46 protein-coding genes (1 of these 46 running past the window's edge) are annotated in these 57,671 nt (G+C 62.4%); 16 read left to right on the forward strand and 30 right to left on the reverse strand.

The genetic code is table 11. The features are described from left to right. From Q5H92_RS24755 to Q5H92_RS24810, 12 genes are all read right to left on the reverse strand, one after another. On the reverse strand, positions 1 to 3,300 hold a 3,300-nt coding region (locus Q5H92_RS24755; RefSeq protein ID WP_305014264.1), incomplete at its 3' end, for a beta strand repeat-containing protein. A gap of 164 nt (positions 3,301 to 3,464) precedes the next feature. After that, positions 3,465 to 4,415 carry a methionyl-tRNA formyltransferase gene (locus Q5H92_RS24760; RefSeq protein ID WP_305014265.1) on the reverse strand — a complete coding sequence of 317 codons (951 nt, stop codon included), beginning with the start codon at positions 4,413 to 4,415 and terminating at the stop codon, positions 3,465 to 3,467. A gap of 83 nt (positions 4,416 to 4,498) precedes the next feature. After that, positions 4,499 to 5,029, reverse strand: a complete 531-nt coding sequence (locus Q5H92_RS24765) for a phage tail protein (RefSeq protein WP_305014266.1) — start codon at positions 5,027 to 5,029, stop codon at positions 4,499 to 4,501. 53 nt (positions 5,030 to 5,082) lie between these two features. Beyond that, positions 5,083 to 5,640 (reverse strand): phage tail protein, encoded by a 558-nt coding sequence (locus tag Q5H92_RS24770; protein WP_305014267.1) that lies wholly within the window; start codon positions 5,638 to 5,640, stop codon positions 5,083 to 5,085. Between the two features lie 39 nt (positions 5,641 to 5,679). Further along, positions 5,680 to 6,237, reverse strand: coding sequence for a phage tail protein (locus Q5H92_RS24775; RefSeq protein WP_305014268.1), 558 nt, complete (start codon positions 6,235 to 6,237; stop codon positions 5,680 to 5,682). Between the two features lie 67 nt (positions 6,238 to 6,304). After that, entirely contained in the window at positions 6,305 to 6,781 is a 477-nt protein-coding gene (locus Q5H92_RS24780; RefSeq protein WP_305014269.1) for a tail fiber protein, read from the reverse strand. A 527-nt stretch (positions 6,782 to 7,308) separates the two neighbouring features. Continuing rightward, entirely contained in the window at positions 7,309 to 8,001 is a 693-nt protein-coding gene (locus Q5H92_RS24785; RefSeq protein ID WP_305014270.1) for a YjjG family noncanonical pyrimidine nucleotidase, read from the reverse strand. A 176-nt stretch (positions 8,002 to 8,177) separates the two neighbouring features. Next, complete coding sequence (locus tag Q5H92_RS24790; RefSeq protein WP_305014271.1) at positions 8,178 to 9,113, reverse strand: geranylgeranylglycerol-phosphate geranylgeranyltransferase; 936 nt, start codon at positions 9,111 to 9,113, stop codon at positions 8,178 to 8,180. Positions 9,114 to 9,255: 142 nt separating this feature from the next. Next, entirely contained in the window at positions 9,256 to 9,450 is a 195-nt protein-coding gene (locus Q5H92_RS24795) for a cold-shock protein (protein WP_196295580.1), read from the reverse strand. Between the two features lie 148 nt (positions 9,451 to 9,598). After that, positions 9,599 to 9,835 (reverse strand): Fe-S cluster assembly protein IscX, encoded by a 237-nt coding sequence (iscX, locus tag Q5H92_RS24800; RefSeq protein WP_305014272.1) that lies wholly within the window; start codon positions 9,833 to 9,835, stop codon positions 9,599 to 9,601. A 119-nt stretch (positions 9,836 to 9,954) separates the two neighbouring features. Then, positions 9,955 to 10,290 carry a 2Fe-2S iron-sulfur cluster-binding protein gene (locus Q5H92_RS24805; RefSeq protein ID WP_305014273.1) on the reverse strand — a complete coding sequence of 112 codons (336 nt, stop codon included), beginning with the start codon at positions 10,288 to 10,290 and terminating at the stop codon, positions 9,955 to 9,957. Positions 10,291 to 10,454: 164 nt separating this feature from the next. Continuing rightward, positions 10,455 to 11,246: a Rossmann-like and DUF2520 domain-containing protein gene (locus Q5H92_RS24810; RefSeq protein WP_305014274.1), complete on the reverse strand. Its 792-nt coding sequence runs from the start codon at positions 11,244 to 11,246 to the stop codon at positions 10,455 to 10,457. Positions 11,247 to 11,477: 231 nt separating this feature from the next. On the opposite strand from Q5H92_RS24810, the gene Q5H92_RS24815 reads away from it, so the two are divergent. Continuing rightward, on the forward strand, positions 11,478 to 15,077 hold the full coding sequence (locus Q5H92_RS24815) for a T9SS type A sorting domain-containing protein (protein ID WP_305014275.1): 3,600 nt from the start codon (positions 11,478 to 11,480) through the stop codon (positions 15,075 to 15,077). A 471-nt stretch (positions 15,078 to 15,548) separates the two neighbouring features. Here the strand turns inward: Q5H92_RS24815 and ccsA (Q5H92_RS24820) are convergent, their stop codons facing one another. The 9 genes from ccsA (Q5H92_RS24820) to Q5H92_RS24860 all read right to left on the reverse strand — a co-directional run bounded on the left by ccsA (Q5H92_RS24820) (position 15,549) and on the right by Q5H92_RS24860 (position 27,903). Then, positions 15,549 to 18,167 carry a cytochrome c biogenesis protein CcsA gene (gene ccsA, locus Q5H92_RS24820; RefSeq protein WP_305014276.1) on the reverse strand — a complete coding sequence of 873 codons (2,619 nt, stop codon included), beginning with the start codon at positions 18,165 to 18,167 and terminating at the stop codon, positions 15,549 to 15,551. 22 nt (positions 18,168 to 18,189) lie between these two features. Next, positions 18,190 to 19,278 (reverse strand): hypothetical protein, encoded by a 1,089-nt coding sequence (locus Q5H92_RS24825; RefSeq protein WP_305014277.1) that lies wholly within the window; start codon positions 19,276 to 19,278, stop codon positions 18,190 to 18,192. A 156-nt stretch (positions 19,279 to 19,434) separates the two neighbouring features. After that, positions 19,435 to 19,866 (reverse strand): cytochrome c maturation protein CcmE domain-containing protein, encoded by a 432-nt coding sequence (locus Q5H92_RS24830; RefSeq protein WP_305014278.1) that lies wholly within the window; start codon positions 19,864 to 19,866, stop codon positions 19,435 to 19,437. A 96-nt stretch (positions 19,867 to 19,962) separates the two neighbouring features. After that, positions 19,963 to 20,208 (reverse strand): CcmD family protein, encoded by a 246-nt coding sequence (locus Q5H92_RS24835; protein WP_305014279.1) that lies wholly within the window; start codon positions 20,206 to 20,208, stop codon positions 19,963 to 19,965. Beyond that, the gene (gene ccsA, locus Q5H92_RS24840; RefSeq protein ID WP_305014280.1) at positions 20,198 to 20,953 is read right to left on the reverse strand and encodes a cytochrome c biogenesis protein CcsA; all 756 of its coding nucleotides are present in this window, start codon (positions 20,951 to 20,953) and stop codon (positions 20,198 to 20,200) included. The genes Q5H92_RS24835 and ccsA (Q5H92_RS24840) overlap by 11 nt, the downstream gene beginning before the upstream one ends. Positions 20,954 to 20,974: 21 nt before the next feature. Continuing rightward, a complete protein-coding gene (locus tag Q5H92_RS24845; protein WP_305014350.1) occupies positions 20,975 to 21,643 on the reverse strand; it encodes a heme exporter protein CcmB in 669 nt (222 codons plus the stop codon). Positions 21,644 to 21,699: 56 nt separating this feature from the next. Beyond that, the gene (locus Q5H92_RS24850) at positions 21,700 to 23,223 is read right to left on the reverse strand and encodes a T9SS type A sorting domain-containing protein (RefSeq protein WP_305014281.1); all 1,524 of its coding nucleotides are present in this window, start codon (positions 23,221 to 23,223) and stop codon (positions 21,700 to 21,702) included. A 146-nt stretch (positions 23,224 to 23,369) separates the two neighbouring features. Beyond that, positions 23,370 to 26,642 carry a hypothetical protein gene (locus tag Q5H92_RS24855; RefSeq protein WP_305014282.1) on the reverse strand — a complete coding sequence of 1,091 codons (3,273 nt, stop codon included), beginning with the start codon at positions 26,640 to 26,642 and terminating at the stop codon, positions 23,370 to 23,372. Between the two features lie 184 nt (positions 26,643 to 26,826). Beyond that, entirely contained in the window at positions 26,827 to 27,903 is a 1,077-nt protein-coding gene (locus Q5H92_RS24860) for an NAD(P)/FAD-dependent oxidoreductase (protein ID WP_305014283.1), read from the reverse strand. 219 nt (positions 27,904 to 28,122) lie between these two features. On the opposite strand from Q5H92_RS24860, the gene Q5H92_RS24865 reads away from it, so the two are divergent. The 5 genes from Q5H92_RS24865 to Q5H92_RS24885 all read left to right on the forward strand — a co-directional run bounded on the left by Q5H92_RS24865 (position 28,123) and on the right by Q5H92_RS24885 (position 36,461). Beyond that, positions 28,123 to 28,764, forward strand: coding sequence for an MBL fold metallo-hydrolase (locus Q5H92_RS24865; protein WP_305014284.1), 642 nt, complete (start codon positions 28,123 to 28,125; stop codon positions 28,762 to 28,764). A 116-nt stretch (positions 28,765 to 28,880) separates the two neighbouring features. After that, entirely contained in the window at positions 28,881 to 29,609 is a 729-nt protein-coding gene (locus Q5H92_RS24870) for a CDP-alcohol phosphatidyltransferase family protein (protein WP_305014285.1), read from the forward strand. A 132-nt stretch (positions 29,610 to 29,741) separates the two neighbouring features. Then, the gene (gene porU, locus Q5H92_RS24875) at positions 29,742 to 33,737 is read left to right on the forward strand and encodes a type IX secretion system sortase PorU (RefSeq protein ID WP_305014286.1); all 3,996 of its coding nucleotides are present in this window, start codon (positions 29,742 to 29,744) and stop codon (positions 33,735 to 33,737) included. A 49-nt stretch (positions 33,738 to 33,786) separates the two neighbouring features. After that, on the forward strand, positions 33,787 to 35,010 hold the full coding sequence (gene porV / locus Q5H92_RS24880; RefSeq protein ID WP_305014287.1) for a type IX secretion system outer membrane channel protein PorV: 1,224 nt from the start codon (positions 33,787 to 33,789) through the stop codon (positions 35,008 to 35,010). Positions 35,011 to 35,180: 170 nt separating this feature from the next. Next, positions 35,181 to 36,461, forward strand: coding sequence for a M16 family metallopeptidase (locus Q5H92_RS24885; RefSeq protein WP_305014288.1), 1,281 nt, complete (start codon positions 35,181 to 35,183; stop codon positions 36,459 to 36,461). Positions 36,462 to 36,620: 159 nt separating this feature from the next. Here the strand turns inward: Q5H92_RS24885 and Q5H92_RS24890 are convergent, their stop codons facing one another. Together Q5H92_RS24890 and Q5H92_RS24895 are read right to left on the reverse strand one after the other, a co-directional pair. Beyond that, a complete protein-coding gene (locus Q5H92_RS24890) occupies positions 36,621 to 37,994 on the reverse strand; it encodes an NAD(P)/FAD-dependent oxidoreductase (RefSeq protein WP_305014289.1) in 1,374 nt (457 codons plus the stop codon). A 96-nt stretch (positions 37,995 to 38,090) separates the two neighbouring features. After that, positions 38,091 to 38,777, reverse strand: a complete 687-nt coding sequence (locus Q5H92_RS24895; protein WP_305014290.1) for a carboxypeptidase-like regulatory domain-containing protein — start codon at positions 38,775 to 38,777, stop codon at positions 38,091 to 38,093. 102 nt (positions 38,778 to 38,879) lie between these two features. Between Q5H92_RS24895 and Q5H92_RS24900 the strand changes: the two genes are divergently transcribed. The 4 genes from Q5H92_RS24900 to Q5H92_RS24915 all read left to right on the forward strand — a co-directional run bounded on the left by Q5H92_RS24900 (position 38,880) and on the right by Q5H92_RS24915 (position 42,603). Then, complete coding sequence (locus tag Q5H92_RS24900) at positions 38,880 to 39,269, forward strand: ArsR/SmtB family transcription factor (protein WP_305014291.1); 390 nt, start codon at positions 38,880 to 38,882, stop codon at positions 39,267 to 39,269. Between the two features lie 162 nt (positions 39,270 to 39,431). After that, positions 39,432 to 39,752 (forward strand): (2Fe-2S) ferredoxin domain-containing protein, encoded by a 321-nt coding sequence (locus tag Q5H92_RS24905; protein WP_305014292.1) that lies wholly within the window; start codon positions 39,432 to 39,434, stop codon positions 39,750 to 39,752. A gap of 82 nt (positions 39,753 to 39,834) precedes the next feature. Continuing rightward, the gene (locus tag Q5H92_RS24910; RefSeq protein WP_305014293.1) at positions 39,835 to 41,100 is read left to right on the forward strand and encodes a BamA/TamA family outer membrane protein; all 1,266 of its coding nucleotides are present in this window, start codon (positions 39,835 to 39,837) and stop codon (positions 41,098 to 41,100) included. Between the two features lie 255 nt (positions 41,101 to 41,355). Beyond that, on the forward strand, positions 41,356 to 42,603 hold the full coding sequence (locus Q5H92_RS24915) for a glycosyltransferase family 2 protein (protein ID WP_305014294.1): 1,248 nt from the start codon (positions 41,356 to 41,358) through the stop codon (positions 42,601 to 42,603). Here the strand turns inward: Q5H92_RS24915 and Q5H92_RS24920 are convergent. From Q5H92_RS24920 to Q5H92_RS24930, 3 genes are read right to left on the reverse strand one after another with little or no spacing between them, the layout of a single operon-like run. Then, positions 42,600 to 43,196, reverse strand: a complete 597-nt coding sequence (locus Q5H92_RS24920) for a class I SAM-dependent DNA methyltransferase (protein WP_305014295.1) — start codon at positions 43,194 to 43,196, stop codon at positions 42,600 to 42,602. The two genes, Q5H92_RS24915 and Q5H92_RS24920, sit on opposite strands and share 4 nt — an antisense overlap. Further along, positions 43,193 to 43,936 (reverse strand): PIG-L deacetylase family protein, encoded by a 744-nt coding sequence (locus tag Q5H92_RS24925; protein WP_305014296.1) that lies wholly within the window; start codon positions 43,934 to 43,936, stop codon positions 43,193 to 43,195. Before Q5H92_RS24925 ends, Q5H92_RS24920 begins: the two co-directional genes overlap by 4 nt. A 45-nt stretch (positions 43,937 to 43,981) precedes the next feature. Next, a complete protein-coding gene (locus tag Q5H92_RS24930; RefSeq protein ID WP_305014297.1) occupies positions 43,982 to 45,175 on the reverse strand; it encodes an acyl-CoA dehydrogenase family protein in 1,194 nt (397 codons plus the stop codon). Between the two features lie 188 nt (positions 45,176 to 45,363). On the opposite strand from Q5H92_RS24930, the gene purH reads away from it, so the two are divergent. From purH to Q5H92_RS24960, 6 genes are all read left to right on the forward strand, one after another. Further along, positions 45,364 to 46,899, forward strand: coding sequence for a bifunctional phosphoribosylaminoimidazolecarboxamide formyltransferase/IMP cyclohydrolase (gene purH / locus Q5H92_RS24935; RefSeq protein WP_305014298.1), 1,536 nt, complete (start codon positions 45,364 to 45,366; stop codon positions 46,897 to 46,899). 346 nt (positions 46,900 to 47,245) lie between these two features. Next, complete coding sequence (locus Q5H92_RS24940) at positions 47,246 to 48,271, forward strand: rod shape-determining protein (RefSeq protein ID WP_046244199.1); 1,026 nt, start codon at positions 47,246 to 47,248, stop codon at positions 48,269 to 48,271. A 134-nt stretch (positions 48,272 to 48,405) separates the two neighbouring features. Beyond that, on the forward strand, positions 48,406 to 49,344 hold the full coding sequence (gene mreC, locus Q5H92_RS24945) for a rod shape-determining protein MreC (RefSeq protein WP_305014299.1): 939 nt from the start codon (positions 48,406 to 48,408) through the stop codon (positions 49,342 to 49,344). A gap of 62 nt (positions 49,345 to 49,406) precedes the next feature. Next, complete coding sequence (locus tag Q5H92_RS24950; RefSeq protein WP_305014351.1) at positions 49,407 to 49,868, forward strand: hypothetical protein; 462 nt, start codon at positions 49,407 to 49,409, stop codon at positions 49,866 to 49,868. 143 nt (positions 49,869 to 50,011) lie between these two features. Continuing rightward, on the forward strand, positions 50,012 to 51,865 hold the full coding sequence (gene mrdA / locus Q5H92_RS24955; protein WP_305014300.1) for a penicillin-binding protein 2: 1,854 nt from the start codon (positions 50,012 to 50,014) through the stop codon (positions 51,863 to 51,865). A 215-nt stretch (positions 51,866 to 52,080) separates the two neighbouring features. Further along, the gene (locus tag Q5H92_RS24960; RefSeq protein ID WP_305014301.1) at positions 52,081 to 52,797 is read left to right on the forward strand and encodes a 3-ketoacyl-ACP reductase; all 717 of its coding nucleotides are present in this window, start codon (positions 52,081 to 52,083) and stop codon (positions 52,795 to 52,797) included. 70 nt (positions 52,798 to 52,867) lie between these two features. Here the strand turns inward: Q5H92_RS24960 and Q5H92_RS24965 are convergent, their stop codons facing one another. From Q5H92_RS24965 to Q5H92_RS24980, 4 genes are all read right to left on the reverse strand, one after another. Next, positions 52,868 to 53,518: a M15 family metallopeptidase gene (locus tag Q5H92_RS24965; RefSeq protein ID WP_305014302.1), complete on the reverse strand. Its 651-nt coding sequence runs from the start codon at positions 53,516 to 53,518 to the stop codon at positions 52,868 to 52,870. Between the two features lie 179 nt (positions 53,519 to 53,697). Beyond that, the gene (locus Q5H92_RS24970) at positions 53,698 to 55,098 is read right to left on the reverse strand and encodes an NADH-quinone oxidoreductase subunit N (protein ID WP_305014303.1); all 1,401 of its coding nucleotides are present in this window, start codon (positions 55,096 to 55,098) and stop codon (positions 53,698 to 53,700) included. Positions 55,099 to 55,262: 164 nt separating this feature from the next. Next, positions 55,263 to 56,729: a complex I subunit 4 family protein gene (locus Q5H92_RS24975; protein WP_305014304.1), complete on the reverse strand. Its 1,467-nt coding sequence runs from the start codon at positions 56,727 to 56,729 to the stop codon at positions 55,263 to 55,265. A 102-nt stretch (positions 56,730 to 56,831) separates the two neighbouring features. After that, positions 56,832 to 57,671, reverse strand: partial view of a serine hydrolase gene (locus Q5H92_RS24980; protein ID WP_305014305.1) — the 3' portion only. 444 nt of this gene lie beyond the right edge of the window; only the last 840 of its 1,284 coding nucleotides appear in the window; its start codon lies beyond the right edge, outside the window — the gene reads right to left on this strand; its stop codon occupies positions 56,832 to 56,834.

Below are 57,671 nucleotides of genomic sequence, written 5' to 3' on the forward strand. Positions count from 1 at the left end.
GCCGTTGCTGGCCAGCGTCAGGCCCGCCGGCAGCGCGCCGGCCGTGATGGCGTAGCTGTAGGGAGCCGTGCCGCCCGCGGCCGTGAGGCTCTGGCTGTAGGCCGTGTTGGTAGCACCGTTAGGCAGCGTAGTCGGAGCCACCGTAATGGTCGGAGCCGCAATGGTGAGCGTGTAGCTGCGCGAGCCGGTGTACGGGCCGCTACCCGTCGAAGCATCCGTCGCCGTGACCGTGAAGGTGAACGAGCCGCCCGCTGTGGGCGTGCCCGAGAGCGTGCCGTTGCTGGCCAGCGTCAGGCCCGCCGGCAGCGCGCCGGCCGTGATGGCGTAGCTGTAGGGAGCCGTGCCGCCCGAAGCCGCGATGGGCTGGCTGTAAGCCGTGCCCACCGTGCCGTCCGGCAGTGCGGCCGGGGCCAGCGTGATGGTGGGCGCTTGCACCGCGAAGGCCCGGGTTACCGTCTGAGCGCAAGGAGCGGTTACTGAAATAGTGCCATTGCCAAGGGTTGCCCCGCTGGGCACCACGAACGTGAAGCCGGTGCTCGTCAGGCCGCTGATGGCTGCCGTCGCCCCGTTCACCGTTAGGCTGGTCAGCCCACTCAGGTTGGTGCCGCCTACCGTGACGGTCGTACCCGGCGTCGCCGGATTGGGGCTTGCACTGGTGAGGGTAGCCGTGGGCGGCGGAGTCACCGTCACCTGGGCTACCGAGGTGCTGCTGGTCGAGCCGTTGCTCACGGTCAGCAGCACGTACTGGGTTTTGCCGGCCTCGGTGCAGTTGTAGGTCAGGCTGGCGGCATCGGGCGAGTAGGCGGCCTGCACGGCCAAGAACTTGGGCGTGCCGCCGCAGGGGTCGCCTAGTACAGGGTTGTTGCGGGTATCCGTGTTACTGGCATACATGCTGCCGCTGCTACGGCCCACGTAGGCGTTTTGCGCGGCCGCCAGGCTGTTGGCCGCGTTACAGGGGCCCAGGCTATAGTTGCCGTTGGTGTTGTTGTTGGGCGTGCCGTAGCTGGCAAAGCGAATTTGGGTGAAATTCGCACCGTTGGGCGTCGTCAGCGTAAGCGGTGTGGTGCTCTCCGGAATATAGCCAAAAGCAATTTTCTGGATGGTGTAGGTGAGCGTGCCCGGGCCGGTGCTGCCGTTATTGACGCCGCTGGCCGCGAGTGTGCCGTTGCCGTTGGCATCGAGTTGCACCGTCACGGGCTGCGAGTTGGCTACCAGCGGCTGCTGATAGGTTAGTGAGTAGGTGCCAGAGGCTGTGTTGCCGTTGCCGACCGCATCCTGAACCACGTTGGCGGCGATGGTCACGTTGGTCACCGTGCCAGACGTGGTGGGTGTCACCGTGAAGGTATAGGGGCCGCTGCTGCTGCCCGTGGGGCCGCTGGTTACGGTGCCGTTGGTTACGGTGATGTCAGCAGCCGAGAAGCCTGTTACGCTTTCCGAAAACGTCACCGAATACGACAAAGGCGTGGTGGCAGTAGTGCTGCCGCTAGTCCCGTTCGAAGAGGTAAAGGCCGTCACTGTCGGAGCAGTCTTGTCGATGGAGTACAGCGGCGTGCCCGTGAAGGGCTCGTTGGAAATGCCGGGCGTCAGGCCCGTATCGTTGGCCAGCGTCAGCCCGAGCGTGCCGCTGCCGCTGCCCGTGTTCACCGTCACGGTGTAGACGGTGCCCGAAACGGCCGTTACACTCGTCACGCCGCTACCCGTCACGCTGCCGCCGTTGGCCGTCGTGAAGTTGCTGGTCGTCAAACCCGACACGCTGGCCGCAAACGTCACCGTAAATGTCACGCTGCTGGCATTGGTGGGGTTGGCCGCCGCCGGCACGATGGACGTGACGGTGGTGTTGGCCGCGCCCACCCGGGCGAAGAAACCCTCCGACCCGGCAGGAATGGTGGTAGCGCCGAACGTGGAAGACGCACTGGGGTCAACGGTGCCGGCTACCACCGCCAGGCTGCCGAGCGGGGCTATCGCCCGGCCTTGGTCAAAGCCCGTGCCGCCGCCGCTGATGGCTCCGTTCGGGGTCAGGCTGCCCGAGTCGGTATATTTAGCCAGGAAACCGTCGGTGCCGCCCTGCCCCGTGAGCGCGGTGCCGCTGATGGTGGCCGACGTGTTATAGTTGCCCGTCACGTAAACGGCGGTGCCGACGACCGCCACGCCATAAGCAGAGTCATCGCCGGTACTGTTGGTGCTGCCAGCGGCGCTGTTGGCCGTCAGCGTACCATTCGTGTCCGTGTACTTCACCACGAGCATGTCGTTGCTTCCGGTGGTGCCCCCCGCGTTGGTGAGCGATACCGAGTTACCGAAGCTCATGGTAGGGCTAGCGTAGTAGCCCGCTACATACACCGTGGTGCCGCTGGTAGTAATGCCAAACCCAAAGTCCGCACCGGTGCCCCCGGCGGCCACCACCGAGCTAAACGCCAGGGCGCTGCCCGAATCTGTGTACCGGGCCAGGAACATATCCCGGCTGCCGCTGCTGCTCAGCGTAGTTCCGCTACTAAAGGTGGCCCCGTTGGCTCCGTAGGTCCCGGTAACGTAGATGGTCCCGCTGCTGTTGACGGCAATGCCATAGCCCTGTTCCCCGGTTGAGGTGCCACCGGCCCGGAGGGCCCCGCCTTCTGCCAGGTTAGAGCTGGCATTCATGGCCGCATCGGTGTAGCGGGCCACGAAGATGTCCTGCGCTCCCGCACTCGACAGCGCGCTGCCGCTGATGGTGGCAGCGCCAGTTCCTAAATACCCCGTTACGTACACCGTGCCGGTGCTGCTGTTGATGGCAATGGCATTGGCCCGGTCGCTGCTCGCGCCGCCGCCGCGCAAAGCGCCCTTGCTGGTTACGCTCGTGCCGTTATCGTAGTACTTGGCCACGTACATGTCCAACGTTCCGTCGGTGTTGTAAGCGGCCAGCGAGCTGCCGCTGATGGTGGCCGTGCTGTTGGAGTAATTCCCGCATACGTACACGTTGTTGCCGTTCACGGCTATCCCGAAGGCTTGGTCAGTGCCGGCGCCACCGCCGCTCACCGCCCACGCCCAGGTGTTGGCCGTGCCGTTCCACTTGGCCACGAACATGTCTTCGGTGCCCGATGTGCTGGTCAGGGCAGTGCTGCCAAACGTTGCGGTGCCCGTAAAGCTGCCCGCTATAAAAATGTCGCCGGCCGCATTGGTAGCCACGCCCTGCACGACACTGTTGCTGCTCGGGCCGGTAACTGGTATGGGGTAGGCATTCTGCCACACAGGGACCTGCGCCCGGGCTCCCCAGGCTGCCAACAGCAACAAGGGCAGCAGTAGAAGTCGGTAAAAATTATTTTTCATGAGAGAAAAAAGAAAATGAAAAAAAGCTAAATATTTGTAAAATTTTAAATTACTGTTGATTACAGTTAGCAATCAGCGCAGTGTAGGCCTGCGTGCACTGCGCTGGCAGGTGCGTGGCTGTGCTGGCCAGGCTGCCCGCCGGGCCCGGCAGCGCACGTATCATTTCAAGCCGGCGCCGCGCGCAACTGGCCCGCCAAGGGCTCCAGTACTTCGCCCACCTGCACGCCCATCCCCGCCAGCTGCCCTCCCGTGAAGTAGCCCTCCTCGAGCACGGCCATATCAAGCTGGGCCACCTGGCCCGCGCCGCAGGCCACCAGTAGCGCTTGGCCGGGGGCTGCCAGTACGATGGTGCCGGGTGCCGCCTCCACGGTTTCGGGCCGGGGACTCAGGCTCAGCACCCGCAGCAGCTGGCCGCGCAGGGTAGTCAGGGCACCCCGGTTCCAGGGGTTGGCGGCCCGCACCAGGCGAGCCAGGGATTCGGCGGGCTCCTGCCAGTCGAGTACCAGGTCGGGCAAGGTTGGGCGGGGCCAGTAGCGGGCCTGGGCCTCGTCCTGGGGCTGCTCGAGCAAGGGCGCTTCGCCCCGCAGGCCCGCCAGCAGCTGCCGTCCCGTGCCCACGGCCGCCAGGGCCAGTTGGGCGCGGTGCAAGCCGTGCGTGTCGTGTGGGCCGATGGGAACGGGCGTGGCCACCAGCACCGGGCCGGTGTCGAAGTCCTCGGCCATGCGATGAGCCGTAACCGCGCCGGCGGGCTCGCCGTGGCGCAGCTGCCAGAAGGTGGGCTCGGGCCCCCGGTAGCCGGGCAGCGCCGCGAAGTGAAAATTGATGAAGCCCTGGGGGGGAAGCCCCAGCACGGCGGCCGGAATGCGCCACGAAAACGTGAGCACCAGCACCGCCGTGGGCTGCGTGGCCGCTATCCAGGCAGCCAGCTCAGCGGCCAGGCCCTTGCGGGTCAGCCGGTGCGGGGTGAGGCCGGCTTGCGCCAGCACCTCGTTTACGCGCCCGTTCTCCTCGCTGCCCGTAACCGGCACGGCCACCCCGGCCACCACGCCCTGGCTGAGCAGGTCGTGCAGCAGGGGCCATCCCAGCAGGCTGCTAATGATAACGGAAACGCGCATGGGGCAAGGGAGTAAGGAGTTCAACAAATAAGCAGATAGCCGCCATGCCGCAGCGGAGCGGAACAACGGCTACCTGCCTGGTTTTAGGCGCGCGACGGATAGATGCCTGTAATCGCAATGACGTAGTTGATGCCGACGTAGGGCTGGCGGTTGTTGTGCGCCTGGCTGAGCCCGGCATTCCCCGCCGTACCCGAGATGGTGCCCATCGGCGCGTTAGCGGCACCGTTGGTAAACTGGGCGCGGCCCTCGAGGGCAGGCAGCTTGTTGGTGGGGTCGTCGCTTTCCGGCGAGTCCGAGGATTGGAGCGTGCCCGTGAGCGTGTGCTGGTGGGCCGGCAGCTGCGTTTGGATAAGCGTGACGTTTTCGCTGCCACTCACCTGGCCCTGCAAGTAGTTGGTGCCGCCCGGGAGCTGGCCGGCGCCCATCGGCACGCGGCTGCGTAGGTCGGGCAGTGCGAAGGTGGTGGTGCCGTTGCCGCCAAACGTGGTTCCCAGCAGCGAAAACAGCGCCTGGTATTGATTGATTGGCAGGAGCTGGCCGTTGCAAAACGCCCAGTTCCTAGGGGCGTAATTGAACGAGATAGGGCGAATCTCGCCGATGAAGGGTTCGTCCATAAAATAACTCAGAGAGTTGAAGGAGTGAGAGAAAAAGCCAAGGGCAGCAGCTGCTACTGGGGCTGTGGCGGGTAGTAGCCGTCCGTGGCGATAATGAAGTTGAGCGCCAGCGACGGTTGCATGTTGGTGTGGGCCTGGCTAGCGCCGGCAGCGGCTAAGCTAGCCGTCAAACCGTTGGATGCCAGGTTTTGGCCGGCCTGCGAGGTGCTCGCATAGGCCGGATTGCCCGCAGGAACGCCCGGGCGGCGGCCGCTTGGGTTGTCGCTCAGGGTGCCAGTGTTACTGGCTCCCAGCGAGCCGGAGTAGGTGTGTCCGTGCGCGGGCATCTGCGCGACGGTCAGTGCCACGTTTTCCTGCCCGCCCAGCGAGCCCAGGGGGTAGCTCGAAAGGCCGGGGCCGGAGTTGCCTCCCTGCGCTCCCACGCCTATCCGGCCGCTCATATTGGGCACGCCGAACGTCGTGACGCCGTCGCCGCCGTAGGTGGTGCCCAGCAAGGTAAACAGGACTTGATACTCACTGATTTGCAGGAGCTGCCCGTTGCAGGTAGCCCAGCCCACGGGGGGGAAATTAAACCCAACGGCGCGAATTTCGCCTATGTAAGCGCTTGACATAGAAGAGGATATTGTAAGGTGGAAAAGGCGAAAAACAAACTACTGCCGCTGCGGAAACTCGCCCTGAGTGGCGATGTAATAGTTGAGGCCCAGGTAGGGCATGCGGTTTTCGTGCGACTGGCTGCCACCGGCCTGGCTCGTCGTGCCGCTCAGCAGGCCGGCAGCCATCGGGCCATTGCCGGTGCCGGTGCCAAAGGCTTCGCTGCCCGGCTCCTTGGCGAAAAACGCGCCGGCCGGTGAATTCACCCCGGCGGCGGCGCTGTTCACGGGTAGCAGCGGGTTGCCGAGGTCGTGCGTGTGCGCCGGCATTTCGGCCAGCTGTAGCGTCACGGTCTCGACCCCGACGGTGGTTCCCTGCGGGTAGGGGCTCAGGCCCGCTCCCTGCCCGGCCCCAAGGATGACCCGGCCATTCAGGTTAGGAACAGCAAAGGTGCTGCGGCCGTCGCCGCCGTATTGTGTCCCGAGCAAGGCGTAAAGCGCCGAATTTTGGGCAATTGGCAGCAGTTGGCCGTTGCACCGCGCCCAGCCCCGCGGCACGTAGTTGGTGTTGCCGCCAAAGGGCATGATGCGAATTTCACCGAGAAATGGTTCGGACATAAGGAGAAAGGAAAAAGGTGAAAAGAAGAAGACGAACGAGTAGCAGCGAAGCGCGTAAGGGTGCCCCTTAAGCCACAGCCGGCCGCGACCGGCGCTGGTGCCGCATCCGCAGCTCGGCCAGCGCCGTGGTGGTAGCCGGCCCGTTGGCGGTTTTGATGGCTAGCTGCGTGGCGGCCGTGCCGCCCGGTGTTGGCTCGCCCAGGTAGGGCAGGGCAAACGTATGGTGGCCGTCGCCGCCGTAGGTTGCGCCCAGCACCGCAAACAGCGCCGGGTGTTCGGCTACCAGCAGCATCCGGCCGTCGCAGAGCGTCCAGCCTATGGGCAGGGTGGTGCCGGCCAGTACCTTCACCACGCCAATGTGTTCGTCGCCCTCAGCCAGGGCAGCGGCATCCGGGGCCGGAGCGGGAGCGGCCAGCACGGTCGCGGGGGCGGCCAGCAGGCCGGTGCCCAGCAGCGCGCCCATGCCTTTTAGCCAGGCGCGGCGTGAAGCCGGGCGGGCGTCTCCCGATGACGGGGAGCTTGAAAGAGTAGGAAGTATTTCCATGCGCAAAAGAGGTTTAGATGATGTTAAAAGAATAATTGCCAATAAAGCAAGAAATTATGTTCCTTGAGCGGGTAAAGGTACCGCTGATTTCTACACGGCGGTATGACATATTCATGTCATTTTTATGACCTTAAGAACCGTAAAGTCATGCCCTAAATATGACGAATTCGCCGGGAGCCTGCAAGCCCGGCTTATCCCCATTTTGAGGTATGCAGCCGCTTGGAAGGTTGGTTTTTGTGCGGTTGCGGCGCTCACTTGCCAGCGCCGCAAGCTCTTCCTTATTGAGACTTCGGAGTGTGCAATCGTTTCCGCCAGTCGAGGGGTGTTGGCGGCCTTCGCAATGAACTGCCAACCCGTGTGGCATACTCGCCAGCCAGCGGTTGTTTTCGCAGTTATCAGATGCAGTGCAGGGGCCGCCGGCTGCAGCGGGGCTGCCGACTGGGCTGCTCGTGCTTTTTGCCGCTTCCCAGCGCGCAGTTTCGCCCCGTGCTGCTGCCCGCAGCAAGCACTGCCTGCCGGTTAACTTGTTAAAGAAACGTCTTCAGCTCGCTCAGGCAGCTGATTTCGTGCGTGGTTTGGGCGAAGTGCCGACGCTTTTCGGGGTTGAAATACACCTGGTCGATGCCGGCGTTGTAGGCGCCCAGCACGTCGCATTCCAGGTTGTCGCCAATCATCAGGCTTTCGGCGGCCGTGGCGCCGGTGTGCGCCAGCGCATGTTGGAACATGCGCGGGTCGGGCTTGAGGTGGCCGCTGTGCTCGGAGGTAATAACGGACTCGAAGTAGTGTGTCAGATTCGACGAGGCCAGTTTGATTTCCTGCACATCGTTGAACCCGTTCGTGATGAGGTGCATCCGATATTTCGGCTTCAGGTAATCAAGCACTTCGTGCGTGTAGGGAAACACCGCCGACTTCAGCGGCAGAATATCCGTGAACTCAGCCGAAATATTGGGGGGAGTTTCGGCCTCCGCCACGCCCAGCTTGGCCAGTGTGCGCGCGAAACGCACGTCGCGCAGCTGCCGCTGCTGGATTTTGCCACTCTGATACATGCGCCACAGCGCGTGGTTGACGTCGCTGTACACCCGGACGAACTGCTCCACCGAAAAAGTGCCGAACCGCGCAAAATCGTGACGCTCGTACAGCGTGTGCAGCGTTTCGTTGGCATTCTTCTCGAAGTCCCACAGCGTGTGGTCGAGGTCGAAAAAAAGGTGACGGTATTTCATTTAACAGGTATCCATTAACATTTAACAGACCGGCTGGCGCAGCACAGTAGAACGTCATGTCGAGCTTGCCGAGACATCTCGCGTACCGAAGTAATCCAGTCGACAGGATTTACTACCCCACGCGAGATGTCTCGGCAAGCTCGACATGACGTTCTTTATCAAACAGCGAGGCAACCTCATACCGAGCCCGCCAGCAGCATGCTCAGAACGCCGGCCAGCATAATACCCTTACACAGCGTACTGAGCTTGTGGAAATGCCGCCGCCGGTCGGCCCGGATGAGCAGGCGCGCCAGCTGGGCCATGGGCAGCAACACCAGCAGCACCAGCCAGGTGCCCAGCGGCCAGTGCCCGCTCACAAACAAGCGCGCCGTGGCGCCCACCGTGAGCAGGGCCAGGCAGGCCAGGAAAAAGCCCGTCACCCACTTGGTGCGGGCCACGCCCCACACCAGCGGCAGCGTGCGGCAGCCGTGCTGGGCGTCGCCGCGCATGTCTTCCACGTCTTTCACAATCTCGCGCACCATCGTGAGCAGGAAGGCGGCCAGCGCGTAGGGCCACACCACGCTGTGGCTGTCGTGGCGGGCCAATTGCCACTGCAGCTCGGGCAGCAGCACCAGCGCCGCCGTGAGCGTGGCAATGCTGGCGTTGCCCACCAGCGCCACCCGCTTGAAGCGCGCCGAATAGCCCCACAGCAGCAGGGCCGTGCCCAGCGTGACGGCCCCCAGCACCGGGTGCAGCCAGCCGGCCAGCAGCACGCCCGCGCCACTCAGCAGCATGTGGGCCAGCATGGCCTTGCGGCGGTTCACCACACGGCCCACCACCAGCCGGTCGGGCCGGTTGATGGCGTCTATTTTTACGTCATAATAGTCGTTGATGATGTAGCCGGCCGCCGCCACCAGCAGCGCCGCCAGCACCAGCGCCCCGAAGCGCCAGTCCAGCAGCGACTCGCGCAGCGGCGCATCAGGTAGCAGCAGCCCCGCCCGCACCAGGGCCATGCACAGCAGCATTATCAGCAGGTTGGGCCATCGCACCAGCGTGGGCAGGGCCGTGCGCAGGCGCTCCGCCGGGGGCGGGGGCAGGGCAGCGGCGGGCAGCTTGGGCGGGGGCGGGTTCATGGGCGGCGGCAGTGGGGGGCAAAGGTCGGTGATACCGGCCGGCCGGCGCCACCTCGCCCGCGCCGGAGGGCAACAAAAAAGCTTCTCCGGGACGGGAGAAGCTTTTCGGGGCGGAATTTCCGCCGGTGTTTGTTAGTCTAGCTCAGATTTTGCGAACGTTCACGGCGTTGATGCCTTTGCGGCCTTCCTGCGTTTCAAACTCTACCCGGTCGTTTTGTTGCACCGTGGCGCCGTTCAGGCCCGTTACGTGGACGAAAAAGTCTTCTTTCGTTTGGTCGTCGGTCACGAAGCCATAGCCCTTGGCTTCGTTGAAAAATTTAATGATGCCGGTTTTCATGCAAAAAACTAAAAAATGGAAGGTGGATAAACTGCCCGGGTAAAGGCTGCGGCAATGCCTGAAATGGCATGTACAACGTCCACTTCAGGGCCGCTTACGCGGGAAAGCGGCGCGGGGTTGGCCCCTGGCGGCATCCACCGTGGTCCATCTATTGGTTATCGCGCCACTCGTACACCCACTTGGCCTGAATCTGCTCCAGGTGGCCTTCGGTAGACTGCTCGCGGGTACCGTCGAAGTTGTCGAGGCTCAGCACCCACTCAATCAGTTCGGTGAAGCGGATGCGGTAGATTTTAGCCTCCGTGAAGTCGTCGCCGAACTTCTCGTAGAGTGCCATGGCAATATCCTCGTGGTCGGCCCAGTGCATGGGCGGCTCGAAATGGTTCACGGGTGAAATGTGAAAATGTGGGTTGATGTGAGAATGTGAAGATGGGTAAGGGAAACAGTGCTTTGCTAAAGCTATTTCCACCTTTCCACATCAATCATATTTCCACATTTAAAAAAAAACTAGTGGCCCAGGAAGTGCTGGGGCGGAATGGTGACGGCGAGCTGCATATCGGCCTCCACCACGCACTGGCAGGCCAGGCGGGAGTTGATGCGCGGGTTTTCGGCGCGGTCGATGAAGTCTTCTTCCTTGTCGGAAATCTCGGGCAGGTCGTCGCCGCCCGAGTTGATGTAGATGTGGCAGGTGCTGCAGCCGCACACGCCGCCGCAGTTGTGCTGGAGCTGGATGCCGTTGTTCAGGGCCACGTCGAGCACCGATTCGCCGGCGGCCGCCACATGGGTTTGGGCCGGCTGGCCGTCGCTGAACTGGAAGGTGATGGTGGTGGCAGGAACAGACAAAACGAGAAACTTATAAGTCGAAAAAACACAGCTTTTGAAGCCGCAAAGGTACTCCCCCCGCGCCCGGCATCAAAGCTGCGGCAGTAGCGCGAACTTTTAGTTCGCGTCCCCGCGCCGTAGGCACCGTTCTGCTACGCGAACTAAAAGTTCGCGCTACAGGTGCGCTACAGCTGGGCCTGAATGCTGGCCGTGAGCTGCACATACAGCGCCTGCCAGGCCGGATGGCCCGCCAGTGCCGCCGTGTGGGCCGCCAGGGTGGGGGCGTCACGCCGTACGGCCGGCCCGGTTTGCACCGCGAAGGGCGGGTTGGCCAGGGCCTTATCCACCGTTTCGCGCACCAGTGGCGCCAGCAATTCCGGCGGTAGGTCAGCCTCGGCCAGTAGGGCGTCGGCAATGCCCAACAGGTGGTTGGTGAAATTGTTGGCAAACACGGCTGCCACGTGGAGCTTCAGCCGCTGGGCCGAATCGAGCCGCAGCACGTGCCGGCTGAGGCTGCCGGCCAGGGCGAGTAAGGTGGTTTCGGCGGCCAGGTCGCTGGCCTCAATGCACAGCGGCACGGTGGGCCAGTCGATGGCCCGGCCCGGGCTGAAGGTTTGCAGCGGATAAAAAACGCCGCCGCGCACGCCGGGCTGCGCGGCGAAAACGGCCAGCGGCAAGGCCCCGGCCAGATGCGCCACCAGGGCCCCTGCGGGCCAGGCGATGGACGCCAGGAGCGGGGCCACGGCGGCATCGGGCACGGCCAGTAGGTATGCATCGGCTGGCGGCAGGGGCGGGGTGAGGGTGGTGAGGACCTGCGCGCCGGGCAGCCGCTTCGCGAGTGTTTCGGCCGCGGCCGGGGTCCGGTTCCACACAAACACTACGTGGTGGCCGGCCGCCGCCAGGGCCGGCCCTAGTTGGCTGGCCACGCGCCCCGCCCCTAGCAGGCCGATGCGTAGCATTGAGTTAATAGGATGCATTTTAGATAAAATATAACATGAGCTGCCTGCCGGTGGCAATAGCTGCTGTGCCTGGTATCAAGTTCGGGCAATTGTGCCGCAAAAGGACCTCTGCTTAGGTTTTTGTGCTAAATAATTAGCAACTTGTACCCTCAAAACTACCATGCAAATGGCGGGTCGGTTTTTCTGCCCGCCGCCAGGCTTTTTGTTTCACCCCCTTCTGTTTTTTATTCACCCACTTTACCCTTTTTTATGAACCACCAATACGACCGCACGGGGCCAACCTCGCGCCTGCGGCACTGGGCCTTGGCCGCGCTGCTCGCGACTGGAGCCGTTGGCTCGGCGCACGCGCAGCTGGGCTACGCCGCTGCCAACGTCACGAACACGGCCGGTACCTACACCGACCTGGGCACCACCGGCACGGCCATCAGCACGGCCAACACCGACGACGCCAACTCGGCGGCCACGCCCATCGGCTTCAACTTCGTGTACAACGGCGCGACGTTCACCAACTTCGTGCTCAATACCAACGGCTTTATTAAGCTGGGGGGCACGGCGCCCACCGGCGCGCAGTACACCGACGGCGGCCAGAGCATCCTCAACGGCCCCATCGACGGCGCCGAAACCAACCTGATTCTGCCCTTCAACCAGGACCTGACCGCCGGCTCGGCCGGGGGCACCGAGTACCGGGTGACCACCACGGGCACCTCGCCCAACCAGGTGTGCACCATTCAGTGGAAAAACGTGAGCGACAAGGCGCGCGGCGCCATTGGTACGCAGTACGCCAACTTCTCTTTCCAGGCCAAGCTCTACGAAAGCACCAACCAGATTGAATTCGTGTACGGCACGGCCACGCCCGGCGCCGCCAGCGCCGACATCGCCAAGTTCTGCGTGGTAGGTATCAAAGGAAATGCCGCTACGAGCTCGATTCTCGGCACGAAGGCTTCTGCTACGCCGTGGTCGGGCACCACGTTCATCACCGGCCCTTACACTGCCAACGGCCATAACGTGCGCGTGACGCAGCTGCCTGACCCGGGCCGCACCTACCGCTTCACCATTCCGGTGGCTAACGACGCGGCTGTAGCCGCCATTCAGGGCTACGCCTCGGTAATTGTGCCGGCCAACAACCCCATCACCCTGCGCGCCGTGGTGCGCAACGCCGGTACCACCGCCCTGACGGGTGCCACCGCCGTAACGCTGACCATCAGCGGTGCCAACACCTACACCGCTACCCAAAACGTGGCGGCGCTGGGCGTGGGCGCTTCGGGCCTGGCCACGTTCTCGGGCATCTCGCTGGCCAATGCCGGCCAGAACACCATAACCGTCACGATACCCAACGACGGTGCCAACAACAACAACTCGCTGGCGCAGGCCATGGAAACCAGCGCCACGACGTTCTCGGCGGCCACACCGGGCGCCACGTCGGGCAACAACATCTTCCAAGCGGGTGAGGACGGCTACTACGCCACCAAGATGACCCTGAACACCGCGCGCAGTATCACGGCCGTAACGGCCCTGCTATCCGATGCGGGCAACCAGGCCACGGCCAAAACTTCCGTGGGCGAGCGGGTGTACGGCGTGGTGATAAACGCCACGACCGGCGCGGTGCTGGCCCGTTCGGCCGATTATACCATCACGGCAGCCGACTTTAACGTCTTCCACACGTTCACCTTCGCCGCGCCGGCTACGGTGCCGGCCGGCGACGTGCTCATCGGCATGGGCCAGGCGGCTTCGAGCGGTACCCTGCCGTTCTTTCCCTTCGGCGTGCAGATTGAAGACCCCAACCGCCTGAATACTTATTACACGGGCGATGTAGTAGCTATTGGGCCTCCAACGGCGGCCCTAACCAGCACGACTCCGACCAACACCACAGTTTACAAGTTTCCTTTCGGCGCCACCACGGCGGCTCCGGCCAACAACGACATCGCCGTGAACGAGATTCAGGGCTACGGTTCCATCGCCGTGCCGGTGGGCAACCCGTTCAGCCTGCGCGCGGTGGTACGCAATGCCGGCATTTCGGCCGCTACGGCACCGGTGACGGTGACGCTGACCATCAGCGGTGCCAACACCTACACCCAGACGCAGACCCTGACGTCGCTGGCTGTGAGTGCTACGGGTGTTGTCACCTTCACCAACATCAGCCTGCCTAACGTGGGGGCCAACACCGTGACCGTGACCTTGCCCAACGACGACGTGGCTGCCAACAACACGCTGAGCCAGACCATGGCCACCAGCGCCACGCGCTTCTCGCACATCGCGGCGGGGGTACCCCCGACCAGCGCTTATGGCATCACGCCTGGTACGGCAGCCACCACCCGCGCTTATTGCGTGAAGTACACGGTGAATACGCCGCGCGACGTGACGGCCGTGCGTGCTTTCATCTACAATGACCCGAACCTGGTAACCCGCAATACCAACGTATTCGGCGTGGTGCTGAATGCCACCACGGGTGCCGTTATCGCGCGCTCGGCCGACTATGCCATTACGACTGCCGACCTGGGCCAATTGCACACTTTTAACCTGTCGGGCAGCGTGCCGACCGGCGATTTCCTCGTTGGGATGGCCATTGTAGTGCCCGCGGGTGCTTCCACGGACATCGTGTACCCGATGGCTTACCAGGCAGAGGTGCCGGCTCGCACGGGTATGTTCTACTCGGCCAACATCACCACGCCGGGTGCTCCCGTCGATGTGGCCGCTAACAATTCCCGCTTCATGCTGGAGGCCGAAACGTCAGCGCCCGCTACCTGCCCCGTGCCCACGGCGCTGATTATCCGCGGCACGACGTCGACCTCGGCTTCGTTCAGCTTCACGGGTGCGGCTGGGGCCACGGGCTACCAGATTGTGTACGGCCCGCAGGGCTTCACGCCCGGCGGCGCCAACAGCACCACCTCGCCCACCTTCACCGGCACCACCTACACGCTGAACGGCCTGACGGGCGGCACGACCTACGACTTCTACATCCGCACCATCTGCAGCGCCACCGACCAGAGCGCCTACGCCGGCCCGGTGCGCGCCACCACGGCCTGCACGCCGCCGGTTATCAGCACCTACCCCTACACGCAGAACTTCGACGTGATTACGGCCGGCCAGCCGCTGCCCTGCGGCATCTCGGTGCTGGATAACAACAACGACAACTACACCTGGCGCGCCACGGGCACTGTGGATGCCAGCCTGGCCACGGGCAACATCGCGCGCTCGGCCCCGAACGCTATGGTGTATTCCTACAACTCGACCGACATCACGGTGGGTGCCGATGACTGGTTCTTCAGCCCGGCCCTGGTTATGACCAACACGCAGCGCTACCGCGTGCAGTTCTACTTCCGCGGTGCCGGTAGCGGCTATACCGAAGGCCTAGAAGTGAAGTATGGCACGGCGGCTACTGTAGCGGCTCAGACCAACACCCTCTACACCAACACGGCCATCACCAGCACCCTGTACCGTCCGGCCAACAATACCACCACGCCGGTGGTGGCCGACATCACGCCCGCCAACGGCACCTACTATGTGGGCTTCCACGCCATCAGCTTGGCCAGCCAGGGCTTCTTGGCGGTGGACGACCTCACGATTACGGCCGGCCCGCTGGCCACGTCGGAGGCCCTGAAGCGCGCCGTGAGCGTGTTCCCGAATCCGTCGAACACGGGCGTGTTCAACCTGGAAATCCACGGTGCCAACGCCAAGCAGGCGCTGGCGGTGGAAGTGACCAACATGCTGGGTCAGCGCGTGTACACGGGCACGGCCAAGGACAACTTCCAGAACAGCGTGAACCTGTCGTCGCTGCAGTCGGGCATCTACTCCATCACCGTGCGCAACGGCCAGGAGTACACCCAGCAGCAGATTGCGATTGTGAAGTAAGCTGCGGCTTTCGGTTCACTTCGGTAAAAAGGGCCGCCCGGTTGGGCGGCCCTTTTTTGTTGACGACTGGGCCCGACGGGGCATATCCGGCCAGGTCGGCTGCCGACTAATAAAGAGGGCATCGGACGTTGGTCCGATGCCCTTCCCCATCTACCGAAACCGCACCGGACGTTGGTCCGATGCACTTACCCATGTACCGAAAGTGTATTGGACCAACGTCCGATGCCCTTCCCCACCTACCAAAACCGCACTGGACCACGGTCCGATGCATTTCCCCACTTACCAAAAGGGTATTGAACCGTGGTCCAGTGCGCTTCCCCACCTACCGGAAGTCCACCGTACCGAGGTGCGATGCACTTTGGGTATTGCTTAAACCATGCCGCGTTGAGGTGAAATGTACTTCTGGTACATGCAAAAGCCCATCCTGCCAAGGCGGGATGGGCTTTTACTGTTTGTGGTGAGGCAAACCGATTAGCTCACCGGCTGGGGCCGCGCGGCCCGGCTGCCGGCCGACGCTTCGGTTTCGGCAGTGGCTTCGGTTTCCGGGGCTACGGCGCCGCGGCCGCCGCGCTGCCGCACGCTCAGGCCGAAACCGAGGGCCATGAGCAGCGTGCCGCTCCAGAGCAGGTTAATAAAGGGCTTTTCCATGGCCTTGAGGATGACATAGTCCTTTTGCGTCGTGCTCACGCCGAAGGTGAACTTGCCGGCCGTAGGGTCGATGGCGTTGAGGGTGAGGCGCACGCCGAGGTCTTCCACCTCGTCGGCCACGCGGCCCACCATGCGGTTGCGCACCACAAACACGGGGTGGGCGTGGTACTGGCGCTTTTCGCCATGCACTATCATGTCGGCCTGCAGGGCGAGGTCGCCTTTTTGCAGGTTGAGGCCGGCGGTTTCGTGGGCCGGCTCAATGGCCCGGAACACAGCGAAGTAGTCGTTGAGGAAAATGGTGTCGCCTACGGCTAGCACGCTTTCCTTGGGCTCGCTCCAGGGCCGCTCCTTGCGCGGGTCGAGCACGGAGCTGACGTGGGTGTAGATGTCGTGGCCCCAGAACTTCTTGATGGCCGGCGAGGCCAGCAGGCCGCCGCCTTCGCCGCCGCCCATCTCGTCGTTTATCTGGGCGCGGGGGTAGAGGGCAAACTGCTCGCCCGACTTCGCATCCTTGTAATTGATGCGGTAGTAGGTGTTTTCGGGCAGAATAGCCACCGTATCACCGGTTTTGTAGTAGGTCTTGCCGCCCACGGCGATGGGGGCGCGGGCCAGGGCCTTGTAGTCGTCGTCGGTGCGGTAGAGGAACTGCTTGTCGACGTAGCCGGGCACGCCGGGCACCTCGTAAAACTGGCCGGTGTAGGTGAGCTGGTAGCCCTGCATGGGCGTGGTCTCGTTGCGGAACAGCAGCACGTTGTCGCGGTTGATGTCCTCGGCAAATTCCCGCGAGTAAACCAGGCCCGACACGTTGCGCGAAATAATATTGGAGTAGCCCGCCGAGGCCAGAATGCCCAGCAGCATAAGCGCAATGCCCAAGTGGGCCACCGCGCCGCCCGAGAGGCGCACCCCGCGGCGTAGCAGGTTGAAGATGGTGCCGAAGTTGGCCAGCACCCCAAACAGGCCCGCAAGCGTGAGCACCACGTAGGCCGGCGAGATGGTCAGGCCATTATAGCGCACCAGCAGCACCGTGAGGGCCGTGCCCAGCAGCGCCAGCAGCGTGGGCGCCGTGAGGGCGTTGACGACGGTTTCCTTGTTGTTGCGCTGCCACCACATAATCTGGGCGATGCCCGAAAGCAGGGCCACCACCACGCCCATCCAGAGCTGGAACTTGGAGTAGTGGGCAATCTGGTCGGCCGGCAGGGCCACGTTGGTTTTGATGCCGATGAAGCCCATAAAGGCGTTATACACCGGAATGCTGGTGGTGTACAGCACCTGGAAAGCGCCGAGGCACAGCACCGTAGCGCCCACAAACACCCACAGTTCGGGGTTGTAGCCGTTCAGCTCTTTCTCGGAAATTGGAATCTCCTTCCAGCGCGAAACCAGCAGCGCCACGGACAGCACCGCAAACACGCCCAGGTAAATCAGCAGCTGCCCGCTCAGGCCCAAATCCGTGAACGAGTGCACCGAGGCATTGCCCAGCACGCCGCTGCGGGTGAGGAAGGTAGCGTAAAGAATGAGTACAAACGTGGCCACCACCAGCGCAAACGAGGTGCGCAGGCCCGTGCGGCGCTTCTGCCACAGCACCAAGCCGTGCAGCGAGGCCACCAGCACCAGCCAGGGAATGTACACGGCGTTTTCGACGGGGTCCCAGTTCCAGTAGCCGCCGAAGTTCAGGGTTTCGTAGGCCCAGTAGGCGCCCATCACCACGCCCACGCCCAGCACGCCGCCGCCGATGAGCGTCCAGGGCAGCGCGGGTTTCACCCAGCTGGTCAGCTCGCGCTTCCAGAGGGCCGCAATGGCGAAGGCGAAGGGCACCAGCGTGAGCGCAAAGCCCAGGAACAGCGTGGGCGGGTGAATCACCATCCAGTAGTTCTGCAGCAGGGCGTTGAGGCCAGTGCCGTCTTTGGGCACGAAGTCGGGGTTCATTTTCCACACCGGCAGGTCGGTGAGGAACTCGCGCAGCAGGATGAAGGGCGAGGAGCCCACCTTCACGCCGCCCAGCACCACTCCCAGAATCATGCTCACCAGAAACAGCTGTACGCCGCTGAACACGGCCATCACCGGGGCTTCCCAGCGGCGGTTAAACTTCATGATGCACAGGCCCAGCACCACCTGCCAGAATATCCAGAGCAGAAACGAGCCCTCCTGACCTTCCCAGAAACAGGAAATCATGTACTGTACCGGCAGGTGATTGGAGCTGTGGCTCCAGGCGTAATAGTACTCATAGCGGTGGGCGTGAATGATGTTGAACAAGCACACAATCACCGAGAGCACCGCCGCGCCGTGCACGAAAAATGCGCCCCGCGCCAGCCGCAGCCAGCTCTGGTCCTCATCGCCCAGCGCCCGGCCCCGCGAAGCTTGGAAATAGCCATACGCCGCCACCAACGCCGCCGCAAAAGCGAGAATCACGCTGAGGTGGCCGATTTGTCCTACTAATAAGTTCATAAGCTAAGAATATCCGGCAAATTTACGGCCGCGCCGCCGGAGCCGGGAGCTTCAATAACAACCGGTCGGTGAAAAAGTCGCCCCGCGGCGGATGAACGGTGATTTCGACGGCAATTTTTTCCAGACCGGCGTCCTGCCACTTGCGCACGGCTACTTCGCTTTGGCGCGGGTTGTCAGGCTGGTTGATGAGCTGCTGGGCCAGCAGCACGCGCCCGGTACCCGGGTCGGTGATGACCACCGACAGGCGGGCCTTGTTGGGGTATTTGCGCAGGGGCAGGGTCACCACGTCGCGGCGGGGTGCGGTGCCGGGCAGGGGCATGGTGGCCGCCGTGCCGAATGCATACCACCACTGGCGCAGGCGGGCGGGTGCGGGGCCAGCGTCGGCGCGGGTGGTCACCACCTGGTAGTCGTAGATGCCGGGGCCGGGTAGCGTGTCGGCCACGGTGTAGGTGGTTTCGGGGCGGCCGTAGGTATCGCGGCGCACGGGCACGTAGTGTACCTCGGTGCTGCGGTACTGGTGAATCTCGCGGCGCATCACCCGGCAGCCGGGCGTGCCGGCCAGCGAGTCGGGCAAGGTCCAGCTCAGCTCCACTATGCGGCTGTCGGTGGGCAGCAGGCGGGTAGGGCTGGGCGGGAAATAGCTCACCGGCATGCCCACAGCCGTCTGGCTCATCTGCAGCCGGAACTGGCAGAAGTCTTTCAAATACCCATCCACATCCAGCAAATAGGGCTGGCCGGCCCGCAGCGAATCCAGCGTTACAAACACGTCATCTTGCGTGCCCAGTGAGGTGCAGCTGAGCACGCGGTAAGTAGCCGGTTGGCACGGCGTGCCCGTGAGCACCACCAACTGCACGCCGCGCACGTCGCGGCATTGCTGCCCGCCGATATTCACAAAGTAGCGCCCCGAGGTTTTGGGCGTGAACTCAAACCACTGGTCGTTGTGGTACTCGATGCACTTGCCGGTCAGACGCTCGTCCACGCAGCTGCGTTGCACGGTGCAGCCCGTAGTGCTGGAGGTGATGGTTTCCTCCAGCCGCAGCACGCGGCGATTTTCGATGTTATCGTTGGGCACCTGGGCTGCTGCCGGAGAAACGGAGGCAGCGAAGAGCAATAGAAGCAGGACTGAAGAAAGGCCGTCATGCAGAGCGCAGCGAAGCATCTCGCGTACCGAAGTAGACCAATCGATTGAATTGCTACTCCAAGCGAGATGCTTCGCTGCGCTCTGCATGACGGCCTTTGCCGTCCCGTTAGTGCTGTGCAACGCCCTTTACTTCACCGAAGCCGTAGCGCCCTCGTTCAAATCCTTCTTCACGTATTTGCTGGGGCACTTCAGCAGAATGTTGTCGGCCATGAATACCTGGCCTTTCATGCAACCGGTGATGACAACCTGCTCGGAAGCGTCGAAATCCTGGGGCTTGGGGTTGTTGTACACCACGCGCTGGGCAATTTGCGTGCTGTCCACCAGCGTGAAGGCGAAGTAGTTGGGGTCCGTCATCGGGTCGTACTCCAAGCCGATGGGCTGCTTCTGGGCATCGCGCGGGAGCTTGCCCACCACGTGCACCTTGGTGGTGTTGCCCTCGGCGGCCCGCTGCCGGGCTTCGCCGAAGCCCACGTACACGCTGGCATCGGCGGTGGTGCTGAGGATGATGGCGGCGGCCACCGCAATGATGGCCATGATGAAAATGTGCGACTTCTTCATAAAACCACGGGTTGTAACGAGTTGCGCGAAGCGGGTTAGCCGAGCCTCGCGGTGCTCGTCGGGGTGTAACAGTGCAAACGGGCAGCGGGTGCCCGGCTACTTCTTTATTTGCTCTTCGAGGCGGCTCACTTTGCGGTCGAGGTTGATGAGGTAGGCCAGCAGGCCCGCCACGATGATGACTACCACGGCCACCACCACGTAGATTTTTCCGTTGGCGCGCAGGCCGTCGGCCATCTCGGGCTCGGTCGTTGCGGCTTGGGCGAAGGCATTGCCGACGTTGAAAAGCAGCGTCAGCAACAGCAGGAACAGGGCCGCCGAGCGCGGTGTGAGCTTAATTTTCATCGTGTTTCAATTTCAGGAAAGCAAAGCGGCTGGTGACCTGGGTGAGCCAGAAGGCAAACAAAATCCAGCCGATAACGGCGGGGTAAAACACCTGCCGCATGGTGTTGTCGAGGTCGTATTGGTTGAAGCCGGGGTTGCCGGTCTGGCCGGGATGCAGCGAGGGGCCGCTCAGGCGCGGCAGCACAAACAGCAGCGGAATGGCCGCCGCAAACGCAAAAATGTTGTAGATGGCCGACACCCGAGCCCGCTGCTGCTCGTCGCGAAACGAGCCACGCAGCACCAGGTAAGCCCCGTAGATGAGCATGGCCACGGCCGCTCCGTTCAGGCGCGGGTCGGGCGTCCACCACGCGCCCCAGGTGAATTTGGCCCACACGCTGCCAGTGGCCAGCCCCAGCAAGCCTAGCACGATGCCCGACTTGGCCGACTCGTGGGCCAGCACGTCCAGCCGCTCCGACGGTTCGCGCAGGTAGCGAATGGAGTACCACACCGACACCAGCAGTACCATAATCATGGAAAACCACATCGGCACGTGGAAAAACAGGTTCCGGATGCTCTCGTTCACGATGGGCAGGCGCGGCACCGTAATCAGGATGCCCACCGCCGAGGCGCCTATCAGCAGCAGCGCCGTAATGGTTTTCCATACCACGCCAGCCGTGCGCTGCTCGATGAGGTATTGCCCACCCCAGACGCCCACCACCGTCATGGCCACGCCTGATACACTTCCGATAATTGCCGCTGTACTCATAATTTATTTATCAATAACGAATTAGCCGCGCCACAAAAAAGGAAACAGCAGGTACGACGTAGCGCCCACTATCATGTTCAGCGCCACCAGCGTGAGCACCGCGCTCTGGCTCACGCTCCAGTCCAGGCCATCCAGCGCATTCTTGCTCACCTTGATGAGCAGCAAAAGCATGGGTACCATAATCGGGAAGCCGAGCACGGCCATAAGCGTGGCGCCATTGCCGCCGGCCTTGGCCGCAATGCCCGATACCAGCGTGAGCGTGGTGGCAAAGCCCACGGCGCCCAGCAGCAGGTTGGCCACAAACAGCCCCGGATTCTGAATAGGATTGCCGAGGAACACCGTGTAGAGAAACAGGCCCAGCAGCGCCACTACCGTCAGCAGCAGGGCGTTGTAGAGCATCTTGGCCAGAATAACGGCCTGGGGCCGCACCAGCGTGTAGTAGTAGAGCCGCTGGCCGGGGCTTTCCTGCATAAAGCCCTTCGCCACCGCGTTGATGGCGGCAAACAGCAGGATGACCCACAGCAGGGCGTTCCAAGCTGGCGGCGGGGGCGTGCCACCCCGCAGACTGAAGCTCAGAAAGCACACAAACACCGTGCTGCCCACGTAGAGCAGCAGCCCGCCCAGCGCCGCGCGCTGCCGCCATTCCAGGCGGAAGTCTTTGGCTAGCAGGGTGGAAATTTCGCGGAGCAAGGGCACGGGCGCAGGTTCGGTTTCGGGCCGCAAAGATACGCCCGCCCCGCCCTGGATTATTCCCCTACCGTCACTTTTGCGCTGGTGCTTCGGCCTTGCTGCGTCACTACCAGCACGTAGAGGCCGGGCGTGAGGCCGGCCAGCGGCACGGTGAGCTGGCCGCTCGCGGGCGTGGCTTCGGCCGCGTACACGGCTTGGCCCAGCAGGTTGCGCAGGCCCAGCCGGGCGGGCGCGCTGGTGGGCAGGCGCAGAGTGAGCGTACCTCTGGCCGGGTTAGGATAAGCGGCCAGTTCCAGGGCCAGGCCAGCCGGGCGGGCGGCCAGCACGGCGCTGGCCCGCATGGGCATGAAATTGAGCAAACCCAGCGCCGGTTGGTCCACCTGATGCACGATGTGGCTTTCGGCCACGGCGGCCGAATTGGTGCCCCAGTCGTTGTTTTGGGCCAGCATGTTGTCGGGCGCGTTCAGGTAAAAGTCGTAAATCTGCCCACCGTTGCCGTTGTTATAGAGCTGGTTGAGGCCCACGTTCAAGCTGTCAGTGCTGCTCACATCTCCAAAGCTCATGGTAGGGCCGGGCGCTGTGGAGGACGAGCGCAGTACCGTCACGCCCCAAAGGTTGCCGCGCAGCACGTTGCGGCTGACCACGCCGGTGAGCGTAGCGCCGCCCTGCAGGTTGATGCCGCTGCCGCCGGTATTGGCGTTGGAATTGATGTTGTTGTTTTCGATAATGTTACGGGTGACGACTGCGCTGATGCCCGAGCCCAGTAGGGCCACGCCGTAGCGGTTGTTGGCAATACGGTTCTGGCGGATGCGTACCGTGGTGGTGCCCGCCGAGCCCAGCAGGTTGGAAACCGACACGCCACCCGCCATATTGTAAAGGCCGCCAATGACCTGGCAACGCTCAACTACGATGGGCGTGGCGCCGCCAATGCCCAGGTTAATTTGCGGGTAGTTGCCGTTTTCGGTGTCGTTGTCGCGGAACACGCAGTTCTGAATCACGGGCGAGGTATTGCGGTTGGCCGGGCTCAGCACGCCGGAGCGGGCATTGCTGTAGATGCGGCAGTTGAGTATGCGCGGCGCCCCGCCCGACGGGCTGATGGCCCCGCTGTTGGTGTTGGTGGTGCCGATGCGCGACACCTGGTAGCGCACCACGCAGCTATCGAGCAGCAGGTCGTTGTCCAGAATCCGAATGCCGCCGCCGTATTCCACAATGGTTTTGCGCAGCCGCGAGCCCTGGCTAGTGGCCGAAAACGTGAGCCCACTAAACGGCGCCGTATTGGCCTGGGCCGTGATTTTGACCGAGTCACGTGGGTTTACCAGCAGCACGCCGTCCACCGTCACCAGTGCCGATGCCGCTAGGCGCAGCGTGGTGTTAGCGCTAATGGTTAGCGTATCGGTGGGGCTGAGGCGCAGGTTGCCGTTCACCGCATAGGTGCCCGGGCTGGTGAGCACCACGTTGGAGCCGGTGGCGGCGGCCAACTGAGCCAGCGTCCAGCGCACGCCGGTGCCGGGCGTTTGGAATTGCGCAAAAGCCCGGGGGGCGGCCAGCGTGAGCAGGGCAAGCAGTAGCAGCTTTTTCATAGCGGAAAGAAATGGGTTGGCGATGCGCAAATAAACGGAAAGTCCAGATTATCGGCCTGATGCACAAAACAAAAACGCTCCTGGCCAGGAAGCCGGGAGCGTTTCAGAAGAGTCGTTAATTAGCTGCTTTAATTACTTATTCACCGCTAGAAATCGTAGCCCAGCGTGAAGTAGAATTTCGGGCCTTTGGTCACGTAGTCTTCCTGGCCCCAGGCCACGTCCATTTTGCCATAGAAGCCGAGCAGCGTGGTGCGGGCGCCCACGCCGTAGCCAATGAGCATGGGGTTGCGGAAGTTGACCACCGTGGCCGAGAAGTAGTTGCCCTGCGGGCTCACGTTCACGGTGTTGGCCGAGTTGTCTACGCCGAACGGGTTAGTGCCGGAGTAGGCCGTGCCCGCATCGGCAAAGCCAGTGAGCTGCAGGTTGCGGAAGAAGCCCGAGTAGATGGGGCGGCGTGCGAAATACTGCACAATGGGGATGCGCAGCTCGCTGTTGAACAGCACGTAGCGCGGGCCGCTGCGGGCGCTGTAGTTGAAGCCGCGCAGGTTGGTCACGAAATCCTGGTTGAGCACCTGGTCGGGGGCCGAGTAGTTGGGCAGGAACCGGGCTTCGGTGTAGTCGGCGTTAATCAGCCAATTGTCCATGCCGCCGATGCGGAATACCTGGTCCCGCGGTCCAAAGAACTGCCCGTAGCTGGCCCGGTTGGCCCAGATGATGGAGCGGCTGATTTTCTGGTAATGCCGCAAATCAATCACAAACTTGCTGAAGCTGAGACTCTTGTCGCCCAAGCTGTTCAGGCTCAGCAGGCTGGCTTTCAGGCGGGTGCCCACCACCATATTCACGCCGGTATTGATGCTGTTGTCGAATACGACTTCGCCGTTGTAGCCGATGTAGTTGGTGGACTGGTCGTTTTCGGTCGATACATCGCCCAACTGCGTGCTCGAGATGTTCACGAAGCGGGGGCCGCCGCGCACGCTCAGGTTGTGCGTGAGCGGGTAGGCGATGGTGGGGGCTACTTCGTGGCGGCCGTAGCGGTAGTTATAGGAGCCAATGCCGAAGAAATAAGCCTGCTTCTGGTAGGCCACGCCCCAGTCGTAGCGCTTGGTCAGGTTGGTGTAGCCCACCCGAATGTTGCTGGTGCGCAGGTCGAACAAACCAAAGATGCTGGCATCGATGCGCTGGTTTTCCAGCACGTCGGTCAGCGATGCCTTGAACTGCAGACCCAGGCCCAGCAGCGGGTCCATATACAGCGCCGTCGATACGTTGTCGGCCATGAAGCGGGTGTCGTACTTAAACGGCCCGCTCAAGGGCGTGTCGAGTTGGGCTTGCGCCACCGCCGCTGCCGCCGTTGAGGCAGCAGTAGGCGTCAGGCGCCGCCGTTTGACGGCTGCGGCCTGGGCCGGCTCGTCTTCTTCAAACTGGTAGTCGCTGGTATTCACCTGGCTGGTCGACTTCGTTTTGGCTGGCGCGTTAGCCGGCGCGGTGGCCGAGTCGGACGCGGTGGCCGCGACAGGAGTAGGCGCCGGCGCCGGGGCGGGCTTGGGCGGGGCCACCGTGCGCGGCGGAGCCGACCGGTCTTCCAGAGTCTGTTGGCGGGCCGTTTTGGTGAGGGCCAGGGCCGTAGCGGGCAGCGGGTATTCGGGGTAGAGATAGAGAATGTCGCGCGACTGCGTAGGCGCTACAAACACCAGCGCTTTTGTGATGGCGCTGTAGTCAAAATCCTGCGTGTTGGGCAGCCAGTTGGTGAGAATGCCGCGCTGCTTGGTGCTGAGCGAGTAGCGGTAGATGGCCCGCACGCCACTTTCCTCGCCCAGATACAGAATCTCGTCGTTTGAAATAGCGCGGGGCCGCGTCTCGTTCGAAATCGTGCTCACCAGCGTTTCCACTGGGATTTCTCGGCCGTCGAGGTGGTATTCAAACAGGTCGTAGTTGTTCACCACGTTCTGGAAGGCGGCCGGCCGGGCCCGCCCGGCCGAGTCCAAATAGCGGTTCGAGCTAAACACGATGCCCTGGCCGTTGGGCAGGAACACCGGCTGCACGTCGTCGAACAAGTCGTTGGTGAGCTGCTCGGCCTGGCGGCTGCCGGCACGTAAGAGGTAGATGTCGTTCTGCCCGTTGCGCACGGCACTAAAGGCCAAGGCCTTGCCATCGGGCGAATAGCTCATGCTCAGAATCTGGTCGTAGGGCTCGAACAGCGACGCGGGCCGCGAGAAGCGAATGGCTTCGGTCACGCGGCGCACCAGGCCGCGGCCATCGGCGTCGCGCAGGCGCAGGGTCATTTTGCCCCGGCTCATTTCGGCCACCGCCACCTGCGAGTTGCCGCGCCAGGCCAGCACCGGCAGACGGGTTTCAATCTGCTGGTCGGGGGTTTTGTAGCCGCCGCGGCTCAGGGTGCGGCGGTGCGAGCCGTCGCGGTTCATCACCATCACGCGGTAGCGGCCCTGCTCGTTCTGGGCATAAGCCACCAGCTGGCCGTTGGGGCTCACGATGGGCTGCGAGAATACATCGGCGTGGCGGTTGCGGCCGCCCAGCCGGAACTTCTTGTCGGGCTCCACCAATGTAGCAACCTGGGCGCCGTTCTGGTCGCGGTAGTACGTCAGCCAGTCCTTCAAAAACACCTTAAACGGCACGTTCAGCGAAGAACTGATGCCCACCTCAATGTCGCGCGTAATGCGCGTGAGGTTCAGAATGTTCTGGATGGTGGTGTAGCCGTAGCGCTCGGCCACATAGTTCCAGATGCTCTGGCCGGCCAGCGTGGAGTTGCGCAGGAAAAACGGCGCCGTGCGGTTGCCGGTGGGGTACTGCTTGGTCATGTCGCGCATGTAGCCGTCCATGTCCACGCTCCAGCCCTCGGCCGCGTAGGCCGACGCGCCCCCGATAAACCAGTCGGGCAGCTGCAGCAGGTAGCTGCTTTGCAGCACCTCCTTGAGGGAGCCGCCGTACATCATATCATTGAGCAGCACCTGGGTTATCTGGGTGCTCAGCTCGCGCTTGAAGTCGGTTTCCTGGCCTTGAAAAGCAATTTGCACCTTGCTCATGCGGGCCAACGGGGTTTCGCCGCCGTTGATTTGCTGCAGGGTAGCGGTGAGGCCAATGTTGCTCTGCCGCAGGTCGCCCACCGAGTTATAGAACAGCAGCGTGGTCTTCGAGTAGGGGTAGTAGCCGATGAGCGCCGTGATGCGCTGCAGCTCCTTTTCGGCGTACTCGGCGGCGCGGCGGGCGCTGGCCTCGCCGCCTTCGTAGTACATCACGTTGAAGTTCTGGGTGCTGAGCTGCTGCCAGTTGAAGGGCTTGTACTGGATGCGCACTCGCCCAAACGGCTCCTGCGCCGTCTGGGCCCGGGCCGCGGGGGAGTAGAGGAGGGGCAGCAGCAGCGCCAGAACGCCCAGCGTGCGCTTGGTGGATAATGGAATGGTCATAGCAAAGGCAACGAGCAAGGGCGGGTTTTAGTCCGCGGTAACGCTTAGAAGTTCGCGGAGCCGGCGAAAGGTTCCGCCCGACGGGCTGGACGGTTGGGTCCGTTGAAGTAAAGGCATTTAGCGCGAAATTGTTCCCATCCGCCGCCCCGAATGTCGGCATCTTTCGCCCGGCCCCCAATACTACTCAAATTACGCCAACCGGCCGCAGGGCGTTGTAGCGCTGCAGGCTGGCATCGGGCCATATTTCGGCTCCGCTTTCCAGCCAATCGGCCAGCAGCGTGGCCAAGCGCGGGGCCAGCATCACGCCCTTCGAGCCGTAGCCGCCGCAGAAGCTTAACGAAGGCACCGTGGGGTGCGGCCCCAGCAGCGGCCGGCGGTCGCGCACGGCGGGCCGCACGCCCGCCCGCTGCCCCGCCACCACAAACGGCAGGTCGGTGACGACGGTGAGGCGGGCCGCTAGCTCCTCGCGGGCCACGGCCGTGATGCCCTCGGCAAACGGCGGCCAGCGGTAGGTGGCCCCCACGCGAAAGCGCCCCGCGCCCATGGGCACCACGTAGGCACCCCGGTTGAGCACCTGCGCCTCGTCCAGCCCGGCGCATTCCACGTCCAGCACCTCGCCCTGGTTGGGCGTAAGGGGCAGCCAGCTGAAATGCGGGTTGCGCACCGCCGCCGCGCCTTCGCAGCAAATGACGTGGCGGGCGCGCACCCGGCCGGCGTAGGTGGCGCCGTCGACGTCGGTTTCTACTTTATTCCAATCGAAGGCTTCGGCCCGCAGCCAGCCGTCGCGGGTGCCTTCGGCGGCAAGGGCAGCCAGCAGCTCGCGCACGGCCACGTGGCCCCCGCCGCGCAGCCAGGCCCCGCCAAAGGGCGCGTGCACGCCGGGCAGGCCAGGGTCGGTGGTAGTGAGTTCGGCCACGAAGCCGTCCCAGGGTTGGTCGGCGCTGCGGGCCAGCACGGCGTTCTGCTCCTCCACGGAGCCGAAGAGCTTGAAAATCGGGGTTGCGTGGAAAAAGCGTTGGTTGTAGCGCTGCTCCAGCTCGCGGTAGAAGGCGCCGGCAAAGGGCAGCAGCTCGGCTGCGCGCCACGTGAGGGCGAAGCGCTTGCCGGCCACCGGGTTCATCAGCCCCGCCGCCACGTTGGAGGCCGAGTTGGCTTGGCCGGGGTCGAATACGAGCACGCGGTGGCCCCGCTCGCGCAGCACATACGCCAGCGTAGCGCCCGCAATGCCGTGGCCCACTACCAGAAAATCATAGTCCGTCATGGCCGGCAAGGTAAGGATGCGGGGCCTAATGCAAAATTGAGCGAATCGTCTTCTGTCATCCTGAGCGCACCGAAGGACCTTATTACAGTTGCTCTATGCAAGTCGTTCTGACGTAATAAGCTCCTTCGGTGCGCTCAGGATGACAGAAGACGTTCCTTCCAATTTCTCATTCCGCGCAGCGCCGTACCTTTCCGCACTGCTTATAATCTCCTCCTTTATATGACCGTTGCCGGCTTTGCCTTCAATCCATTCTCCGAAAACACCTACCTGCTGATTGACGACGCCACCCGGCAGTGCGCCATCGTGGATGCCGGCTGCTACACCGCTGCCGAGCAGCAGGCGCTACGCAGCTACATCGAAACCAACCAGTTGCAGGTAGTGCTGTTGCTCAACACCCACTCCCACATCGACCACGTCCTCGGCGCCCAGTTCGTGCTCGATACCTGGCCCGGCACGCCGTTTCTGGTGCACCGCCTCGATGTGCCCACCCTGCGCGCCGTGTCGACTTACGCCGCCAACTACGGCTTCCCGCAGTACCGGCCGGCCGAACCCACCGGCGAGCTGGTAGCTGGCCAGCCCGTGCGCTTCGGCGAAACCGAGCTGGAAGTGCGTTTCGCGCCGGGCCACGCGCCGGGCCATGTGGTGTTCTACCACGCGCCCACGGCCACCCTCATGGCCGGCGATGTGCTGTTTCAGCACAGCATCGGGCGCACCGACCTGCCGGGCGGCAACCACGCCGAGCTGCTCCACAGCATCGAAACCGAGCTCCTGACCCTGCCCGACGACACGGTGGTGTACCCCGGCCACGGCCCCGCCACCACCATCGGCGAGGAGCGCCGCCACAACCCGTTTCTCATTTAACAATTAACATTTATCATTTAACAGACCATCGGCCCCGAACCTGCGTTGGCTGATTGCTGCTAAATGAGCTTGTTGGAAAGTCGAGAATTGTTAAATGTTAATTGAATAACTGTTAAATGAAAAGACACCTGCCCAACGCCATTACCTGCCTCAACCTGCTGTGCGGCTGTCTGGCGCTTACCTATATTTTCGCCGGTCAGCTGGAAACGGGGGCTTGGTTTGTAGCCGCCGCCGCCGCCGCCGACTTTGCCGACGGGCTGGTGGCCCGGGCCCTGCGTGTGTCGTCGGCTATTGGCAAAGACCTAGACTCATTGGCTGACATGGTGTCGTTTGGCGTGGTGCCGGGCGCTATTCTTTTCCATCTGCTCTACAAATCCATGATTTCGCCCGAGCCAGGCCTCCACAACCTGGTAGGTTGGGCCGGATATGTGCCTTACGTGGGCTTTCTGGTCACCATCTTCTCGGCCTTGCGGCTGGCCAAGTTTAACAACGACACCCGCCAGACCAATTCCTTCATTGGCCTGCCCACCCCGGCGTGCACGCTGGTGGTGGCCTCGCTGCCGCTCATCCTGGCCCACGACCAATTCGGGCTGCGCAGCGTGGTGCTGAATCCGTTGGTGCTTGTGGGCATGGCCGTGCTGCTTTCGGGCCTGCTGGTGGCCGAGCTGCCGTTGTTTGCCCTCAAGTTCAAGACCCTGCGCTGGGGCGATAACCGGCGCCGGTTCATCTTTTTATTGCTGACGGCAGGATTATTGCTGATGCTGGGCGCGGCAGCCGTGCCGCTGGTGGTGCTGCTCTATGTGCTATTGTCGGTGCCGAAGTCGGCGGCCCGTAGCGGGGCGTAGCGCCAAGGGCAATAAATAGACTATTTGATTGTTATGATAGCACTGGCGGGTGAACCGGAAGCCCGGCCGTGCTGTTGCCGGGCGAGGGTTCGGTCGGCCATCAAAAGGTACTAGTGTTTTAACAGAGCGTATATGCGTCTTTTTCTTCTCTTTGTTGCAGTTGCGGGGTTGATGACAGGAGCGGCGGCCCCGGCGCGCGCCCAGTCAGGCGCACTCACCACCACCCACGGCACCATTAGCTGGAGCGGCTATGCCGAAGTGCCAAGCCGCAGCGTGCGCAAGCAGAAGGTGCCCACCTTCAGCGAAGCCAATATGGGCCTGGACGAGCAGGTGGGCTGGTACACGCTGCGCCTGACGGGCGGGGCCGTGAGCCAGGGCGAGCTGCTGAACCTGGTGTACGAGCCCTTTTCGGCCGCCGACGCCAAGCTGTTCGACGTGAGCAAGCTGCCCGCTGGCCCCGACCCGCGCCTGTCTTCCGGCACCGAAATGAAGCTCGTGGTGACGCGCTTGAGCTTGCGCCCCGCCCGCCGCAACCCCCAAACCGGCCAGCCCGAGCGCCTGGTGTCGTTCGACTACCAGTATGCGGTGGATAGCAAAAGCAGCGCGGCCAACCGCAGCACCGGTTTTCATACCTATGCCAGCCATTCGGTGCTGCAAACCGGCGATTGGTACAAAATAGGCGTGCCCGAAAGCGGCATCTACAAGCTCGACAAAGCCATGCTGGCCGACATGGGCCTGGACACGCAGACGCTCAACACCAACAACCTGCACCTCTACGGCAACTCGATGGGGATTTTGCCCCAAGCCAGCGCCGTGCGGCGCCCCGACGACCTGGCAGAAAATAGAATCATGCTCGTCAACGACAACGGAAACGGCAGGCTCGACGATGGGGAGTTTTTTCTATTTTACTCGCCGGGTCCGCACACCTGGCAGGCGCAGGACGGTGTGTTTCGGCACCGCAACAACATCTATACCGACACCACCTACTACTTCGTGAAGGTGGACAATACACCCGGCCAGCGCGTGGCCCCGGCCACTCCGCCGGCGGCCGGCGCTACGCCCGCCAGCATCACCACGTTCATGCACCGCGACTTTCACGAGCGCGACATGGCCAACCTGCTGCGTTCGGGGCGCACCTGGGTAGGCGAGGGCTTCCGGCCCGGCGGCCTGACCCAAACATTTGCCTTCAACGCGCCGGATTTGGTGGCCAATGTGCCTGTGAAAGTCGTCAGCTCGCTGGTGGCCAGCAGCAACGTGGTACCCAGCTCTTTCCAGCTGACGCTGAACAACGCAGCCCTGGGCACACAGCCGATTCGGGAATTGGAGACGCAGGCGTTCACGCCCATTGCCAACAAGGCCACCACCACCTGGTCGCTGGCCCTGCCAAGCCCCGGCAACGAGCTGCGGGTAGGCCTCACATTCAGCAGCGGCGACGGCGGCGCCAGCGGCTACCTCGACTACTTCGAAATCAATGCCCTGCGCCAGCTGCGCCTCGTGACCAGCGACGCGCAGCTGGAATTCCGCTCATTGAGCAACCTCGGGCTTGGCAACCTCAACCAGTACACGCTGGCCAACAGCACCGGGGCGGTGGTGTGGGACGTGACCAACCCGCGCCGGCCGGCTTCTTACGCCCTGAGTAATGGCAGCTTTGTGGCGCCGGCCGATACGCTGCGCGAGTACGTGGCCTTCCTGCCCAACGGCAACCTGACCAAGAAGCCCCGCAACTTCCGCCGCGTGCCCAACCAGGACCTGCACGCCATCGCGTCGGCCGATTTGATTATCGTGACCTACCCGATATTTCTGAACGAGGCCCAGCGCCTGGCCAACCACCGCCGCACCCACGACGGCCTGCAGGCGGTGGTGGTGACCACGCCCCAGATTTACAACGAGTACGGCTCGGGCGGGCAGGACGTGACGGCCATCCGCGATTTTGTGAAGCAGCTCTACGACCGGTCGCCGGCCGGCAAGCAGATGGAGTTGCTGCTGTTCGGCGATGCGTCGTACGACTACAAGTCGGACCCCAGCAACGACAAAGCGTTTGAGCCCGATTGGTGGAAAAACGGGGCTCGCGTACCGTTCCGTAGCAGCGCCGATTACGATAACTTCAACCAGAATTACGTCCCTACCTACGAGTCGCGGGAGTCGTTTGCGCCCTTCTACGGCGGGGTGAGCTACGCTTCGGACGACTACTACGCCCTGCTCGACGATGACGAGGGCGAATGGTTTGAAGGCAATAGCAGCGAGCTGCTGGACCTGGGTGTGGGCCGCCTGCCGGTGCGCCTTCCCCAGGGCACATCAGCCGATGTGACCCTGCAGGCCCGGCAAGTAGTCGACAAGATTATTTCCTACGACTCGCCGCAGTCGTACGGCAAGTGGCGCAACCGCATCACGCTGGTGTCGGACGATGGCGAAGGCGACCTGTTTGTGGGGGGCGGCTCAGAAATCGTGGCCAACAGCCTGAAGGCGGACTACCCGGTCTACAACGTGCACAAGGTCTACCTCGACCTCTACCCGCAGGTGGCCCTCTCGGCCGGCCAACGCTCGCCCGATGCCGAGCGGGCCATCGACCAGTCGGTTGAGCAGGGCTCGCTGATTGTGAACTACCTGGGCCACGGCGGCCCCAAGGGCTGGGCCGACGAGCAGATTCTGACTAACGCCTCGGTGCTAGCCCTGCGCAACCCCAACAACTTCACGTTCTTCACCACGGGCACCTGCGATTTCAGCTATTTCGACAACCCCGACTTCACCTCGGCCGGCGAGCAGGCCCTGACCGATAACGTCACGGGCGGCGCCATTGGCCTGTTCACCACCACCCGCGTGGTCGACGCCGGCCAGAACGCCGGCCTGAACCAGGCCTACTTCAACCGCGTGCTGCAGCCCGTCAACGGCAAGGTGCCCAGCATTGGCACCATCGTGATGAGGAGCAAGAACGACTACCACGGCGCGGGCCCGGCCTACGACCTCAACAGCCGCAACTACACCCTGCTAGCCGACCCCAGCATGACGCTGGCCTATCCCCAGCAAACGGTGGTGATAGATAATATCGAGCGGAACGTTAGAGGCCAGTGGCAGCCGGCCGATACTATGCAGGCGCTGGCCCGTGTGCGGTTGCACGGCAAAGTGCTGAACAACAACGCGCTGAATACGGCATTCACGGGCCGGGCGCAAGTGACGATTTACGACAAACCCACCACGGTGATGACCCTCGGCGACGAGCAGGGCACGTATGCGGCCGATGCACCGCGGCCGGTGGTGATTCAGGAAAGCGTGATTTACAGCGGCCAGGCCAACGTGACGAACGGCGAGTTCAACCTCTCGTTTGTGGTGCCCAAAGACATCAACTACAACGTGGGCCTGGGCAAAGTGAGTCTCTATGCTTCCGACGCCACCCGCCGCATAGATGCCCACGGCTACCAGCTGAAGCGTGTGGGTGGTGCCGATAGCACCGCGGTGCTCGATACCACCCCGCCCGAAATCAAGCTGTATATGGACAGCGAGTCGTTTGCCTTCGGCGGCCTCACGGGCCCCAACACCACGCTGCTGGCTTTTTTGAGCGACTCAAGTGGCATTAACACCACCGGTTCCGGCATTGGCCACGACATCACGGCCACCGTCGACAACGATGTGAGCCGGCAGTTGGTGCTAAACGACAGCTACGTGTCCAACGTGGGCGATTTCCGCTCGGGCAAGGTCAATAACCTGTTCAAAGGGCTGGCCACCGGTCCGCACTCGTTGCGCCTCAAGGCCTGGGATACCTACAACAACTCGGCCGAGAAGGAAATTGAGTTTGTGGTAGCCACCAACGAGAAGTTGGCCCTCGACCACGTGCTGAACTACCCCAATCCGTTTGCCAACGCTACTACGTTCTTATTCGACCACAACCAAGCTGGGGGCGAGTCGGGCATGCTGGACGTGCAGGTGCAGATTTTCACGGTGGCGGGCCGGTTGGTGCGCACGCTCACGGCCTCGGTGCCGAGCACGGAATCGCACCAGAGCAGCATTACCTGGAACGGCCGCGACGAGTTCAATGACCAACTGGCCCGCGGCGTATACGTTTACCGCCTCAGCGTGCGTTCGGCCACCAACGGCACGGCTTCGAAGTACGAAAAACTCGTCATCCTCAATTAATCCGCTTTTATTTGCGCCCGGGCCGCCAATGGCCTTTTCTCCCACCAGTATGCAGTCACTCGTTTCCCGTTCGCGCTTGGCGCTGGTTGCCAGCTTGCTGGCTTCGGCCAGCACGGCCCACGCCCAGCTCGACCCCCACGCCATCACCACGGCCGTGCCCATTCTTACGCTCAGCCCCGATGCCCGCGCCTCGGGCATGGGCGAGGCCGGAGTGGCCACGTCGCCCGATGCCAACTCGGCTTATTTCAATCCGGGCAAGCTGGGCTTTCAGCAGTATAAATACGGCGTGTCGATGTCGTACTCGCCCTGGCTGCGTAACATCACCGACGACATGAGTTTGTCGTACCTCTCGGGCTACGCCAAGGTGGGCCAGCGCTCGGCCTTCGGCGCCTCGCTGATGTACTTCGACCTGGGCAACATCGACTACCGGGACGGCCAGAACCTGCCCAACGGCTCCTTCAACCCCAAGGAATACGCCTTCACGGTATCATACGGCTTGCAACTGACCGATAACTTCGGCGTGGGCGCCTCGGCGCGCTACATCCGCTCCAACCTTATCGGGGCCATTGGCAGCAGTGATGCCAAGCCCGGCCAGTCGGTGGCCGTCGACCTGGGCGCCTATTATTCGAAGGACGTGACCATTGGCACGGGCCTGTATAACCTGGCCTTCGGGGGCACGATTTCGAACATCGGTAACAAGATGACCTACTCGGACCCCACCAACCCGAGCTTCCTGCCCACGCAGTTGAAGCTGGGCACGGCCCTGACGCGCGAAATCGACCAGTACAACAAAATCACGCTGGTATTCGATGCCACGAAGCTGCTGGTGCCCTCGCCGTACTACGAAGACGGCGTGAGCCAAAACGACCCGCGCATCAAAGCCATTAACGTGGAGCGCAATAACCAGCCCATTGTGGGTGCCATTTTCTCGTCGTTTCACGATGCGCCGGGCGGATTCAAGGAAGAGTTGCGCGAAATCAACCTCTCGACGGGTCTGGAATACAACTACAACGACCTGCTGTATGCGCGCGGCGGCTATTTCTACGAGGCCCCCGACAAAGGCGACCGCCAATACGTGAGCCTGGGCCTGGGCGTGCGCTACCAGGTATTCGGCATCGACGGCACCTACCTGGTGCCCACCGGCAACAACTCGCAAAACAACCCGCTGGCCCAAACCATTCGGGTGTCGCTGCACTTCAACCTGAACAAGCTGGCCGATGCCTTCGACGAAAACGGTGCCGGTGGCACCAGCGGCGAAGTTCCCTCGAACTAAGCCACTAGGTTGGTTGTAATAAACCGAACGTCATGCTGAGCGAAGTCGAAGCATCTCGCGCGTAGTAGTAATCCAATCGCATGGATTTACTCTCGCGGTAGAGATGCTTCGACTTTGCTCAGCATGACGTTCTTTTTCTATTCATTCTCATCGATTTCCGATTCCTGCAAATGCTTGACCGCACCCTAGCCCCTCCCGTTCAACCCCTGGCCCGCGTGGCGCTGCCCGCCGCCGAGGTGCTGGCCCTGCCCAGCGGCGCCCGTCTGCACGTGCTGGCCAACGACGCCCAGCCGGTGGTGCGCCTGCAGGCCGTGTTCCGGGCCGGCAAGCTGGCCGAGCCCCGGCCCGGCTTGGCCTCCCTCACGGCCCGCATGCTGCTGGAGGGCACCACCACCCGCACCGCCCGCCAGATTGCCGACGAAGTGGCCTTCTACGGCGCCTCGTTGGAGTGCGACGCCGGTTTCGACCGCTCCACGCTCACGCTGTACTGCCTCACGCGCCACCTGCCGACGTTGCTGCCGCTGGTGCTGGACGTGCTCCAAAACCCCGCCTTCCCGGCCGACGAGCTGCAACAGCTCAAAACCCGCACCATTCAGAACGTGCGCGTCGAGCGTCAGAAAACCAGCTTCCTGGCTTCGGAGCGTTTTAACGAGCTGCTGTTTGGGGCCGAAACGCCCTACGGCCGGCCCTTCGACGCCAACGCCTACCAGGCCCTTACCGCCGAGGAGGCGCGGGCATTCCACCAGACGGCCTACGGGCTGGCCAACGCTGAAATCTTTCTGTGCGGCGATGTGGCTACCGACCAGGCCCTGGTAGCCGATGCCTTCAGCACGGGGCCAGCAGGGGAGGCCCGGCCGGCGCCGGGTGCGGCCGGGCAATCAGGTTTTGCGCCGGGTACGCCATCTCAGGTGCCGGTAGCAGGCAGCCTGCAGGCGTCCATCCGCATGGGCCGCCTGTGGCCCAGCCCCACGCACCCCGACACACACCGCCTCAAGCTGCTGGTGAACGTGCTGGGTGGCTACTTCGGCTCGCGCCTGATGCGCAACATCCGCGAGGACAAGGGCCTGACTTACGGCATTTACGCCAGCGTGGCCCCGCGCGAGGAAGGCGCGTCGCTCGTCATCGGCACCGATGTGAAAGGCGAAAGTGCTGGCTTCGCCGTGAGCGAGATTGAAATGGAGTTGCGCCGCCTGCAGGACGAACTGATTCCGGCTGATGAGTTGGAGACGGTGAAAAACTACATTCTCGGCAAGTTTGCCAATGAGCTGTCCACGGTGTTTGAACAGTGCGACAAGTATAAAAACCTGGTTTTTATGGGCCTGCCGGCCGACTACTACACCGAATTCGTGCAGCAAACTGAAGCCACCGACGCCGAAACGCTACGAGCGCTGGCGCAGCAATACTTGGCACCAGAGGCTATGCAGACGGTGGTAGCGGGGCCGGCGGCGTAGGGAATATCAAAGCAGCTAAAAGAACGGTCATGCTGAGCGCAGTTGAAGCATCTCTACTGCGGAAGTAAATCCTGTCGATTGGATTACTTCTGCGGTAGAGATGCTTCAACTGCGCTCAGCATGACCGTTCTTTTTTGGATAAGCGGACGAATTACTCGCCTACGCCGGCTCCTGAATGGCGGGCGGCGTAGGATTATACTCGGCCGTAGCAGTGCGGTGCTCGGCGCTTTTCTTGCCCTTGTCGTCCTTCACATCGCGCCGGCTGAAGGGGCGGATGATGAGGCGCAGGGCCTGGTCGGTGCTGAAATAGCTAAAGGCCCAGTCGATGAAAGCTACCACCTTGTTGCGGAAGCCTACCAGCGTCATCAGATGCACAAAAAGCCAGGTGGCCCAGCCAAAGAAGCCGTTGAAATGGATGTTCTTGGGCAGGTCCACCACGGCCTTGTTGCGGCTCACAATGGCCATCGAGCCCTTGTTGTTGTACACGAAATCCTTGGGCGTTTCGCCGCGCAACAGGCGTTGCAGGTTGGCGGCGAGGTGGTCGGCGTGCTGTTGGGCCACGGGCGCCAGCATGGGCAGGCCGCGGGGCATGTCGTCGGTCACCATGTTGGCCACATCGCCGATGGCGAAGACGTTATTCAGGCCCTCTACCTGGTTCCACAGGTTCACGTTGATGCGCTTGTTGCGGGTCACTACGTCGGCGGGCAGACCGGGCACTTCGGCACCGTTCACACCAGCGGCCCACACCAGGTTTTCGGTAGCAATAAATTCGTTGTCAGTATAATAAGCCCGGTTATCCTCAAAGTTTTTGATGGACGTGTTCAGCATCACCTTCACGCCCAGCTCGTCGAGGTAGCGCTTGGCATCGGCCTGGGAGGCTGGCGACATAGGCCCAAGCAGCGCCGGCCCGGCTTCGACCAGAAAAATCTGCATGTGCTGCAGGTCCAGCTCTGGGTAGTCTTTGGGCAGCACGTGCTTGCGCATCTCGGCCAGCGAGCCGCTGATTTCCACGCCCGTGGGCCCGCCGCCCACTACCACGATGTTGAGCAGCGCCTGCCGCTCTTCGGGGTTTTCTGTGAGCAGGGCTTTCTCAAAATTCTGGAAAATGAAGCTGCGCAGGTTAAGAGCATTTGGGATGCTCTTGATTTGCATGGCGTTGCGCTCAATGCTTTCCAGCCCGAAGAAGTTGGTGAGCGAGCCGGTAGCCAGCACCAGGTAGTCGTAGCGAATATTGCCCACGCTGGTAATCACCGTATTGGCGGCCGGGTCCACGCTGTGCACGTCGGCCATGCGGTAGAAGAAGTTTTTCTGGCCCGCAAAAATTTTCCGAATCGGATACGCAATGCTGTCGGCCTCCAGGGCGCCGGTGGCTACCTGGTAGAGCAACGGCTGAAAGTTGTGGTAGTTGTTGCGGTCGATGACCACCACTTGCACCGGCGCCTTGCGCAGGGCCTTGGCCAGGCGCAAGCCCCCAAAACCGCAGCCAATAATGACCACGCGCGGGTGCGCCGAAACGGGAAGATTCGTGTCCATGTAATTGAAGTAAAGCCGGGTAATAACCTGTGCTTTACCCCAAATGTTGGGCAGAAGTTGTTTTTTCGTGCCCGCAGGCCCGCTGCCTACGAGGCGTTAGTCGTCGTTATACTTCTTCTTGAACTCGCCGTTTTTCACCTGCTGCACCAGCTTCAGCCAGCTGAAGGGGTTGAGCAGCGGGTTGTTGGCGTAAGTGCTGGGCCCGAAGCCGGCGCGCACGTCCTGGTTGTACTGCTGGTTTTGCATGGTCTGGCGGAAGTTGGCCACCGCCCCCATGGGCTGGGTCCGGAAAATGCGCGCCATCAGCTCTTGGTTTAGGTTGTCGGCGGCGGCGCTGCCCTTCTCGGTGGGCAGGCGCAAGGCCAGAAAAGCCTTTTTGAAGTCGCGCTCGGTGGTGTAGGGAAACACGCGCACTTCGCCCAGCATAGTAGCGTCTTCCACCAGCGAAATCACCACGGAGTAGCTCTGGCGCTGGTAGTCAGGCGGAATAACCACGGTGTAGTTGGCGTAGCCCAGCGAGCGGATGACGATGCTGTCGCCGGCCAGCACGGCCATCGAGAAATAGCCGTAGACGTTGGACGAGGTGCCGCGCCCGGCCCGGGGCACGTAGATGCTGGCGCCGGGCACGCCCAGCAGGCTGTCGCCGGTGGCCACAATGCCGGTAAACTGAATGATTTTGCGCTTGCCCTGCGCGTACGCCGACGGGGCCGCCAGCAGCAGCGTGCCCAGCAGGGCCACGGCAAAAAAGAGGGAAAAGCGACGAAAGCGCAAGAAATCAGGCATGTTCAGGAGTCGAGTAGGCAAATATACGGCGCCCGGGGCGGGGCCGATGGTAACTTTGGGCGGAAGAACACGGGGCATCCGTCCATTCATCCTAGACAGCAGATGCGCTTGAAACATTTCACGGTTGCTTTTGGGCAGCAACTTTTTAAATCGTTGGGCGACGAAAGCCGTGTCCGCATCCTGCATTTGCTGTGGCGCAACCAGGAAATGGTGGTGGCCGATTTGGAGCAGGTGCTCGATTTCACCCAGACCAAAACCAGCCGGCAATTATCGTACTTGAAGAATGCAGGTTTGGTGAACGTGCGCCGGCTCGATAACTGGATGTACTACTTCCTGAAAGAAGAGGCGGCCGAATTGCTGCAGGAGTTGCTCGGCTTCATGGAAAAAGACCCGCAGCTGCTGCGCGACCAGCAGATATACCAAATCCTGTGGTCGAACCGCGAACTGGCCGCGTATAAGCTCCAGAACCGGCACTGGCACGGGCCGCTGTAGGAAGCTTAGCCGAAAAAAGAATGTCATGCCGAGCGCAGCCGAGACATCTCGCGTGCTGAAGTAATCCTTTCAAAGAGTTAGTGGCGGCACGCGAGATGTCTCGGCTGCGCTCGACATGACGGCCATTTGATTCAATCGGTCCATTTTCAAATCCCTCTTATCATGAGCACCTCCCGCCGCCTCTTCGTGTGCACCAACCAAAAATCAGGGATAGGGGAGGACGTGGCCAAAGCCCTGAAAAAAGAGCTCAAGCACCAAGGCTTGAAAAAACAGGTAATCGACGGCCACAAGCTGCGCACCCAGGTGCAAACCTGCGACTGCCTAGACCTGTGCCGTGACTGCAAAAAGGGCCCTGGCGCCGCCCTCATCGTATATCCCGAAGGCACCGTGTATGGCAACGTGCGCCCCGCTGATGCCGCCGAGCTGGTGGCCGAGCACGTGGGCCGGGGCAAGGTGCTAAAGCGGTTGCGGATAGAAGAATAAGCCTGCCAATGGGCCGGGTTCCAACCGAAGCGGGCTGGAATCCGTTGATAGGGCAATTCATCTGTTATTCATCCGCCGCTCTATGCGCTTTTCTCTCGCAGCCCTGCTTCTGACCGGGCTGGCTTTCAGTGCCGCCGCCCAGCCGGCCGCTCCCCCCGATTCCGTTTACACCGACACTGCTCCCCGCTCCGGCTTGGCGCCGCTGGCTACCCGGGCGCAGGCCCAGGCCATGGGCACCAAGTCCTTCGGGCAATTGGGCAAAGACGGCAATTTGAGTTTGCTGCCCATTCCGGTGTTGTTTTACCAGGCCGAAACCGGCCTCGGCTACGGCCTCGGTGCCCTGCTGAGCGGCCGGTTCTCCAAGGATACCCTCACGCGCCCTTCCAATGCCCGGGTGCAGTACTGGACCACCCAGAAGGGACAGTCACTGCTGCAACTAGTACACACCGTGTACACGCCCGGCGAGAAATTATATCTCAATGGTGAAATCAGCGCCTACGACATTCTGCTTTACTACTACGGCAAGGGCCCCGGCACTAGCAGCGCCGCTGAGTCGGAAACTGACTACAAGCTCTTCATCATCAACCAGCGTTTGCAGAAACAGATTGCTCCTAAGCTGTTTTTCGGCGCGCAATACCGTTTCACCTCTATCACGCAAGTCACCGCGCCGGGCAGCAGCGTGGACGGCGCCCGGACCAATGTCTTCTATACCGACCCGCGCATGACCGAGCGCGAACGGCAGAACACCCGCGTATCAGGCCTCGGCCCCGTCATTTCCTACGACACGCGCGACGTGCCCCTGGCCGCCTTCAAGGGCAACTTGCTGGATGTCGGCGCCACCTTCAACGGCACGGGCCTGGGTTCGGACTATCGTTTTGTGCGCTACCAGCTCGATGCCCGCCACTTCCAGCCCCTGGGCTCCAACCGCACCATTCTGGCGGCGCAGTTCCTCGGGCAGTTCCACACCGGCGATGTGCCGTTTCGCGAGCTGGCCGGCATTGGGGCCAACCTGGGCGGCACGCTCTACAACAACGCCAACTTGCTGCGGGGCATCTACGAGCAACGCTTCCGCGACCGCCAGATGATTATGTTCCAGGCCGAAATCCGGCACAAGCTGTTCCCCAATGGCGGCAGCGTATTGAGCCGGTTTGACGGGGCCGTTTTCGGCGGCGTTGGCAACGTAAACAACTACATCGACAAATTTGCCCTCAGCGACACCAAGTACGCTGGCGGCGCCGGTATCCGCTTCAATTTCATCCGCCGCGACCGGGTGAACCTGCGCCTCGACTATGCCGGCGGCACCGGCAGCTCGCCCGGTATCCTGTTCGCCATCGGCGAAGCCTTCTAAGGTTACCAAAAACAATGATTAAAAGCCCTGCCCGTTAATTCGGGTGGGGCTTTTGTGTGTTACAGAGCTGTAGAATGGCTGCTCTAGGCATGAGCTATTTGAATTATTCTGGAAAAATCAGTCTGGCTAAGCGCTGCATTCAAGGCCGGTGAATGATTTATACTGAGCGAGTAGAATTGATGAGAAGCTTCCTCGCTGCATCCGCCCGGCAAGCTGGGCCTTATCCTTTCGCATGGCGCGGCGTACACCGATTTGATGGACCACGCTACGCCCGCCCGCTTCCTCGCCGCCGGCGAGCCTACCGCAACCGACCCCACCCAATCGGCCGACTGGCTGTTTCCGTTGCCACTCCAGGGCCGTAGCGCCCGCCTGCTGCAACAGCAGCTTGCCCTGCCCCATCCCGCATTGCGCATCAGCGTCATCATCCCGGCCAAAGATGAAGTAGCCAACCTGCCCACCACGCTGGCCGCCCTGGCCGCGCAGGTCGATTTGCAGGGCCGCCCCTGGCCGGCGGGCAGCTTCGAGGTCATTGTACTGGCCAATAACTGCACCGACCACACGGCCGCGGTGGTGCGCCAGCAGGCCCGCCGCTTTCCGCACCTGATGGTGCACGTGGCCGAGCTGTGCCTGCCCGCCCCCAAGGCCCACGTGGGCCGGGCCCGCCGCCTGCTCATGGACGAGGCCTGCGCTCGGCTGGAGCAAGTAGGCCGCCGCCATGGCATTATCGCCAGCACCGATGCCGACACCCGTGTGGCCCCCACTTGGCTGGCCGCCATCCAGGCCGAAATAGACGCTGGCGCCGATGCCGTGGGCGGCCGCATCCTCACCGAAATGAGCAGCCCAGCGCTGCAGCCCCTGCGCCGTATTCAGACAGCTGACGCAGCCTACCATCTGCTCTGCGCCCGCCTGGAAAGCCTCCTCGACCCTGCGCCGGTTGACCCGTGGCCACGCCATCACCAGCATTTTGGGGCCAGTCTGGCCCTCACCGCCCGCGCCTACCGCCAGGTAGGCGGCCTGCCCGAAGTCCGTTTTCTGGAAGACGAAGCCCTGTGTCAGGCCCTGCGGCGGCACGACTTGAAGCTGCGCCATAGCCCTACGGTGCAGGTGCTCACTTCCGCCCGTCGCGAGGGCCGCGTCGAGGTCGGCCTTTCGTGGCAGCTAAGTGAGTGGTTGAAAATGAGCCAGCAGCAGCGTGAGCCTTACGTTGACAACCCCGTGCAACTGGCGCGGCGCTGGCAGCTACGTCGCCAGCTGCGCGCCTGCTGGAGCGGCTGCCCGGGCGCCGAAATCGCTGCGCTGGTCACCCGCCTCGGCCTGCCCGAATCGGTCGTATTGAGCCAGCTGGGGCAGGCGCCCACTTTTGGGGTGCTTTGGGAATGGACCTTGGCGCACAGCCCGGCGCTGGCTGTGGCTCCGGTGCCACTGTCGCGGGCGCTGCTGCTGTTGCCGCGGCTCATCCAGAGCCATCTGGTAGCGGGGGGGCGGGCCGTGGTGGCCGTTTAGCGTTTCTCCAGCAGGTCGAGCCGGTACTTTTCGTGGCGCTGACCGGTGAGGTGCCGCAAGGGACCAGTTTCCGTGGCCTTGGCCAGAAAAAACTCGTGCACGTCGTCGCCTGTGAGTGGGTAGTCGTGAACCGGCGGCGTCCAATGCACCAGTAAGAGTTGGCCGCCAGGCTGTAGGCCAGCAATGAGTTGGTCGGCTGCGCGGGCCAAGTCGTTCGGCGACCAGTAATAACCGACTTCCGACAATAAAATCAGGTCAAATTTCTGGGTGGGAAATTCGTTAGGCACCTGCATCAGACGAATTTCTACCTGCGGCAGCTCGGCGCAGCGGGCTCGGGCCTGGGTCAGCGCGGCTTCGCTTACGTCCACGGCCAACAGGTGAGCGCAGCGCGGCGCCAGCTGGGCCGTGAGCACGCCCAGCGAACAACCTATTTCAAACGCTTCGGCGTAATGCGGGCGCGGCAGGGCGGCCAGTGTGGCAGCGTATTTCTCGCGCTCATAAGGACTGGTTTCAAAATTCCACGGGTCGCGGTTGGCCTGGTACACGTGGTCGAAATATTCCGGCGGTAGGGTGTTGGGCTGGTTTTCGTTCATGGCGCTACGGCTTCAAAAAAAACTTCATACGGTGTGGCGAAGTGCGCCAGCATTTCTTCGGATAATAAAAAACCGTCAGCATCGTCGGTGAACACGCCCGGTGCCACCTGCGAGCGGTGCGCCGCAATGGCCCGCTGCTTCTGCCGCAGCCCAGCCTCAATATTTAGGCGAAACCCCTGTACGCCATCGGCTGCCGTGGGCAGGTCGTCGGGCGCGGCGCGTTCCCAGGCCCACACCACGTATTCAAGCCGGCGCGGTGGCTTATCCATCGCGGCCAGAGCCACCGCCACCAGTTGGCTGGTAGCGCGGTGGTCGGGGTGGGGGTCGCGCCGCCAGGGCACCAGCACGGTAGCTGCCGCATGTTGCTCCAGAAACTCCTGCAGCTGAGTGGCGGCAGCGGCAAAGCCGGGTTCGGTGGTTGAGCTGGGTACGCGACCATCGGGCAGGCCCAGCAGCAGCGGCTCCGTGGCATCGAGCCCGAGCAAAGTGAGGGCGTGGCAGAACTCCGTCTCCCGAACTGCCCGGCGTGCTTGGGCTGAAAACAACAGCGAGTTTGAGTGCGACATCGAGCCGTCGCTCACCAGCACGGCCGCTACCGGCACGCCTTGTTGCCGCAACAGGGCCAGCAGCCCGCCGCAGCCCAGGGCCTCGTCGTCGGGGTGGGGAGCTATTACCACTGTGGGGCCCAGCGTGGCGGCAAAGCTGCCCGGCCGCATCGGGTAAGAATTAAAAGGAAGCAAAGCTGGAAAGGAAAACGCTAACAACTGACAACAAAAAACCAACAACTAAAACGTCTTGCCTTCGAGCACGAAGCGGCCCACGTCGGCCAGCGCGCCGTCGGGCGCGGGCTGGCGCAGGTAGTGGGTGAGGTCGCGGTGCAGGCGCTCGAAGGGAAGGGGCTGGAGCAGGCCGCGGGCGCCCACGCAGCGCTCGGCCAACTGCAGCATGTCGAGGCAGATGGTCTCGATGGCCGTGCGCATCATGTTGGCATAGGCCACGGTGGCTTCGGCCTCGGCCGTGGCGTTGGGGCGGGCGGCGTGTTCGGCGGCCCCGCGTACCCACTGGTGGCCGCTTTCGAGGGCAAGGGCCATTTGGCCGAGGCGCTGGCGTTGGTAAGGGTCGTCGATGCGCCCCAGGCTTTGCAGAAAGCGGCGGGTTTCTTCGAAAATCGCCTCGGCCCCACCCAGCTGCACCGCCGCAAACCGGATGGCGCCGCCACTGAATGCCGGCTGCCGGTAATACGCATCGGGCGGACCGATGAAGTCCTCGGGACCTATTTCCAGCCCGGTCAAGTCGGCCCGAAAGCTGGCCGTGGCCCGCATGCCCAACGGCCGCCAGAAGGAGCGGTCCAACTCGGGAGGCTGGCTGTCGGCGGGCAGCACGAACAACTGCCAGCCCTGCCCATCGGGCAAGGCGCCGGTGATAAGCGGCCGCGCCAGATGGCCCGCGCCCGATGCAAACGTTTTGGCCCCGCGCAGGCGGTAGCGCCCGTTAGGCAGGGCTTCGAGGTGCACACCATCAGCCGGAATCTCGGTATTCCAGACACCAAACAGCCGGCCGGCGCGGGCATCGGCGGCGTAGCGCGCCACTTGCTCGGCCGTGCCCATTTGCTGAATAAGCTGCAGCGCATTCGTGTGCCCTTCAAACACGCGCCCCACCGCCAGGTTTCCCCGCCCAATGTGCTGCAGCACCCGCAGCAGCGGCAACGTAGCCGCCGGGGTATCGAGCCCGGCGCCGCCCAATGTAGCGGGCAAGGCCGCCGTGAGCAGGCCCACCGCTCGCAGCCAATCAAATTCCTGCGTGGGAAAACCGCCTTCTACATCGGTTTCGGCGGCCTGGGCAAATAAGCGCGGCGCCAGCTGGGCGGCGGCGGCTTCCGCTGCGGCGGGGTTGGTTAAGGCCGCTGGGGCCAGTGTATCAGTTGTAATCAAAGCGGGTGGTGTGGAGAGCAGCGCGAAATCGGAGTCAGCGGCCGGCATAGGCTGAAGGAGAGAGTTTCTATACTTCATAAGCGGCTGCAGTGTTCGGCCCATTCAGCCTTATCGGTCAAGCTCTCGAAGGCGCGGCTAACAATTCGGTAATAAAGCTTTTGGAATGCCGCGGGGGTAGGGGCGTACCTTTGCGGCGGCAATAGTGCTGTGCTTTTTCCTGCAAAAACAACCTTATTATGTCGTCTCGCCCCATTCGCGCCGCCCTCCTTTCCGTGTACCACAAAGACCGGCTGGCGCCCCTGGTGCAGCTGCTGCGGCAGCACGGCGTGACGCTTTATTCCACGGGCGGCACCCAGAAATTTCTGGAAGACGAAGGCGCCGAAGTAACCGCCGTAGAAGACCTTACCGGCTTCCCCGAAGTATTCGGCGGCCGCGTGAAGACGCTGCATCCCAAGGTGTTCGGCGGCATCCTGCACCGCCGCCACGAAGACGGCGACCTGGCCCAGGCCGAGCAGCACGGCATCCCACCCATCGATTTGGTGGTGGTCGACCTTTATCCGTTTGAAGAAACTGTGGCCAGCGGTGCCGAAGAACAGGACGTCATCGAAAAAATCGACATTGGCGGCATTTCGCTGTTGCGCGCCGCCGCCAAAAACTTCCGCGACGTGCTGGTCGTCAGCAGCCGCGACCAGTACGCGGCCGTGACTGAATTGCTGACCACCAAGAATGGCGCCACCGACCTCGAAGACCGTCGCCACTACGCCGCCGCCGCTTTCGCCACAACCTCGCACTACGACTCCGAGATTTTCAAATACGTGAGCCAAGACACCGCCGTGGCCGGCGCGGCCCTGCGCCTCAGCGCCCAGCCCGCCACGCCCCTGCGCTATGGCGAAAACCCCCACCAGGCCGGTACTTTCTACGGCGACCTGTCGGCCCTATTCGACCAGCTGCACGGCAAGCAGCTCAGCTACAACAACCTGGTGGACGTAGACGCCGCCGTGGCCCTCATGGCCGAATTCAGCGACGGCGAGCCCGCCTGCGCCATCCTCAAGCATACCAACGCCTGCGGCGTGGCCCAGGCCGCCACGCTCCGCGACTCCTACGTGAACGCCCTAAGCTGCGACCCGACGTCGGCGTTCGGCGGCGTTATCATCGTGAACAAGGAAGTGGACGCGGCCACCGCAGCCGAGCTGAACCAGCTGTTTTTCGAAGTCCTGATTGCGCCTGGCTTTGCAGCCGACGCGCTTCCCGTGCTCCAGAGCAAGAAAAACCGGATTCTGCTGCTGCAAAAGCCGGTCGAGTTTCCGAAGAAGCAGGTGAAAACCCTACTCAACGGCATCATCGAGCAGGATGCTGACCGCCAGACCGAAGCGGCTGCCGACTTCCGCACCGTCACCCAATCGGCCCCCACAGCTGAAGAAACGGAGGCCCTTGTTTTCGCCGCCAAAATCTGCAAGCACACCAAGAGCAACACCATCGTGCTGGCCCGCGCCGGCCAGCTGCTGGCTTCCGGCGTGGGCCAGACCTCGCGCGTCGATGCCCTGCGCCAGGCCATTGAGAAAGCCCGCGCCTTCGGTTTCGACCTGCACGGCTGCGTGATGGCCTCCGACGCCTTCTTCCCCTTCCCCGACTGCGTGGAAATTGCCGGCGCGGCCGGCATCCGCGCCGTGGTGCAGCCCGGCGGCTCTATCAAGGATGCCGATAGCGTGAAAGCCTGCGACGAGTTGGGCATGGCTATGGTGCTGACGGGCGTACGGCACTTCAAGCACTAGGGGCAGGCCAGTCGCCTGTCATTGCGAGGCCGCAGGCCGTAGCAATCCGTCCTGTTCTCAGCGACTAGCCTAATAATGTGACAACCGAACGTCAACGCGGCTAAAGCTCTAAAACCTGAAAAGCCCCGGTACTGCGCAGTGCCGGGGCTTTGTGGCGAAAGGGCGTGTCTGATTTTGACAGGACGGATTGCTTCGTCGTGCCTCCTCGCAATGACAGGCGGGACTGGCCGGCATCCTTGGCAGAATCCCATAATCCCGTTCACCAACCCCGCCCAAACCTTCCGTACCTTTGCCCATTATTTTGCTTGAGCACCGGCCCGAGCTCCGCCTTATTGCATATATCTCAATGGGTTTCTTTAATTTCCTGACCAGCGACATCGCCATCGACCTGGGCACGGCCAATACGCTCATCATTCACAACGACAAAATCGTGGTGGACGAGCCGAGCATCATCGCCAAAGACCGAACCACGAACAAAGTCATCGCCGTGGGCCGCCAGGCCCAGCAGATGCACGAGAAAACGCACGACAACATCCGCACCATCCGCCCGCTCAAGGATGGGGTAATTGCCGATTTCCACGCCGCCGAGGAAATGATTAAGGGCATGATTAAGATGATTGACACGCGCACGCGGCTGTTTCAGCCCTCGCACCGCATGGTCATCTGCATCCCCTCGGGCATCACCGAAGTAGAGAAACGCGCCGTGCGTGACTCCGCCGAGCACGCTGGCGCCAAGGAAGTCTGGATGATTCAGGAACCCATGGCCGCCGCCATCGGCATCGGCATCGACGTGGAACAGCCCGTGGGCTCGATGATTATCGACATCGGCGGCGGCACCACCGAAATCGCCGTTATCGCCCTCTCGGGCATCGTGTGCGACCAGTCCATTAAAACGGCTGGCGACGTTTTCAACCAGGACATCCTCGACTACATGCGTCGGCAGCACAACCTGCTCATCGGCGAACGGTCGGCCGAGCGCATCAAAATCGAAGTTGGCGCCGCTCTCACCGAACTCGACGTGCCGCCGCCCGACCATGAAGTGCGCGGCCGCGATTTGATGACGGGCATTCCGAAGGTTATTAAAGTAACGTTCTCGGAAATTGCCATTGCCCTCGATAAATCGGTGGCCAAAATCGAAGAGGCCGTATTGAAAGCCCTCGAAATTTCGCCGCCTGAACTCTCGGCCGATATTTACGAAAACGGCATTCACCTCACCGGCGGCGGCGCCCTGCTGCGCGGGCTCGACAAGCGTCTCGCGGCCAAAACCAAGCTGCCCATTCACATTGCCGAAGACCCGCTGCGCGCCGTAGTGCGCGGCACCGGCAAGGCCATTAAGGACATTCAGGCCTTTAAAGGCGTGCTGCTGACGTAATTCGAAATTAGTGTAAAAACGGTCATGCAGAGCGTAGCGAAGCATCTTTACCTCAATAGTAAATAATTACTGCTGCGGTAAAGATGCTTCGCTACGCTCTGCATGACGTTCTTATTCAATCCAATTAATCCCCCGTGCGGAATTTATTTCTTTTCCTATTTCGCTTTCGCGGGGCGCTGGTATTTGGCTTATTGGAAATAATAAGCCTCTATTTATTTGTAACCAATAATTCGTACCAGCGGGCGGCGTTTTTTAATTCGGCCAATTCCTACGCGGGCGTGGTGCTGGAGCGCCGCACCCATATAACGGACTATTTCCATCTGGCCGATTTAAATAAACAATTAGCGGCCGAAAATGCGGCGCTGCGCCAGCAACTCTACCCGCCCGACACGGCCCGGCGCGAGGCCGACTCGGTGGCCATTCCGCCAGCCCGCACCGACACGCTCCGGCTGGTGCGCTACCAGCGCCCCGCCAGCCGCCCCGATACGCTGCTGCTGGGCCAGCAGCGCCTGCCGGCCCGCGACCCGAGTTACCCCCTGATTCCGGCCCGGGTTATCAACAACCGCCTCAGTAATGTGGATAACTTCTTCACCCTGAACGTGGGCACGGCCAACGGCGTGCAGCGCGGCCTGGGCGTGGTGGCGGCGGGCGGCGTGGCCGGCCGCGTGCAGGCCGTGACCGAGCACTACGCCACCGTGGCCAGCCTGCTGCACTCCAAAACCACCATTGCCTCCAAAATCAAGCGCGACGGCACCTTCGGCACCATCAAGTGGCAGGGCGACGACCCCACCCACGCCCTGCTCGACAACGTGCTGCGCGAAACCAAACTGGTGAAAGGGGACACAGTGGTGACGTCGGGCTACAATGCCATTTTCCCGGAAGGTATTTTCATCGGTACCATTGATTCCTTCGTGAAAGAACCGGACAAGAACTTCTGGACCATTCGGGTGCGCCTAGGCGTCAATTTTTCCAATTTACAATACGTGTACGTGGTGACGAGCCGGCCTAAAGCCGAGCGCGACACCGTGGAGGCGCGCGCGGGCATGCTGCCGGAAGGAGGGAAGCGCAAATGAGTGGCCTACGGTTTCTATTCGTTCAAATCCTGCGCTTCGCGCTTTACGCGGGCCTGCACGTGATGCTCATTAGCCGGCTGGTGTTGTTCGATTTGGGCTGGTGCTTTTTCTACTTGGGCTTCCTGTTGTTTTTGCCCTTGCGCACGCCTATTGTGGTGCAGTTGCTGCTGAGTTTCGCCATGGGCGTCACGATGGATATTTTCTACGACACGGGCGGGCTGCACGCGGCGGCGGCGGTGCTGCTGGGCTTTCTGCGGCCGTGGGTGCTGCGCCTGCTCACCCCGCGTGACGGTTACGACTCGGCCGACGCCGTGAACGTGCACCAGATGGGCTGGCATTGGTTCGGCGTGTATCTCACGCTGTTGGTGCTGCTGCACCACGCCACGTTTTTCATCCTGGAGTTGGGCAGCTTCCGCCACATCGGCCTCACGCTGGGAAAAATACTGGTGAGCGCACTCTTTACCGGGCTGGCGTTGTTAATCGTGCAGCTGCTGTTTTTCCCGGTGCGAAGGGGGAGGAGTTAGGAGTAAATTATTTAGTAGAACGTCATGTCGAGCTTGCCGAGACATCTCGTGTGCTACCACTAATCCTTTTTACCCATTGGATTAGTGGTAGCACACGAGATGTCTCGGCAAGCTCGACATGACGGGCAACGATATAAAGTGAAATGCAATATTTAGAAGGCCGTAAATACGTCGTCCAGGGCATCTTCTTAATTGTGGTGCTCATCTTCCTCACCCGCTTGTTTTTCATGCAGGTGATGGACGGTACGTACAAGCTGGCCGCCGACAAAAACACCCTGCAGCGCCTGGTGCAGATACCCTACCGCGGCCTGATTTACGACCGCAAAGACCAGTTGCTGGTGCAGAATGAGCCCGTGTATGACCTCATGGTGGTGCCCCGGGAGGTGAAGCAACTCGACTCGGCCCGCTTCTGCGAGCTGCTGCAAATTCCACAGGAAGAGTTGCGCAACAGCCTGCGCGTGGCCAAAAAATATTCGCGCAACAAGCCCTCGCCCATTGTCCAGAACCTGACTACGCGCGACCTAGCCATCATTCAGGACAACCTGATGGACTTTCCCGGCTTCCGCATTCAGGCGCGCATGGCCCGGGCCTACCGCACGGCCAACCTGGCCCACGCCCTGGGCTACGTGGGTTCCATCACGCCAGCGCTGCTCGAAAAGCCGAAATACGCCAAGTACCAGCCCGGCGAAAATATCGGTATTTCGGGCCTGGAGTCGTATTACGAGCCTATTCTGATGGGCCGCCGCGGTGTGCAGTACAAGATGGTGAACGTGCGCGGCATCGAGAAAGGCAAGTTCCGAGGCGGCGAGTTCGACACCCTTTCGGTGGCCGGGCAGGACTTGCACCTGAGCATCGACGCCGAGTTGCAGGCCTACGGCGAGAAGCTGCTAGCCAACCGCCGCGGTTCCATCGTGGCCATCGACCCCAAGACGGGCGAAATTCTGGCCTTCGTTTCGGTGCCGCGCTACGACCCCAACCTGCTGACCGGCAAGGGCGCGGGCAACCGCTACATGGCCCTGCTCAACAACCCCGACCGCCCGCTCTTCGACCGCCCGCTGATGGCCACCTACCCGCCCGGCTCGGTGTTTAAGCTGGTGAACGAGTTGGTGGCCCTGCAGTTGGGCGTGGTGCAGCCCGGTACTGGCTTCGAGTGCAACCAGAAGCTGGTGCGCTGCACCCACCGCCACGAGCGGCCGTCCAACGTGAGCATTGCCATCAAAAACAGCTGCAACCCCTATTTCTATCAGGTGATGCAGGCGGCCGTGCTGCGCGGCCAGGGCAAGAATAAGTACGAGGATACCCACATCGGCCTGGGCCAGTGGCAGAAAATGGTGAAAACCTTCGGACTGGGTGAGAAGCTGGGCGTGGACATGCTTCAGGAAAAGCGCGGCCTGATTCCCTCGCCGGAGTTTTACGATAAGAAGTTCTTCAACAAGAAGGAAAACCGCCAACACCGCTGGAGCTACCGCAACGTGTACTCGCTCAGCATCGGGCAAGGCGAAATCGGCATCACGGGCGTGCAAATGGCCAACGTGCTGGCCACCATCGCCAACCGCGGCTGGTACTACACGCCGCATTTCGTGCGCAGCATCGGCAACGGCGGCCCGCTGCCCCAGTTCCGCCAGAAGCACTACACGGCCGTCGATACGACGCTGTTCAAATACATCATCCCCGGCATGCAGATGGTGGTGGACGGCAACGGCGGCACCGGCAACCTAGCCTCGCTGGCCGAGCTGGGTATTTCGGTGGCCGGCAAAACCGGCACTGTGCAGAACCCCCACGGCTTCGACCACGCCACCTTCGCCGCCTTCGCCCCGGTGAACGACCCGAAAATTGCCATCGCCGTGTTCATCGAAAACTCCGGTTTTGGGGGTACCAGCGCCGCTCCCGCTGCGGGGTTAATGATTGAAAAATACCTGCGTGGCAAAGTGGCTGGCTACCGCCACCGCTGGGAAGACTGGGTGATGTACGGCGACTTCACGAAGAAGCTGCACTAACGGCAGGGGGAGAAGTTGAACGAGGTAGAGACGCAATATTTTGCGTCTCGTCGTTGCTGATGTTGTTATGACTGCGCAGTCATGCGGTGTCAAATGGTGTGGACCCGGTCGTTCAACGACGAGACGCAAAATATTGCGTCTCTACCTCGTTCGATAGCCAACCTTCCGCCCGTTTCCCCGGTTGTAGCACCTCCTCAATCACCACTACAATTACTATGGAATCCCTGCAAGGAAAAGTTGCCCTCGTCACGGGCGCCGGCAAAGGCATTGGCCGCGCCGTGGCCCTCGCCCTGGCCGCCGAAGGCGTGCAAGTGGGCCTGCTGGCCCGCACCGATAGCGACCTGCAAGAAGTAGCTGCCGAAATCATTGCCGCCGGTGGCACCGTAGCCACTGCCGTGGCCGACGTGGCCGACCGCCCCGCCGTGAACCTGGCCGTGGCCAAAATCCACCAAGAACTTGGCCCCATCGACATCCTCATCAACAACGCCGGCATCGGCAGCTTCGCTAAGTTTCTGGAGATGGAGCCTGAGAAGTGGGAGCAAATCGTACAGGTCAATCTATTCGGTACCTACTACGTGACGCGCGCCGTGTTGCCCGACATGATAGAGCGCCAGGCCGGCGACATCATCAACATTTCCTCCACCTCCGGGCAGCGGGCCGCCGCCGGCAGCAGCGCCTACAGCGCCTCCAAATTCGCCGTGATGGGCCTCACCGAAGCGCTGATGCAGGAAGTGCGCAAGCACAATATCCGCGTGTCGGCCCTCACGCCCAGCACCGTGGCCACGCCCCTGGCCATCGGCAACAACCTCACCGACGGCAACCCCGACAAGGTGATGCAGCCCGAAGACCTGGCCGAATTCATCGTGTCGCAGTTGAAGCTGAACCGCCGCATCTTCATCAAGGAAGCGGGCATGTGGTCGACGAATCCGTAGCCTCGACGAAGTTTCTTAGTAGCCAAAGCGCCCCCGTAGCCTAAGTTGCGGGGGCACTTTATTTTCAAAACTACAGCTTCTCAAACGGCACATCCTGAATAGGATACACCTTCCAGTCTTTGTAATCATAATGCCACCACTCGGCCGGCAGCACGGTGAAGCCGTGGGCTTCCATGCGGGCGCGCAGTAGGTCGCGGGCGGCGCGCTGGGCGGGGGTGCCGCCCGCGTAGGCTGCGTAGGAGCGGGGGCTCATCTCGTCATAGGCGCCCGGCATTTCCACCTCGCGGCCGGTGGCCAAGTCGAATAAGCTCAGGTCCACGGCACAGCCGCGGTTGTGGCGCGAGCCCTTGCGTGGGTCGGCTACGAACTCCTTTTTGTCGGCTGGCGTGTGGTCCCACATCTGCTTGGTGATGCGCCAAGGCCGGTAGCCGTCGAACACCAACAGACCGTAGCCCAGCGGTTTCAGCTCCGCATTTACTTGCACCAACGCCTCGGCTGCCGGCCGCTGCAGAAATGCTCTCGCCTGCGGGTAGAGCACCCGACCCATGAAGTTCTGGCTCGTGGCGTAACGGATATCCAGCCGGATGGTCGGGTCGAGCCGGGTCAGCTCCACTAAATCGGAAGATTGGAAGGGGCCGGTTTCGCGCGGTGGCCGGGCCGCGCAGCTGCTGACGATACTCAGGTAGCAGGCCAAGAGCAGGATTTGGAAGGCTTGACGCATAATATGTCGAAGTAGGGGCGGGGCCTGCAACCGCCCGCCGGTAAACGAAATTGTTGAGGTAATGTGAACGACGTGCGGGGGCAGGCGCCGCCCCTACACCGGCCGTGCAAAAACCCAAATAAACAGAAAAAGCAGCCCAATGGACTGCTTTTTCTGTTTTCAATAAAGCGCGGAAGCAATTACAGCAGCCCGCTCAGGAAACCCGGTGCAACACCCAGCAAAATGGTGAGCAGCGCCAGCACCACCAGCGTGGCGGACTGAATACCATCGACCGGCACCGGCGTGGCGTCAGCTTCGGCCGGGCGCAGGTACATGGCGATGAGCGGGCGCAGGTAGTAGTACAGGCCCACCATGCTCATGATAACGGCAAATACCACCAGCCCGATGTAGCCCTGGCCCACGGCTGCCGCTAGCAGGAAAAACTTGCCGAAGAAGCCGCCCGTGAGCGGAATGCCGGCCAGCGAGAGCATGGCCACCGTCATCACGAAGGCCAGCAGCGGGTTGGTGCGGCCCAGGCCGTTGAGGCCGTTGTAGGAGTCGTTCTGGCGGTGGTCGCTCACCAGTTTCAGCACGCCGAAAGCGGCCACGGTGGCAATGGAGTAAGCCAGTGAGTAGAAGAAGATGGCGCTGGCAGCCTCGCCTCTTAGGATGCCTTTGCTGGCCACGAGGCCGATGAGCAGGTAGCCAGCGTGGCTCACGCTGGAGTAGGACAGCATGCGTTTGGTACTGGTTTGGGCCGCCGCGCCTACGTTGCCGAGTAGCAGCGTGAGGGCGCACATGGCCTGAATGGTGGGCATCCAGAAGCCCTGGGCGGCAGGCAGGGCCACCGCCAGCAGCTTGAGGAAGGCAGCGAAACCAGCCGTTTTCACCACCGTGCTCATGAAGGCGGTAAAGAAGGTGGGCGTGCCCTCGTACACGTCGGGCGTCCAGAAGTGGAACGGCGCGGCCGAAACCTTGAAGCCAATGCCGATAATCATCATCAAAATGCCGATGTAGAGCATGGGCTGCAGGCTGGCATTGGCCGGCGCGGCCACGGCGGCGCCGAGTTGCGAGAGGGCAAATGTGCCAGTGGCACCGTAGAGCAACGCGATGCCGAAGAGCAGGATGCCGGTGGCAAAGGCGCCCATTAGGAAGTATTTCAGGGCGGCCTCGTTGCTGCGCGAGTCGCGCTTGCTGCTGCCGGCCAACACGTACATGCTGATACTCAAGATTTCAATGCCCACGAAGAGCATAAGTAGGTGGTCGTAGCCAATCATCATGATGGCACCCACCAATGCGAAAAGCAGCAGGGCGTAGTATTCAGCAAGGTTGGGCTCGCCGGCGGTCACGTAACTGCGCGAGAAGGGCAGCAGCACAATGGTGGTGAGCAGCACGATGCCGGTGAAGGCTACCGTGTAGTTGTCCACCACCAGCATGTGGTTGAAGTAGGGCTCGTGCGCCACGTTCCAGTCGGCGTAGTTGGCCCCGAACACGGCCAGCAGCAGCAGCATGGCGCCGGGCAGCAGCACCTTGTTCGAGCGCAGGAAGCCCAGGAACAGGTTGAGGATGCCGAAGACGGAGAGGAGAATGATGGAGGTCATGGGCTTGCTTGGAGTCGGAACAACAGCGAAAAACTGTCATCCTGAGCTTGCGAAGGACCTTATCAAGGCCGCTTCGTTGAATTACAACTTCAAATCTGCGCTGGCGTGAGAAGGTCCTTCGCTGCGCTCAGGATGACAGGTGTTGGCCTATTATCCTGTAAGAATTACCGGCCGACGAGCGCCAGAATATTCGTTACGGCCGGCTCCGAGAGGTGCAGGAACGAGTTCGGGAACAAGCCAATCCAGAACACCAGCGCGATGAGGGGCACCAGAATCAGCAGCTCGCCGCCGATGAGGTCGGTGATGGTTTCGGAGAACGAGGAGTCCGGGCCGAGCATTACGCGCTGGAACATGCGCAGCAGGTACACGGCCGAGAAAATGATGGTGAGGCCGGCCACGGCACCTACCCAGGCGTTGTACTGGTACACGCCCGCTAGCAGCAGTAATTCACCCACGAAGCCGCCGGTGAGCGGCAGGGCCACCGTGCTCAGCAGCATCACTAGGAAGCAGACCGTGAGAACGGGCGTGCGGCGGGTGAGGCCGCCCAGGTCCGGGATGTAGCGGGTGCCGGTGCGGCGCTCGATGGCGTCGGCGATGAAGAACATGCCGACCACGTTTACGCCGTGGGCCAGCATCTGGACCACCGCGCCCTGCAGGCCGATTTGGGTGAGGGAGAACACGCCGGCCGCCATCAGCCCCACGTGCGAGAGCGAGGAGTAGGCAATGAGGCGCTTCACGTCACGCTGCCGAATGGCGATGATGGCGCCGTAGATGATACCGATGACCGAGAGGATGATAACCGGTTTCTGCCACTGGCTCACGCCGAGCGGCACGACCGGCAGCAGCCAGCGCATGGTGCCGTAGATGCCCATTTTCAGCATGATGCCCGAAAGCAGCATGGTGGCGGGAGCGGGCGCCTCGGTGTAAGTATCGGGCTGCCAGGTGTGGAAAGGGAAGATGGGCATCTTCACGGCGAAGGCCGCAAAAATCAGCCAGAACAGCCACGACTGCTCGGCCGCGCTCAATTTCAGGCTGTAGAAGGCCGAGAGCTCCGACGAGTGCGCGGCCAGCGAGCCGGCGGCGGGACCGGTTTGTAGGTACAGGTACACGAAGCCGGCCAGCATCAGCAGCGAGCCGACGACGGTGTAGAGGAAAAACTTGAGGGTGATGGCCACGCGGCGCTCGCCGCCCCAGGCGCCGGCCAGGAAATAAATCGGAATGAGGGCCACTTCCCAGAAGAAGTAGAACAAGAAGGCATCGAGCGAGGTGAACACGCCCAGCAGGCCGGTTTGCATGAACAGCACGAGGGCGTAGAAGGCCGACGGGTTGTCGAAGTCGCGCTTGAAGGCGCTGAGCAGGATGAGCGGCACCAAGAAGGTGGTCAGCAGCACCAGCAGCAAGCTCAGGCCATCGAGCCCGAGGTGGAAGTTGATGCCGGCCGAGGGAATCCAGCTGTAATTGAGGTTGAAGCTGGCCGAGCCGCTGCTTTTGAAGGCGAAGGCGGTGTACACCGCGAGGCCAAATTCGATGATGGAGGCGCCCAGAGCCAGGGCCCGGGCGGTGGCTCCCTTGGTGAGCAGCAGCAGCAAGGCGGCGGCCAGCGGGAGGAAAAGCAGAACAGCAGTCAGCATCGGCAATAGCAGGAGGGCAGCAGCGGCACCGGGAAACCGGCCCGCAAATTGACCGCAAACTTACGCATTGACTAGTAAGGCTGCACTGTTTTTGTGCAAGTTCTACTGGCGGGCTACTTTACGGCTCATCAACACGCGCCCGGCCGTGTCCATCCATTGCGCGGTGTAAAGCCCCGGCGCCAAGGCCGCTACCGAAACAGAAGCCTCCATTCCAGCTACCGGCTGGCGCCGTACCTCACGGCCCAGCGCATCTAGCAAACGCACGGCGGCGGCGGTTTGGGTGGGCTGGCGCAGGCTGAGGGTTTCGGTGGCGGGGTTAGGGAAGGCGCTGTAGCCGGCCGCTTCGGCAGCCGCTGCCGTGGCGGTGGGGCGGCAGAACACGGCCATGATTTTCGTCCACAGCTCGTTGTCGAAAGACGATGCGGCCAAGGTGCGCGGGCCCGCCGACTGGCCCTGGCGCACCACCACGAGGCCCAGGCTGGGCACCACGTAAATCTTCTGGTCGTTTTTGCCGAGGGCGGCAATGAGGTCGGCCGGGGCGGCGGGGATGAGCGGGCCCGGGAAATTGATTTGAGACTGGGGCAGGCGGTAGCTGCTCTGGCCATTGAGCCACCAGAGGTAGCCGTAGCTGCGGTTCAGGGTTTGGCTGGGCGTAGTCATGCGCCGGAAATAGGCGGTGTCGGTCATAATTTGGGTGCCGTTCCAGGCGCCGCGGGCCAGGATGAACAGGCCGAAGCGGGCCATGCTGCGGGCTTTGCTGTAGAACACGTCGTTGGCCCACAGGCCGGTCATGCCGATGCGGTTGCCGAGGCGCTGGTTGGTGTATTGGATGATGGCGGCGGCGCCGCTGGCTTGCACCAGCACGTCTTGCAGGGTGCGGTAGGCGCCGGTGTGGTAGGCCCAGCGCGTGGCGGGCGGGGCGAGGTAGCGCAGGCAGCTGGG

Source organism: Hymenobacter mellowenesis, assembly GCF_030581005.1.
Classification (GTDB): domain Bacteria; phylum Bacteroidota; class Bacteroidia; order Cytophagales; family Hymenobacteraceae; genus Hymenobacter; species Hymenobacter mellowenesis.

Excerpts from the sequence above, each read along its gene's own strand:
- Q5H92_RS24760 (WP_305014265.1), bottom strand. The coding sequence starts at position 4,415 with ATGCGCGTTTCCGTTATCATTAGCAGCCTGCTGGGATGGCCCCTGCTG.
- Q5H92_RS24765 (WP_305014266.1), bottom strand. The coding sequence starts at position 5,029 with ATGGACGAACCCTTCATCGGCGAGATTCGCCCTATCTCGTTCAATTAC.
- Q5H92_RS24770 (WP_305014267.1), bottom strand. The coding sequence starts at position 5,640 with ATGTCAAGCGCTTACATAGGCGAAATTCGCGCCGTTGGGTTTAATTTC.
- Q5H92_RS24775 (WP_305014268.1), bottom strand. The coding sequence starts at position 6,237 with ATGTCCGAACCATTTCTCGGTGAAATTCGCATCATGCCCTTTGGCGGC.
- Q5H92_RS24780 (WP_305014269.1), bottom strand. The coding sequence starts at position 6,781 with ATGGAAATACTTCCTACTCTTTCAAGCTCCCCGTCATCGGGAGACGCC.
- Q5H92_RS24785 (WP_305014270.1), bottom strand. The coding sequence starts at position 8,001 with ATGAAATACCGTCACCTTTTTTTCGACCTCGACCACACGCTGTGGGAC.
- Q5H92_RS24790 (WP_305014271.1), bottom strand. The coding sequence starts at position 9,113 with ATGAACCCGCCCCCGCCCAAGCTGCCCGCCGCTGCCCTGCCCCCGCCC.
- Q5H92_RS24795 (WP_196295580.1), bottom strand. The coding sequence starts at position 9,450 with ATGAAAACCGGCATCATTAAATTTTTCAACGAAGCCAAGGGCTATGGC.
- Q5H92_RS24810 (WP_305014274.1), bottom strand. The coding sequence starts at position 11,246 with ATGCATCCTATTAACTCAATGCTACGCATCGGCCTGCTAGGGGCGGGG.
- Q5H92_RS24815 (WP_305014275.1), top strand. The coding sequence starts at position 11,478 with ATGAACCACCAATACGACCGCACGGGGCCAACCTCGCGCCTGCGGCAC.
- ccsA (WP_305014276.1), bottom strand. The coding sequence starts at position 18,167 with ATGAACTTATTAGTAGGACAAATCGGCCACCTCAGCGTGATTCTCGCT.
- Q5H92_RS24830 (WP_305014278.1), bottom strand. The coding sequence starts at position 19,866 with ATGAAGAAGTCGCACATTTTCATCATGGCCATCATTGCGGTGGCCGCC.
- Q5H92_RS24835 (WP_305014279.1), bottom strand. The coding sequence starts at position 20,208 with ATGAAAATTAAGCTCACACCGCGCTCGGCGGCCCTGTTCCTGCTGTTG.
- ccsA (WP_305014280.1), bottom strand. The coding sequence starts at position 20,953 with ATGAGTACAGCGGCAATTATCGGAAGTGTATCAGGCGTGGCCATGACG.
- Q5H92_RS24850 (WP_305014281.1), bottom strand. The coding sequence starts at position 23,223 with ATGAAAAAGCTGCTACTGCTTGCCCTGCTCACGCTGGCCGCCCCCCGG.
- Q5H92_RS24855 (WP_305014282.1), bottom strand. The coding sequence starts at position 26,642 with ATGACCATTCCATTATCCACCAAGCGCACGCTGGGCGTTCTGGCGCTG.
- Q5H92_RS24860 (WP_305014283.1), bottom strand. The coding sequence starts at position 27,903 with ATGACGGACTATGATTTTCTGGTAGTGGGCCACGGCATTGCGGGCGCT.
- Q5H92_RS24865 (WP_305014284.1), top strand. The coding sequence starts at position 28,123 with ATGACCGTTGCCGGCTTTGCCTTCAATCCATTCTCCGAAAACACCTAC.
- Q5H92_RS24870 (WP_305014285.1), top strand. The coding sequence starts at position 28,881 with ATGAAAAGACACCTGCCCAACGCCATTACCTGCCTCAACCTGCTGTGC.
- porU (WP_305014286.1), top strand. The coding sequence starts at position 29,742 with ATGCGTCTTTTTCTTCTCTTTGTTGCAGTTGCGGGGTTGATGACAGGA.
- porV (WP_305014287.1), top strand. The coding sequence starts at position 33,787 with ATGCAGTCACTCGTTTCCCGTTCGCGCTTGGCGCTGGTTGCCAGCTTG.
- Q5H92_RS24885 (WP_305014288.1), top strand. The coding sequence starts at position 35,181 with ATGCTTGACCGCACCCTAGCCCCTCCCGTTCAACCCCTGGCCCGCGTG.
- Q5H92_RS24890 (WP_305014289.1), bottom strand. The coding sequence starts at position 37,994 with ATGGACACGAATCTTCCCGTTTCGGCGCACCCGCGCGTGGTCATTATT.
- Q5H92_RS24895 (WP_305014290.1), bottom strand. The coding sequence starts at position 38,777 with ATGCCTGATTTCTTGCGCTTTCGTCGCTTTTCCCTCTTTTTTGCCGTG.
- Q5H92_RS24900 (WP_305014291.1), top strand. The coding sequence starts at position 38,880 with ATGCGCTTGAAACATTTCACGGTTGCTTTTGGGCAGCAACTTTTTAAA.
- Q5H92_RS24905 (WP_305014292.1), top strand. The coding sequence starts at position 39,432 with ATGAGCACCTCCCGCCGCCTCTTCGTGTGCACCAACCAAAAATCAGGG.
- Q5H92_RS24910 (WP_305014293.1), top strand. The coding sequence starts at position 39,835 with ATGCGCTTTTCTCTCGCAGCCCTGCTTCTGACCGGGCTGGCTTTCAGT.
- Q5H92_RS24915 (WP_305014294.1), top strand. The coding sequence starts at position 41,356 with ATGGACCACGCTACGCCCGCCCGCTTCCTCGCCGCCGGCGAGCCTACC.
- Q5H92_RS24920 (WP_305014295.1), bottom strand. The coding sequence starts at position 43,196 with ATGAACGAAAACCAGCCCAACACCCTACCGCCGGAATATTTCGACCAC.
- Q5H92_RS24930 (WP_305014297.1), bottom strand. The coding sequence starts at position 45,175 with ATGCCGGCCGCTGACTCCGATTTCGCGCTGCTCTCCACACCACCCGCT.
- purH (WP_305014298.1), top strand. The coding sequence starts at position 45,364 with ATGTCGTCTCGCCCCATTCGCGCCGCCCTCCTTTCCGTGTACCACAAA.
- Q5H92_RS24940 (WP_046244199.1), top strand. The coding sequence starts at position 47,246 with ATGGGTTTCTTTAATTTCCTGACCAGCGACATCGCCATCGACCTGGGC.
- Q5H92_RS24950 (WP_305014351.1), top strand. The coding sequence starts at position 49,407 with ATGCTCATTAGCCGGCTGGTGTTGTTCGATTTGGGCTGGTGCTTTTTC.
- mrdA (WP_305014300.1), top strand. The coding sequence starts at position 50,012 with ATGCAATATTTAGAAGGCCGTAAATACGTCGTCCAGGGCATCTTCTTA.
- Q5H92_RS24960 (WP_305014301.1), top strand. The coding sequence starts at position 52,081 with ATGGAATCCCTGCAAGGAAAAGTTGCCCTCGTCACGGGCGCCGGCAAA.
- Q5H92_RS24965 (WP_305014302.1), bottom strand. The coding sequence starts at position 53,518 with ATGCGTCAAGCCTTCCAAATCCTGCTCTTGGCCTGCTACCTGAGTATC.
- Q5H92_RS24970 (WP_305014303.1), bottom strand. The coding sequence starts at position 55,098 with ATGACCTCCATCATTCTCCTCTCCGTCTTCGGCATCCTCAACCTGTTC.
- Q5H92_RS24975 (WP_305014304.1), bottom strand. The coding sequence starts at position 56,729 with ATGCTGACTGCTGTTCTGCTTTTCCTCCCGCTGGCCGCCGCCTTGCTG.